45 protein-coding genes are annotated in these 42,438 nt (G+C 46.8%); 28 read left to right on the forward strand and 17 right to left on the reverse strand.

Annotated elements, in window-relative coordinates:
- The 7 genes from ACM64D_RS11915 to ACM64D_RS11945 all read right to left on the reverse strand — a co-directional run.
- Positions 1-403, reverse strand: a 403-nt coding sequence (locus tag ACM64D_RS11915) for a 4-hydroxythreonine-4-phosphate dehydrogenase PdxA (protein ID WP_415063447.1), incomplete at its 3' end; no start/stop codon positions are given.
- Entirely contained in the window at positions 396-1,340 is a 945-nt protein-coding gene (locus tag ACM64D_RS11920) for a peptidylprolyl isomerase (RefSeq protein ID WP_415063448.1), read from the reverse strand. The genes ACM64D_RS11920 and ACM64D_RS11915, both read right to left, overlap by 8 nt.
- The gene (locus ACM64D_RS11925; RefSeq protein ID WP_415063449.1) at positions 1,333-2,358 is read right to left on the reverse strand and encodes a peptidyl-prolyl cis-trans isomerase; all 1,026 of its coding nucleotides are present in this window, start codon (positions 2,356-2,358) and stop codon (positions 1,333-1,335) included. The genes ACM64D_RS11920 and ACM64D_RS11925 overlap by 8 nt, the downstream gene beginning before the upstream one ends.
- A gap of 12 nt (positions 2,359-2,370) precedes the next feature.
- Positions 2,371-3,180 (reverse strand): peptidylprolyl isomerase, encoded by an 810-nt coding sequence (locus ACM64D_RS11930; RefSeq protein ID WP_415063450.1) that lies wholly within the window; start codon positions 3,178-3,180, stop codon positions 2,371-2,373.
- A gap of 53 nt (positions 3,181-3,233) precedes the next feature.
- On the reverse strand, positions 3,234-3,761 hold the full coding sequence (locus ACM64D_RS11935; RefSeq protein ID WP_415063451.1) for a lysophospholipid acyltransferase family protein: 528 nt from the start codon (positions 3,759-3,761) through the stop codon (positions 3,234-3,236).
- Positions 3,762-3,889: 128 nt separating this feature from the next.
- Positions 3,890-4,858, reverse strand: coding sequence for an electron transfer flavoprotein subunit alpha/FixB family protein (locus ACM64D_RS11940; RefSeq protein ID WP_415063452.1), 969 nt, complete (start codon positions 4,856-4,858; stop codon positions 3,890-3,892).
- 9 nt (positions 4,859-4,867) lie between these two features.
- The gene (locus tag ACM64D_RS11945; protein WP_415063453.1) at positions 4,868-5,641 is read right to left on the reverse strand and encodes an electron transfer flavoprotein subunit beta/FixA family protein; all 774 of its coding nucleotides are present in this window, start codon (positions 5,639-5,641) and stop codon (positions 4,868-4,870) included.
- A 181-nt stretch (positions 5,642-5,822) separates the two neighbouring features.
- On the opposite strand from ACM64D_RS11945, the gene ACM64D_RS11950 reads away from it, so the two are divergent.
- The 5 genes from ACM64D_RS11950 to ACM64D_RS11970 all read left to right on the forward strand — a co-directional run bounded on the left by ACM64D_RS11950 (position 5,823) and on the right by ACM64D_RS11970 (position 11,563).
- The gene (locus ACM64D_RS11950; protein WP_415063454.1) at positions 5,823-6,482 is read left to right on the forward strand and encodes a succinate dehydrogenase cytochrome b subunit; all 660 of its coding nucleotides are present in this window, start codon (positions 5,823-5,825) and stop codon (positions 6,480-6,482) included.
- An 11-nt stretch (positions 6,483-6,493) separates the two neighbouring features.
- A complete protein-coding gene (locus ACM64D_RS11955) occupies positions 6,494-8,410 on the forward strand; it encodes a fumarate reductase/succinate dehydrogenase flavoprotein subunit (RefSeq protein ID WP_415063455.1) in 1,917 nt (638 codons plus the stop codon).
- A 10-nt stretch (positions 8,411-8,420) separates the two neighbouring features.
- Positions 8,421-9,209 (forward strand): succinate dehydrogenase/fumarate reductase iron-sulfur subunit, encoded by a 789-nt coding sequence (locus ACM64D_RS11960; RefSeq protein ID WP_415063456.1) that lies wholly within the window; start codon positions 8,421-8,423, stop codon positions 9,207-9,209.
- A gap of 253 nt (positions 9,210-9,462) precedes the next feature.
- Positions 9,463-9,711, forward strand: a complete 249-nt coding sequence (locus ACM64D_RS11965; RefSeq protein WP_415063457.1) for a hypothetical protein — start codon at positions 9,463-9,465, stop codon at positions 9,709-9,711.
- Between the two features lie 208 nt (positions 9,712-9,919).
- Positions 9,920-11,563: a S8 family serine peptidase gene (locus tag ACM64D_RS11970; protein WP_415063458.1), complete on the forward strand. Its 1,644-nt coding sequence runs from the start codon at positions 9,920-9,922 to the stop codon at positions 11,561-11,563.
- Between the two features lie 68 nt (positions 11,564-11,631).
- Here the strand turns inward: ACM64D_RS11970 and ACM64D_RS11975 are convergent, their stop codons facing one another.
- Together ACM64D_RS11975 and ACM64D_RS11980 are read right to left on the reverse strand one after the other, a co-directional pair.
- Positions 11,632-12,513 carry an alpha/beta fold hydrolase gene (locus tag ACM64D_RS11975; protein WP_415063459.1) on the reverse strand — a complete coding sequence of 294 codons (882 nt, stop codon included), beginning with the start codon at positions 12,511-12,513 and terminating at the stop codon, positions 11,632-11,634.
- Positions 12,514-12,523: 10 nt separating this feature from the next.
- Complete coding sequence (locus ACM64D_RS11980) at positions 12,524-13,213, reverse strand: FHA domain-containing protein (protein WP_415063460.1); 690 nt, start codon at positions 13,211-13,213, stop codon at positions 12,524-12,526.
- Between the two features lie 149 nt (positions 13,214-13,362).
- On the opposite strand from ACM64D_RS11980, the gene rpsF reads away from it, so the two are divergent.
- The 4 genes from rpsF to ACM64D_RS12000 all read left to right on the forward strand — a co-directional run bounded on the left by rpsF (position 13,363) and on the right by ACM64D_RS12000 (position 16,206).
- Positions 13,363-13,827 carry a 30S ribosomal protein S6 gene (gene rpsF / locus ACM64D_RS11985; protein WP_415063461.1) on the forward strand — a complete coding sequence of 155 codons (465 nt, stop codon included), beginning with the start codon at positions 13,363-13,365 and terminating at the stop codon, positions 13,825-13,827.
- A 17-nt stretch (positions 13,828-13,844) separates the two neighbouring features.
- Positions 13,845-14,732, forward strand: coding sequence for a DUF2232 domain-containing protein (locus ACM64D_RS11990; protein WP_415063462.1), 888 nt, complete (start codon positions 13,845-13,847; stop codon positions 14,730-14,732).
- Between the two features lie 21 nt (positions 14,733-14,753).
- Positions 14,754-15,197 carry a 50S ribosomal protein L9 gene (gene rplI / locus ACM64D_RS11995; RefSeq protein WP_415063463.1) on the forward strand — a complete coding sequence of 148 codons (444 nt, stop codon included), beginning with the start codon at positions 14,754-14,756 and terminating at the stop codon, positions 15,195-15,197.
- A gap of 154 nt (positions 15,198-15,351) precedes the next feature.
- Entirely contained in the window at positions 15,352-16,206 is an 855-nt protein-coding gene (locus ACM64D_RS12000) for a S1 family peptidase (protein WP_415063464.1), read from the forward strand.
- Positions 16,207-16,260: 54 nt separating this feature from the next.
- Here the strand turns inward: ACM64D_RS12000 and ACM64D_RS12005 are convergent, their stop codons facing one another.
- From ACM64D_RS12005 to ACM64D_RS12025, 5 genes are all read right to left on the reverse strand, one after another.
- Positions 16,261-16,455: a hypothetical protein gene (locus ACM64D_RS12005; protein ID WP_415063465.1), complete on the reverse strand. Its 195-nt coding sequence runs from the start codon at positions 16,453-16,455 to the stop codon at positions 16,261-16,263.
- Positions 16,456-16,570: 115 nt separating this feature from the next.
- Positions 16,571-17,497, reverse strand: a complete 927-nt coding sequence (locus tag ACM64D_RS12010; RefSeq protein WP_415063466.1) for an SDR family oxidoreductase — start codon at positions 17,495-17,497, stop codon at positions 16,571-16,573.
- 14 nt (positions 17,498-17,511) lie between these two features.
- On the reverse strand, positions 17,512-18,921 hold the full coding sequence (gene dnaB, locus ACM64D_RS12015; RefSeq protein ID WP_415063467.1) for a replicative DNA helicase: 1,410 nt from the start codon (positions 18,919-18,921) through the stop codon (positions 17,512-17,514).
- A 104-nt stretch (positions 18,922-19,025) separates the two neighbouring features.
- Entirely contained in the window at positions 19,026-19,325 is a 300-nt protein-coding gene (locus ACM64D_RS12020; protein WP_243536234.1) for a helix-turn-helix domain-containing protein, read from the reverse strand.
- Positions 19,326-19,389: 64 nt separating this feature from the next.
- Positions 19,390-20,028 (reverse strand): radical SAM protein, encoded by a 639-nt coding sequence (locus ACM64D_RS12025; RefSeq protein WP_415063468.1) that lies wholly within the window; start codon positions 20,026-20,028, stop codon positions 19,390-19,392.
- A 176-nt stretch (positions 20,029-20,204) separates the two neighbouring features.
- Between ACM64D_RS12025 and ACM64D_RS12030 the strand changes: the two genes are divergently transcribed.
- The 11 genes from ACM64D_RS12030 (at position 20,205) to ACM64D_RS12080 (ending at position 30,560) form a co-directional block, all read left to right on the forward strand.
- The gene (locus tag ACM64D_RS12030) at positions 20,205-22,577 is read left to right on the forward strand and encodes a DNA translocase FtsK (protein ID WP_415063469.1); all 2,373 of its coding nucleotides are present in this window, start codon (positions 20,205-20,207) and stop codon (positions 22,575-22,577) included.
- A gap of 73 nt (positions 22,578-22,650) precedes the next feature.
- A complete protein-coding gene (locus tag ACM64D_RS12035; RefSeq protein WP_415063470.1) occupies positions 22,651-23,223 on the forward strand; it encodes a hypothetical protein in 573 nt (190 codons plus the stop codon).
- Positions 23,224-23,226: 3 nt separating this feature from the next.
- The gene (locus ACM64D_RS12040; protein WP_415063471.1) at positions 23,227-24,093 is read left to right on the forward strand and encodes a tetratricopeptide repeat protein; all 867 of its coding nucleotides are present in this window, start codon (positions 23,227-23,229) and stop codon (positions 24,091-24,093) included.
- Positions 24,077-24,292 (forward strand): hypothetical protein, encoded by a 216-nt coding sequence (locus tag ACM64D_RS12045; protein ID WP_415063472.1) that lies wholly within the window; start codon positions 24,077-24,079, stop codon positions 24,290-24,292. The genes ACM64D_RS12040 and ACM64D_RS12045 overlap by 17 nt, the downstream gene beginning before the upstream one ends.
- Positions 24,289-25,146 carry a diaminopimelate epimerase gene (dapF, locus tag ACM64D_RS12050; RefSeq protein WP_415063473.1) on the forward strand — a complete coding sequence of 286 codons (858 nt, stop codon included), beginning with the start codon at positions 24,289-24,291 and terminating at the stop codon, positions 25,144-25,146. Before ACM64D_RS12045 ends, dapF begins: the two co-directional genes overlap by 4 nt.
- Positions 25,143-26,024 carry a 4-hydroxy-tetrahydrodipicolinate synthase gene (gene dapA, locus ACM64D_RS12055; RefSeq protein WP_415063474.1) on the forward strand — a complete coding sequence of 294 codons (882 nt, stop codon included), beginning with the start codon at positions 25,143-25,145 and terminating at the stop codon, positions 26,022-26,024. The genes dapF and dapA overlap by 4 nt, the downstream gene beginning before the upstream one ends.
- The gene (locus ACM64D_RS12060) at positions 26,021-26,710 is read left to right on the forward strand and encodes a 4-hydroxy-tetrahydrodipicolinate reductase (RefSeq protein WP_415063475.1); all 690 of its coding nucleotides are present in this window, start codon (positions 26,021-26,023) and stop codon (positions 26,708-26,710) included. Before dapA ends, ACM64D_RS12060 begins: the two co-directional genes overlap by 4 nt.
- Positions 26,707-27,216 carry a hypothetical protein gene (locus ACM64D_RS12065; RefSeq protein WP_415063476.1) on the forward strand — a complete coding sequence of 170 codons (510 nt, stop codon included), beginning with the start codon at positions 26,707-26,709 and terminating at the stop codon, positions 27,214-27,216. Before ACM64D_RS12060 ends, ACM64D_RS12065 begins: the two co-directional genes overlap by 4 nt.
- A 66-nt stretch (positions 27,217-27,282) precedes the next feature.
- Positions 27,283-27,930 carry a fructose-6-phosphate aldolase gene (fsa, locus tag ACM64D_RS12070; RefSeq protein WP_415063477.1) on the forward strand — a complete coding sequence of 216 codons (648 nt, stop codon included), beginning with the start codon at positions 27,283-27,285 and terminating at the stop codon, positions 27,928-27,930.
- Positions 27,930-28,370, forward strand: coding sequence for a hypothetical protein (locus ACM64D_RS12075; protein WP_415063478.1), 441 nt, complete (start codon positions 27,930-27,932; stop codon positions 28,368-28,370). The genes fsa and ACM64D_RS12075 overlap by 1 nt, the downstream gene beginning before the upstream one ends.
- Positions 28,371-28,433: 63 nt before the next feature.
- Positions 28,434-30,560, forward strand: coding sequence for a hypothetical protein (locus ACM64D_RS12080; protein WP_415063479.1), 2,127 nt, complete (start codon positions 28,434-28,436; stop codon positions 30,558-30,560).
- Between the two features lie 9 nt (positions 30,561-30,569).
- Here ACM64D_RS12080 and murD read toward each other — a convergent pair whose 3' ends face one another.
- Positions 30,570-31,871, reverse strand: a complete 1,302-nt coding sequence (gene murD, locus ACM64D_RS12085; protein WP_415063480.1) for a UDP-N-acetylmuramoyl-L-alanine--D-glutamate ligase — start codon at positions 31,869-31,871, stop codon at positions 30,570-30,572.
- 29 nt (positions 31,872-31,900) lie between these two features.
- On the opposite strand from murD, the gene ACM64D_RS12090 reads away from it, so the two are divergent.
- Both ACM64D_RS12090 and ACM64D_RS12095 read left to right on the forward strand, forming a co-directional pair.
- Positions 31,901-33,358: a metallophosphoesterase gene (locus ACM64D_RS12090; RefSeq protein WP_415063481.1), complete on the forward strand. Its 1,458-nt coding sequence runs from the start codon at positions 31,901-31,903 to the stop codon at positions 33,356-33,358.
- Positions 33,359-33,455: 97 nt separating this feature from the next.
- Complete coding sequence (locus tag ACM64D_RS12095) at positions 33,456-33,650, forward strand: histone-like protein (protein ID WP_374076622.1); 195 nt, start codon at positions 33,456-33,458, stop codon at positions 33,648-33,650.
- 82 nt (positions 33,651-33,732) lie between these two features.
- On the opposite strand, the gene ligA is transcribed toward ACM64D_RS12095, so the two are convergent.
- The gene (gene ligA, locus ACM64D_RS12100; RefSeq protein WP_415063482.1) at positions 33,733-35,733 is read right to left on the reverse strand and encodes an NAD-dependent DNA ligase LigA; all 2,001 of its coding nucleotides are present in this window, start codon (positions 35,731-35,733) and stop codon (positions 33,733-33,735) included.
- 123 nt (positions 35,734-35,856) lie between these two features.
- Between ligA and gatC the strand changes: the two genes are divergently transcribed.
- The 6 genes from gatC (at position 35,857) to ACM64D_RS12130 (ending at position 41,897) form a co-directional block, all read left to right on the forward strand.
- Positions 35,857-36,138: an Asp-tRNA(Asn)/Glu-tRNA(Gln) amidotransferase subunit GatC gene (gene gatC, locus ACM64D_RS12105; protein ID WP_415063483.1), complete on the forward strand. Its 282-nt coding sequence runs from the start codon at positions 35,857-35,859 to the stop codon at positions 36,136-36,138.
- Positions 36,139-36,149: 11 nt separating this feature from the next.
- A complete protein-coding gene (gatA, locus tag ACM64D_RS12110; protein ID WP_415063484.1) occupies positions 36,150-37,622 on the forward strand; it encodes an Asp-tRNA(Asn)/Glu-tRNA(Gln) amidotransferase subunit GatA in 1,473 nt (490 codons plus the stop codon).
- Positions 37,612-39,045 carry an Asp-tRNA(Asn)/Glu-tRNA(Gln) amidotransferase subunit GatB gene (gene gatB / locus ACM64D_RS12115; protein WP_415063485.1) on the forward strand — a complete coding sequence of 478 codons (1,434 nt, stop codon included), beginning with the start codon at positions 37,612-37,614 and terminating at the stop codon, positions 39,043-39,045. Before gatA ends, gatB begins: the two co-directional genes overlap by 11 nt.
- 1 nt (position 39,046) lies before the next feature.
- A complete protein-coding gene (locus ACM64D_RS12120) occupies positions 39,047-39,958 on the forward strand; it encodes a Ppx/GppA family phosphatase (RefSeq protein ID WP_415063486.1) in 912 nt (303 codons plus the stop codon).
- The gene (locus ACM64D_RS12125; RefSeq protein WP_415063487.1) at positions 39,924-40,406 is read left to right on the forward strand and encodes a DUF192 domain-containing protein; all 483 of its coding nucleotides are present in this window, start codon (positions 39,924-39,926) and stop codon (positions 40,404-40,406) included. Before ACM64D_RS12120 ends, ACM64D_RS12125 begins: the two co-directional genes overlap by 35 nt.
- Before the next feature lie 114 nt (positions 40,407-40,520).
- Positions 40,521-41,897, forward strand: coding sequence for an LPXTG cell wall anchor domain-containing protein (locus ACM64D_RS12130; protein ID WP_415063488.1), 1,377 nt, complete (start codon positions 40,521-40,523; stop codon positions 41,895-41,897).
- Positions 41,898-41,966: 69 nt separating this feature from the next.
- Here the strand turns inward: ACM64D_RS12130 and ACM64D_RS12135 are convergent, their stop codons facing one another.
- Positions 41,967-42,335: a PilZ domain-containing protein gene (locus tag ACM64D_RS12135; protein WP_415063489.1), complete on the reverse strand. Its 369-nt coding sequence runs from the start codon at positions 42,333-42,335 to the stop codon at positions 41,967-41,969.
- Positions 42,336-42,438 lie beyond the last annotated feature (103 nt).

Raw genomic sequence — 42,438 nt, forward strand, 5'->3', positions numbered from 1 at the left:
ATTGAGTCTTGGAAAGGCGTTTAAGAATATCAGTATGGCCAAGATCTTTAAATCCAGCCTCTTTGATACTTGTCTTTGATAGAGGGGCTGTTGCCAAAGCTTGAATTTTTTTATCCAGGCAACCCATGGCGCTGAGTTCGACCCACTTTGCTGGAGACAGGTCGGAAGCAATGTCGATAAGGTACGGGCCCTTGATTTTAAGAGCCTCTTCCAGCGAATCCACGGTGATTCGAGGCCACTTTTTGTCTATCAGAGCAAGATACTTTTTAGAGGCCCCCTCAGAGCGCCACAAAAGAATTTGAACATTCTTTTGTGGCCCTATTTTATAAAGAGCCTTGGCGGCGACCTCAAAGCCGATCCCATCGATGTCCCCTGTTGTAAGGGCGATCCTCATGTTACTCATTGATTCTTACGAAAGACTCATCCCGCTTGCTTTGAAGCCAGGCTTTGAGTTGTCGCTTAAAGCTTGCTTCAAGAAGTTGAGCTTTGATGCGCTCTTTTGCTTTTTCAAACTTAGGATCTGCAGTCAGCTTCTTTCCTGTGAGCTTCACGATGTGAAAACCCATGCGCGACTTAACCACGGGAGTGGTTTCGCCAACCTTGAGGTTTGAAATGGCTTCTTCGATCTCAGGAAGAAATTCTCCCGACTTAAATGTTCCAAGACTTCCGCCAGCAGAAAAATTTGGATCCTCACTGAATTGTTGCGCAAGCGTTTCGAAGTTATCTCCGCCGCGAAGTTTTCCCAGAACTGTCTCTGCTCTTTTAATGGCGGCCTCGGCCCCACCCTTTTTGGGATTAAAGAAGATGTGTGATACGCCGAACTCATCAATAGACGGCCGGCTGTTGGGGCTGGTCTTTAGATATTCATTCAAAGCGTCTTCGTCGGAAATACGCAATTTAGAAATGATCTCAGCATCCATCAACGAGCGCTTTTCAATACTGTCTTTAAGAAAGGCTTTGTATTCTTCCGCTGTAAGGCCCTGGCCTTTGATAATATTTAAAAGCTCGGCCTCGCTGACATTGTTTCTTTTGGCCATGTCTTTGATTTCAGAGTCAACGCGGTCATTGGTTACTACGAGGTTAAGTCTTTTCACTTCAGATTGAAGCAGCTTTTCGTTAATCAAATAATCCAACTGAGCCTTGCGATTTCCCTTAAGAATAGAGCTGGGCTTATCAAAAAGCAGGGACTCATCAATCAATCCGGGCTTTCCAATCCTTTTTTCAAGTTCTTTAAAATCAGATTCCAGAACGAGTTCGCTATTTACGATAGCCACGGTTTTTTCCACAATCTCTGCATGGGTGGGAGCCGCGACGAGCAAGGAAAAGAGGATATTAATCATTTGCGCCTCGTGTATCTACTTTAATAGAGTTCATTAACTCATAGTCCTTTAAGACTTTACTACTTCTCAGCTGAGCATCAAGCCAAGCGACGTATTCTGCCTGCTCGCGTTGAGCTTTGAGGGCCCTGATGATCTGCGACTTAACTTCCTCAAGGGGAAGTGTCGTTGCGGGAGCCTTTTTTTCGACCCGAATAAGATGAATTCCGAAGGGACTCTTAATCGTTTGTAATCCCGATCCGGCGGAAAAAAGAGGATCAAAATAGTCCACGGATCCTTTTTCAATCCACCCCACAACTCCGCCATTTTTTCCCTCGGGAGTGATGGAGTATTTTTTGGCTAGTTCTGCAAAGTTTTCGGTTTTTAGATCGACCTTGATGGCGTCTGCTTTGGCGTCTTCATCGACCACGATCTGTTGAATATAGATACGTTCTTTTCGTTTGAAACGATCCTTATGGTCTTCGTAATATCGTTTGATCGCCTCTTCTGTGGGGGGCTTGATCTTTTCATTGAGCTTTTTGAATACTTCTTTTTCAACCAAGGAATAGCGAAGCTCCTCCCGCCATTCTGAGAACGAGAGATTTTCTTGGGCCAAAGAGCGACGGAAGGAAAGATCGTCGGGATAGTTTGCACGAAGGGCGTCGACCTCTTTGTCTAACATGGTTTCGGAAATAACGATGCTTTGAGCGCGGGCCCAATCCAAGGTCAGACTCTTCACCAGAAAGTCCCTTAAGATCTCTTCTTTAACGCGATGAATGTTGTTGGGATCTTTGGCGGCCAAGGCATCGAAGTTTCGCAAACGACGAGCTAACTGATTGGCAAACTGCTTGGAGGTCAGAACGTGATCGTTGACCTTCTCAACGGGTTTCGTTGAAAGCTTTTGATAACTCGAAGGACATCCCGCCAGACCCAAGGTCATAAAACATAAAAACGCCAGAAGACTGTTTTTGTGGGTTGGGGTTTTCGACTGACCGCTCAAAATAAAAAGCCCCGTCAAAGCGGGGCTCTTTAGAAATTTCATAGAAAGGTTTCCTTATTTAAGGGCACTCTTATTTTCTTTAATAGAGTATGACTTCTTCAGTTTGTCGAAGTAGTCATTGAAAAGCTGTTTTCTTTTTTCATCGAAAACAGCCGCTCTGATTTGACGCTTGTTTGCGTTTTCAAAGCTTCTACGTCCAGTGAGTTTAATGATGTGGAAGCCGAATTGAGATTCGATGAGCCCCTTGATTTCACCGACCTTCATAGACGCTGCCGCTTCATAATAACCGGGAACGAGAGTTACGCGTGATTGCCAACCAATGTCGCCACCAGCTTGCTTAGAAAGAGCGTCGTCAGAGTAAAGCTTCACAAGCTCTTCAAAAGGTCTTTTGCTGGATTTAACTTCTTCAAAAATTTCAGAAGCACGTTTCTTTGCTTCCGCAATTTGTTGTGGATTTGCACCGGGCTTGAACTCAATCAAAATGTGGCTGGTGCGAAGCTCAGGGTTCTTTGCGTACCAAGCTTGCATTTCTTTTTCTGAAACTTGGATCTTTTGAATTTGCGGACCCAGTTCTTTTTCAAGCAAGGCTTTGTACATCTCTTGATTGAGGCGCTCAAGAACGACAGGATCTTTTTGGAGACCACGCTTTTCAGCCTCTTGGAGGCCGACTTCGTAACGGATCAAGTCCTCAAGGAAAAGTTCCTTGGTGGGTGGGTTGATGGTTTGCGACTTAACTTCGTTGTACTTTTTATTGAAGTCTTCAAGAGTAATAGATTTTTTGCCTACTTGAGCCACGATCTCCGTGGATTTTTGTGCAAAAGAGGTCGCAGAGATGAGCAACAAGATGCTGATTAAAAGTTTCATACTTTAAAAGTCCCTTTAAAAAGTTGAATACACGTCACCTAAAAACGCTAGCACTAGGCATCATTATCCGCAATGAATTTAAGAGCTTGCTGTCTCGCGTGATGTAAAAGGGCTTCTAACTCTAGAGCAAGGTCTGGGTTTCGTGGATCAGCGTCTCGGGATACGGGAGCCAGTGGTCCCTCCCAGTAGATGATCACTTTTGCGAAAGGCTTTGGAAGAAAAGTTTTATTCCAAGATCTTGGAAAGTGAATTGCACGATCGCATGCGACTCCGGCTGCATAAATCGGACCCGAAATCATGCGCGACAACTCAAAGACCCCTGGCTTCACTTTGTGCAACGGACCCTTTGGGCCATCAACTGCAAAGCTGCAATTTCCCCCGTCTTTTACTAAACGCAAAAGACCTTTAAGCGCTTGCACGCCTCCGCGCGTGGAAGAGCCGCGACTGGTTTTTGCCCCAAGCCATTTGAGCACCTTGGCCATAAGCTCTCCATCTTTGGATTGAGAGGCAATGGTGGCAATTCGATAGCGTTTGACGATCGATAAAAGAGCCAATTCATCGCCATGCCAGTGTGCGAGCACGACGGGGTTTTGATTTTCCAGAGAATTTTTAAGAGAATCAGGTTCGATAATCCGAACCCTCCATGTCCATGAAAGGGTTCGGTAGAAAACAAATACAATAATCGGAAGAAAGTACTTTCTAAACACGATTAATGGTGAAGGGCTTTCTTAAACTCTTCAGTAAGTTTAGGAAGAATTTCCATAGCGTCACCAACGATGCCGTAGGTCGCTTTTTGGAAAATAGGAGCATTCGGATCGTTGTTAATAGCAACAATGACCTTGGAGCCGCTCATGCCAGCCAAGTGCTGAATAGCTCCAGAGATGCCCACTGCGATATACAAGCTTGGAGCTACTGTTTTTCCAGTTTGTCCTACTTGCATGCCATGGCTCACCCAGCCCGCATCAACCACCGCGCGTGAAGCGCCGACAGTTGCACCCAAAACATCCGCAAGATCATTAAGAAGCTTAAAGTTCGCCGCCTCTTTTAGACCACGACCTCCGCCCACGATGATGTTTGCTTCAGTTAAATCCAACTTTTCACTAGCACCCTTCACAACCTCTTTAATAAGAGTTTTAAGGTCTGGTTTTACAGCAGACTGCTCAACCACAGTGGCATTCTTGGAGGTGTCCGCCACTGCAACAGGAAGTTGATTGGCGCGCATCAAAACGATTTTTAAAGAAGTGTTTTCAAAGTTAGCCTTTGCGAAGCACTTTCCAGAATACATTGGTTTTGTTGCTGTGACGGAGTCACCAGAGATAGTAAGCTCTGTGCAATCACTGGCTACGCCAGCGCCCAAGCGGGCTGCCACGCGAGGAAACAGGTCCTTTCCTGTGGAAGAAGCTGAAGCCAAAATGATGGAAGGCTGAACTTTTTCAACAAGAGCGGCTACGTTCGCAGTGAACAACTCTGGATTGTAGGCATCCAAGGCTGCGTCTTTAACGACATGAACTTCGCTCGCGCCATTGTGTCCAGCTGCTGCCGCGACGTCTCCAGCGTGGGTTCCGAAAACAGCCGCAACGACTGTGTTTCCAGATTTTGCAGCGGCCTGAAGAAGTTCCATAGAGCTGCGCTTAAGCTTTCCGTTTGTTTGTTCGGCGAAAACTAGTATTTTTCCCATGATCACTCCCTATAGAACTTTCGCTTCGTCGCGAAGAAGTTTAACCAACTCACTGGCCTGAGCAGAAGAATCACCAGCAATCATTTTGACAGGTGGTTTTTCAGCAGGAAGAGAGAAATTTGAGTGTTTTACCTTGATATCCGAAGCCGGAATGTTCAAAGAGGAGAATTCAACTTCTTTGATGACCTTTTTCTTGGCTTTCATGATGCCAGGAAGACTTGCATAGCGAGGCATATTGAGACCTTTATTGGCAGCCACAACCGCCGGAGTCATCATTTGCACCACTTCTTTAGCTCCGCCCTCAACATCGCGCTCAACAACCACGTTTTCGCCGTTATAAGCAAACTTAGAAACAACGGTTGTGTGGGGAACGTTTAAGAACTCCGCCATCATTTGGCTGACAGAAGAAGCATTGTCGTCAATAGCCAGCTTACCAGAGAAAATAACTTTGGCTCCGCCTTCGGCCTTAATGACTTCCGCCAAGGCTTTCGCCGTGGAGTAGTTGTCTAGATTTTCAGCATTTACAACAATCGCCTCATCCGCGCCCATCGCAAGAGCTGTGCGCAAAGATTCAACAACACGAGTTTTTGGACCAACACTCAAAACCCAAACCTGGGATCCCGCGTTTGCGTCACGAAGCTTGACCGCTTCTTCCACTGCATATTCATCGTAAGGATTTAAAACCCACTTGATTCCCGCGGCGTCGATGCCGTTTTGGTCGGGAGTGATTTTAATCTTTGTCTCGGTGTCAGGCACCTGCTTGATACACACAAAAATCTTCATGTTTTTACCCCGTTTTTAGAGGCCCAGTTCTATCGCAAGTCCAGGAAAGGCAAAACTAAATTCCATATTTAACGTGTCGCGATACATGACGGGTATCATGGACAACTTAGTACCCCCAGGAGTAACTTAGTTGGATACTTATTGAGAAAATACACACCAACAAAACAAGGGGTTCTACACCATGTCTGGATTTCTCGGTTCAACCGTCGGGAAAAAGTATCTTATGGGAATTTCGGGTCTCATTTGGGCGGGGTTTGTTCTCGCCCATATGGCCGGCAATCTTTTAATCTTCGTAAGTCATGACGCCTACAATTCGTATGGGCATGCGCTAACTAGTGGCAATATTATATATGTCGCAGAAGCCGTGCTGGTGTTGGCGCTTCTTACGCATATCTACACGGCAGTGAGTTTAACGATTCACAACCGCGGAGCAAAACAGCAAGCTTATGCGGCTCCAGCTAAAGGGGCAAAAAAAGTTTCCTTGGCGTCGCGAACAATGGCGGCGCAGGGTGCTCTGGTTCTTGTTTTCATTATCCTTCACATCATCACCTTTAAGTACGGAGTTTACTATGAAACGACCGTGAATGGTGTTGTGATGCGCGACCTTGCTAAGCTGATGGCGGAAGTCTTCCAAAGCCCCGCTTATGTTGGCTGGTATGTTGTGTGCTTGATCCTTCTTGGCTTTCACCTCAGCCATGGCGTGGGCTCCTCGTTTCAATCTCTGGGATTGATGGAAGGAACTTATCGCCAGCTTTGGAAAAAGCTGAGCTGTGCATATGCGGCAATCGTGGCCTTAGGCTTTATCGCTCAACCTCTTTACCTCTTTTTCTTTGCTCACTAAGGAGAAATAAAATGGCTAATAAACTTGATAGCAAAATTCCTAGTGGACCCATTGAAAGCAAATGGAAAAACACTAAATTTGGATACAAGCTTGTCAATCCCGCGAACAAACGTAAACACTCTGTGATCGTTGTTGGTGCGGGTCTTGCGGGGGCGTCTGCCGCCGCTTCGTTGGGTGAACTTGGATATAAAGTAAAGGTGTTCTGCCAACATGAATCTCCTCGTCGCGCGCACTCTGTGGCCGCTCAAGGAGGTATTAATGCCGCGAAAAACTATCAAAATGACGGTGACTCTGTTTATCGTCTTTTCTATGACACAGTAAAGGGCGGAGACTTCCGCGCTCGCGAGGCCAACGTCTATCGTTTGGCAGAAGTGTCTGCGAACATCATCGACCAAATGGTTGCGCAAGGTGTTCCTTTTGCTCGTGAGTACGGCGGAACTTTAGCGAACCGTTCTTTCGGTGGCGCGCAGGTGTCACGTACTTTCTATGCTCGTGGTCAAACGGGACAACAGCTTCTTTTGGGTGCGTACTCTGAGATGATGAGACAGGTTGATGCCGGGAACGTTGAGCTTCGTTATCGTCGCGAAATGTTGGATCTTGTCATCGTCGATGGTAAAGCTCGTGGTATTATCGTGAGAAATCTTTTGACGGGTGAAATTGAGTCTCACGAGGCGGATGCGGTTGTTTTGGCGACGGGCGGATATTCCAACGTCTTTTTCCTTTCCACAAACGCGATGAATTGTTCTGCAACGGCGGCCTGGAGAGCTCACAAGCGTGGTGCCTACTTCGCGAACCCTTGCTATACGCAGATTCATCCCACCTGCATTCCTGTTCACGGTGAGAACCAATCAAAACTGACATTGATGTCTGAGTCTTTGCGTAACGATGGTCGCGTTTGGGTTCCTAAGGCAGTGGGTGATAAACGTCATCCGAACGAAATCCCTGAGAGTGAGCGCGATTATTATCTTGAGCGCGTGTACCCGTCTTTTGGTAACTTGGCTCCTCGAGACGTGGCTTCTCGTCAGGCGAAATATCGTTGTGATGAAGGTCGTGGCGTGAATGAAACTGGTAAAGCAGTTTATTTGGATTTTGCCGATGCCATCAAGCGTTTGGGAGAAGACAAGATCTCTGAGCGTTATGGCAACCTGTTTGAAATGTATGACAAAATCACCGGAGACAATCCGTACAAAATGCCGATGAGAATCTATCCGGCTCCTCACTACACGATGGGCGGCTTGTGGGTTGACTACAACCTAGAGTCGACAGTTCCGGGCTTGTTTGTTGCGGGCGAAGCGAACTTCTCTGATCACGGAGCCAATCGTTTGGGCGCTTCGGCGTTGATGCAAGGTTTGGCCGACGGTTATTTTGTTCTTCCCTACACTATCGGCAACTACTTGGGCGGTACGAAGCTTGAGAAAGTTTCTACTTCCAATGACGCCTTTAAAGCTGCCGAAGACAGCGTTAAAAACGACGTTTCAAAACTAATGGGCATCAAGGGCAGCCGTACGGTGGATAGCTTCCATAAAGAGCTTGGTCATATCATGTGGGAATACTGTGGTATGGGACGTAATGAACAAGGTCTTAAGAAGGCTCTTGAGCTGATTCCTAAGCTGAGAGAAGAGTTCTGGCACAACGTGCGCCTTCCTGGTGACGCCAACTACTTAAACGTGGAGCTTGAAAAAGCCGGTCGTGTTGCAGACTTCCTTGAGCTTGGTGAGTTGATGTGTCGCGACGCTTTGGAGCGTAAAGAATCTTGCGGCGGTCACTTCCGTGAAGAGTATCAAGTCGATGGCGAAGCGAAGCGTGATGATGAAAAGTTCTGTCACGTTGCTGCGTGGGAATACACAGGTGAAAACAAAGCGGAAGTTCGTCACCAAGAAGAACTGACTTTTGAAAACGTACATTTAGCAACTCGTAGCTATAAATAAGAGGCGTAAAATGGCAGGAAAACATATCAATTTGACTTTGAAGGTTTGGAGACAAAAAGGCCCTAAAGATCAGGGTGGATTTGTTGAATATCATGCGAAGAACGTCTCTGAAGACGCCTCTTTTCTTGAAATGCTTGATGCGGTTAATGAAGAACTCGTTTCAAAAGGTGACGAGCCGATCGCATTTGACCACGACTGCCGCGAGGGCATCTGTGGAGCGTGCGGATTTGTTATCGACGGTGAAGCTCATGGCCGCCTGAAATCAACTACAGTGTGCCAGTTGCACATGAGAAACTTTAAAGATGGTGAAGTTCTGACGTTGGAGCCATTCCGCGCTCAAGCATTCCCTGTGATTAAAGATTTGATGGTGAACCGCTCGGCCTTTGATCGCATCATTTCTGCGGGTGGATACATTTCTGCCAACACGGGAAATGCTGTCGACGCCAATGCGGTTTTGATTCCTAAGGCCGACGCGGATGAAGCGATGTCTTCAGCGACTTGTATTGGTTGCGGTGCTTGTGTGGCCGCTTGTAAAAATGCTTCTGCCGCTTTATTCACATCGGCGAAGATTTCTCACATGGCTTTGCTGCCGCAGGGACAAGTGGAAAGAAAAGAGCGTGCGATTCGCATGGTCGCAGCGATGGATGCTGAGGGCTTTGGCTCTTGCACAACCACGGGAGCTTGTGAGGCAGCTTGTCCTAAAGACATTCAGCTGACAAACATCTCTCGCATGAATCGTGAATTTTTTGTTGCTAGCGCAACCAAACGTCCCAAGCACAAAGACGGCGGCGCAGGCTAAGAGAGATTTATTCTTAAAAACGCCGTATTTAAAGGGCCCGATGAGGGCCCTTTTTGTTTTCTAAAAACAGAGAGATCTTAGGTGCTTAGTAGTAGTGCTGCGATGTGTTTGTAACTTTTTTTCGTCGGCCTTAACCTTTAAACTCTGCGTTGTCGGTCTGTCTCAATGAGAGACATCTTTAGATATTTCACACCTCTGAATTTCCCCTCAAGCTTCATCATCAAACTTCCGAAACTAGACCAAGGATTGGCTTATGAAGAAGATTGATCAGTTAATGGCAGAATTAGGATTTAACAAAAATGCTCCAGACAGCGTGAAGGAGGCCTTTGTTAAGCATCTTATCAAAGCGTCAACCGGAGTGAATGTGATGACTCCTTCTGAGAAACGGGAGATCGCTGAAAATCCCCAAAGAATTGTGCAATTCAAAACTCCTCAGCAATTGAGTTTTGAATTTGCTGAAGAGCCACCTCGCCCATCGTCTGGAAAAAAAGCAGTGTCTTAGTCTCGATTCCTAGAGAGAGGTCGTGATTTCTTCACGACCTTTGTAGAGACTCCTCAGGACCTTGAACCAAAAATAACAGCTTTCCCTCGCAAATCTAAAAATTGATAACCAGCTCACCTTCACATTGGTACCATTTTGGAACTAGCACGTTTGAGGAAATATTATATTCCTCGTCCGTTCGAAATCACCCAATGAAGGAGGGGATTATATGAAAAGGCTTATTGGAAGAGCCTCCAAGGCGGCCATGGTTGGCTTGTTTGTCACTGGAGCGACGGCATTTGCAAATACACCCGAAGCGGTTCCTGGCGAATTCATTGTAAAACTCAAAGACTCTGTATCTGCAAAATCCTCAATCAATGTTTTAAGTGCAGAACTGGGTTCTTACATCAAAGACACCATTCCTGGGCAAAATATCGTTGTAATCAAGCGCCCTGTTTTTGAAATTCAAGCAAACGTTGTGAAGTCTCTCTCTGAAAATCCTTTGGTGGATATCGTAGAGCCGAACTATATCTACAGAATCAACCGTACTCCGAATGATCCTATGTTGGGGCAATTGTGGGGTCTGAAAAATAGCGGACAGCAAGATTCTCAACGTCGTGCCGGCATCGCGGGAATCGATGTTGGTGCGGAACAAGCATGGGACATCACAACAGGATCTAAAGATGTGATTGTCGCTGTAATCGATACAGGTATTGATTACAATCATCCTGATTTGAAGGACAATCTTTGGACTAACCAGGCCGAGCTTAATGGTAAGCCGGGCGTTGATGACGATGGTAACGGAATCGTCGATGACATTTACGGTGCAAGCTTTGTAGATGCTGCGAAACCCACCGGCAACCCTCTTGATGATCATGGTCACGGATCACACTGCTCTGGCACAATCGGCGCCACAGGAAATGATGGCAAAGGCATTGTGGGTGTTGCTTGGAACGTGCGTCTGATGGGCGTTAAGTTCCTCTCTGCGAGTGGCTCTGGTTCGTTGGATGGCGCCTTAAAAGGTATCGACTATGCCACTCAAATGGGTGCGAAAATCATGTCGAACTCTTGGGGTGGCGGTGGCTACTCTGAAACTTTAAAACAAGCGATCGAAAGAGCGAACACAGCGGGCGCTTTGTTTGTTGCGGCTGCCGGGAATGAATCAAACAACAATGATGCAAACCCCACCTACCCTGCAACCTACGATGTTCCTAACGTACTGTCTGTTGCGGCTGTCGACAACAGAGGCCAAATCGCTTCGTTCTCAAACTACGGAAGAAACAAAGTTCATGTTGGCGCTCCGGGCGTAAACATCTACTCTTCTGTTAAGGGCGGCGGCTATGATTCTTGGTCGGGAACATCCATGGCGACGCCTCATGTGTCAGGCATCGCGGTTCTGTTGGCTTCCAATGAGCCGAACCTGACGAATGTTGAAATGAAAGAAAGAATCATGGCAACGGCAAAACCGATTGCAGGTCTTCGTGGCAAAGTGAAGACAGGCATGGTGAATGCCTACACAATGCTGACAAACACTCAGCCAGCTCCAGATCCCAACGATCCTGTAAACTGGCAATCAGTGAGCGTGAGCGTTTCTTCGGCGCATCCCTATAAAGAGAAAGCAAAGGAAGAGTACGAAGTTCGCGTTCCTGGCGCGAAACAAATTGCTCTTTACTTCTCAAAGTTTGATACCGAGAGAGACTACGACAAAGTGGAGCTCTTCGATGCGAAAGGTACTAAAGTTGCAACGATGAGTGGTAAGAACGACGACTCTTTCTCGACACCTATTGACGGAGAGTACGTGAAAATTGTTTTCACGTCAGATGATTCTGTGAACCGTTATGGTTTCGATATCACAAAAGCGGCTTGGAAGTAGTTCCTCGTCGGCAACAAGGTTTTTCGAAAGCCACCCTCGTTTGGGGTGGCTTTTTTTTCGCGACCGCTTTAAGACTCGACCTTGGCGTCTTCAAGAAACTTTTCTATTTTTAAATTTGTATAGTCGGGAAAATCAAGCTGGGTGCAATGAGATCCATATGGAACCAAGACAAACTCAGAGTGTTTAATCTTTTCTTTGAAGTGATATTGAAACCGAATCGGCGTCACCATGTCCTTTTCCCCGGAAATAATTAGCGCCGGCACCTGAATCTTCTCTAGAACGGGCTCCCCGTCATACTCCATCAAAACTTCGAACATCGTCAAAAAAACTTCGAGATTGAGTCGCGCCACTCCTCGCATATAGACTTCGATATCCTTGAAGTGAGTGACTTTAAGATTGAAGCCGCCGGCCAACGCCGCAAGATACATTGACATGGGATTATCAACAGCTAATTTCCACAGAGTATTCCACAAGTCTGGTTGGCTTTCGTATTGTGATTTTACGAAGTAGAAGAAGGGCTCAATCACATCAAGACCAAACATGCCTTTGATCGGATTCTTTGCGAAGCCGTTAATAAAAGTCATAGAGAAGAACACGTGAGGATTTTCGTCGTAGACCTTCAGAATGATGGGGGCACCGAAACTGTGCCCGGCAAAATGGGCTTTTTTGATTTTGAGGTGGGCCATCAATCCGAGAATATCTTTGGAAAGAGCTTCCATGGAAATTTGATTCATGTCCATGATGGGATTGCTTTTCTGGTGGCCACGTAAATCAAACGTGATGACCTGATATTTTTTTGAGAAGTATTCTGTCTGATGATGCCAGTGATTGATAATACAGGCGATTCCATAAACCAGAATTAGAGGCTCGCCCTCACCCCGAACTTCATAATAGATGGGAGTTCCGTCAAAACTTTCAAAGCTGCCTGTCGTTTTGGGAGTTGTTTCCATGATAACCTTCTTACAGATAAGTGACTTTAATGAGGGTGTTTCCCACAGAAATCAAGTCACCATCTTTAAGCATTTCGGCATCTATGGACTTATTGTTAAGAGTTACGCGCCCGAGCGCCTTGATTTTGATCTCCACCATCCCTGGGCCTGGATGAAGCTCAAAGGCCTCTTTGGGAGCCTCCTCGTCCAAAAGCTCGATATCCAAAGAGTCGGCCCCTGCGTGGCGAGGCCCATAACCTAAAATAATTTCCTCATCAGTCTGGATACCCTGAATAAAACTCAGCTTTAGCGCGGGACTGAAGCTTTGCAAAACACGGGAGGAAAAGTTTTGGGGCACCTCAAGATCTTGCAGCCGTTCTTTGATAATGCTGCGCCAGGTTATGAGGCGGCTGAAGTCGATGGCGGCCTCTTCTTCCACCGTGACGACCTGAAACTGGGTTCGCCCAACCTCGAAGATAACCCCTGATAATAAGGCCACTTTTTTCACACGGCGTCCGGCAATATGCAGTCCATTGGAGGAATCCAGATCGACCAAAACAAACTGACCTTTTCCATCAATAGCAAATTGGGCGTGGGTGCTTGAGACCTTGGGATCTTTAATAATGATGTCGGCTTTGGAGCGGCCTAGCGTTAACCCCTCTTCGACTTTAAAGCGGGAGCCTTCGTTGGGACCGTCCACAATCTCAATAAAAGTGACCATTTACACATTCTAAGGCTGGTTTCTTGGGTATTCAAATGCCTAATCCTTGTGCTTGGGCCTAAGCCGTGCTAAACCCGTTAAACATTTTAAAAGTCATCCTTGCTCCCACTCAACTATGGTGGGGGCTATAAACCGAAAGGATAGTTTACATGGAACTTTCTAAAACGACTGCAAAGAAGCCATACGAAGTTGTGGTTCTTATGCACCCAGATGCAACTGTTGAAGATCAAAAAGAGCTCTTCAAAAAGAATAAAGCGACGATCGAATCTTATAAAGGTTCTATCAACTCTTTGGAAACTTGGGGCAAGAGAACTTTGGCAACTCCTATTGGCAAACTAAAAAAAGCTGTCTACTTCCACTCTACGTTTGAAGCAGACACTCAAGCTATTGCAGAGCTTGAAAGAACTATGCGTATCAACGACAAAGTTCTTCGCTTTATGCACACTCGTCTTGATGAGCGTGTTACTTTGGGCAAATTCATGGAAGGCTTCAAAAAAGGTCTTGCTGAGTCTGCAGCTCGTGAAAAAGAGCGCGAAGCAAAAATGGCTGCTCGTAAAGCCGCTTTTGCTGCAGCAAAAGCTGAGCGTTCTGATCGTTACGACAAAGGCGAATAGTTAAAAGAGCGTAATCCATGAAGAAGACCGCGACCGCGCAGAAGTTCATCACAATTTCATCACTCTCGATTTTGTTGTCGATGTTAACTGTAGTTCTGGGAGCGCCTCTTCTTCGTGTCTTACGTAAAGCCTATGGTCCCCGCGCCTTTTGGATTTTGGGACTATTGGCAACAGGAGCAGCGTGGCTCCTCAACGCACAACCTTTAGCACTTTTCTTGGGCTCGATTTGGATGACTTTAGGGGCCTATATGGAAATGGAGCAAAGAGGATTTGGGTGGTGGATCTCTGGGCTTTTGAGTGTCGCACTAGGTTCCTTGGCCGCAGGCCTGGGCCTTTTTGGGGCTTTTCGGAAGAACGGAATAAACACGTATGCGGAAGTCCAAAGATTGGCGGAACAGTTTTCTCAACGAGTTCAAGATATGAACCCGGTTGTGAAGTTGGATCCGGCGATTTTGGTTCAGCAGATCCCCTCGGCTATCGTCATTGTTTTAGTGTTGGCGTTAGGTTTGGGGCTGATTTTTGAGAGAAGGGTTTTTTCATGGCTCAATTTGCCCCGTGAGAAAATTGCCTCTCAGCTCAAGTTGTTAGAATATCGCGTTCCAGATTATGTAATTTGGGTTGCGATGATCGCCTTCCTTCTAACAATGGTGAGTTTTGGCGGTAAGGCCATTGCCATCCTCGCAGTAAATATAGTGAACGTAGTTATCGTTCTTTATTTCTTTCAAGGGCTGGCGGTGTTGGAGGTATTTCTGAACTCAATTAGAGCCGGTGTGTTCATGAGAGTTCTGACGTACATAATCTTGGTCGGCCAATTATTGCTTCTTTTGAGCATCGTTGGTTTGATCGACTACTGGGTTGATTTTAGAGGTCGTATTCGCAAGATACCGACGACTGAAAACAACTAGGGAAACATACATGGAGATCACATGAAAGTTATTCTTCAAAAAGACGTTAAGGATGTAGGTCGTGTTGGTGAGTTAGTGAACGTTTCAGAAGGTTTCGCAAGAAACTTCTTGTTCCCTCGCAAATTGGCTGCTGAAGCAACTGAAAAACGCGTAAAAGAGTACGAACACTTGAAGCGTGTAGCGGAAGCAAAAAAGAAAAAAGCGATGGCTGAACGCCAAGAGCTTTTGAACAAAATCAACGGCACAACTGTGACATTCAAATTGGCTGCCGGTGAGACCGACAAACTTTTTGGTACTGTAACAACTACAGATATCTCTAAAGAGTTGCAAAAAATGGGTCACTCTGTGGATCGTCGTGACATCCACCTGGAAGAGCCTATTAAGGTTTTGGGTCAGCACAAAGCGATCGTACGCTACTCTGAAGGCTTGGAAGCTAAAATCCAAATCTCTGTTGAGCGCGCATAATCTGCTAAAGCTCACGAAAAAGAGAAGATTTCTCAAAGGGACCCCAAAAGGGTCCCTTTTCTTTTCCCATAAGACTTCTTTATGGAAAATATTTTAAAAATTGTATTGCACTGGTTCCATTTTGGGTGTTTAAAAGCGCCAACTTGGAGGGGTTATGAATTCTATTAAATTTTTGAAAGCAGCTTTGGTCACGGGTCTCTTGGGCTCTCTGATTGCCTGCTCTCCTGCGCAACAGCATTCAGTGCAGCTTGGCGCCGACAGCTCCTCTATAATTGGTGGTACTCCAGTTGAAAATAAAGATGCGATTGCAAAATCTACAGTGGCGATCGTGGCTTCCGTAGTTACTAAGGACAACCAAGAAGGTCAGTTTATCTGCACGGGCTCTTTATTGAAAGAAGACGTCATTCTGACGGCAGGTCACTGCGTTCCGGTGGTGGGAGAAGAGTATAAAGAGGTCGCTCTTTATGTGATCTTCAATACCGATCTTAATAAAATGCAAAAAGCCGATGTTCGCCTTGTGGTGGATCACGTTATTCACACTCAATACGGTCAAGTGGGCCAAGAGGGTGAAGATGCTCATGACCTTGCATTGATTAAATTTGCTGGGGCAATGGCTCCGGGATATCAATTGGCAAAATTCTTAGATGATGAGTCTCTTTTAAAACCAGGAACAAAGGTGACTTTGGCTGGTTACGGTTTGATTGAGACAGACGGCGTGAATACAAAAAGTGACGATCGCCTTCGCAAGGTTGACGTCCAAGTTGTTGAAGACTTTGGTAAGACAGAAGTTTTATTAGATCAAACTCAAGGAAAGGGCGCTTGTCATGGAGACTCCGGCGGTCCTGCGTTCCTCGATGTTAATGGCACTCAGTATGTATGGGGTGTGACTAGCCGCGGGGCTGGCAAAGACGGTAAAGACGATTGTTCATTGGTGAGCGTGTACACGAAAGTGAAATCTCAATCTGAATTCATTAACAGCGCTCTTAAGTTGTTAAGCCAAAAGAAATAAGCTGTGGCTTAAAAATAAGATTTAGAAAAAAGGTCCTCACAAGAGGACCTTTTTTTATGCGCTCATCTCTTCGTGCAGCTCAAGAAAGACCATTTGAAGGTATTCGGCCATCACTTCGCGCAGCTCCTCTATGGTGAGGGTCTCGGGGGTTTTGCCGTGCTTTTCCAGAAGGGCGTTAAATTCTTTTTCGACAGGGTCCTGAGGCAGTCCAGTTGCCGCAATCACCGTCTTTGCTAAAGTTTCTCCCATGATCAGCCTCCATGCTTCCAAGGGTCTCGCTTTTAAGACGGTTCCAGTCCATCAAGAGGTTAAAGGGAACTCAACTGCTAATCCTGAATCAGGGCCAAGGTCCAGTCGGGGCCCTTTATCGGCGGTGAGAGAACTCCTTGGACCAGTTTTTTGCGTTGGGAAGGCACCAATACAAAAAGGGCAGGAAGATCCTGCGTGGAAGAAGGCGACGAAGATAGTAAAAAACTTTGGCGTCTAAGGTGGCGGGCACCCATAGTGGTGGATTTTCGGATTTTATGACCCTCAGAACCTCATGGGCGATTTTTTCAGGCGTGGTTAAAGAGAGGTTCATCATCTTTTCAACGAAGGGGGTCATGTTGAGATAAAAGTCACAGTACGGCCCACTCCAGTTGCGGGTCGGATCGGACAAGGGCGTGTGGTAAACGTTCTTAAATGAGTTGCTGTGAATAAATCCGGGCTGCACCAGGGTGACGGTCACCCCAAAGGGGCGCATCTCATACCAAAGGGACTCGCTGGCTCCTTCGAGGGCAAACTTTGACGCTGAATACGCGGCCATGGTGGGCATTGCCAACATACCGCTGACAGAAGAAATGTTGATAATCTTTCCGCGTCCCGTGTTGCGCATGTGCGGAAGGGCCAAACGAATCAGCCCCATGGGACCAAAATAGTTCGTCGCCATCTGCAGCTCTTCGTCTTTTTCGGTCATGTGCTCGACAACGGCGCGATAGGAAATGCCGGCATTGTTAATTAATACATCCACCCCACCCCACAGCTTTTGAATCTCATCAAAAAGGCGAATGCGATCCTCTTCGGAGGTGACGTCTAAAGAGCGTACGATAAAACGCTCATCATCAAGGAAGTGATTGCGAACTTTCTCAAGACTTTTTTCGCGGGCGGTGGCAATCACCCGATACTCCGTGCGCGAGTGAAGAAGCTTTGCCAGAGCCAATCCCAACCCGGCAGAACACCCCGTAACAAGGACGACAGGCTGATAGTGTTGTGGTTTCTTTTTACTTTGAAACAAATGTAAAATGGGCCTCATAGAGGCCCATTATCTTAAACCGGAGCGCCGGGTGCAAAGTTTTTAGGTCTGCCACCTGGCATTGGTGGGGGCGCCTGGGCGGGCATAATTGGACTTGGCCCCTCAGGCTCCGCATCGCGGAATCTATTGTATTGAGCATCAAAGCGCAACTTCACAGGTCCGGTCGCACCGTTACGCTGTTTGCCGACGATAACTTCGGCATGGCCCTGTTTATCAGGGTTTTCTTTGTCGTAGTAGTCATCACGATAAAGCATCATGATAACGTCGGCATCTTGTTCGATAGATCCAGATTCCCGCAGATCGGAAAGCATAGGTTTCTTTTCAGTTCTGCCTTCAACGCCGCGATTGAGCTGTGCCAGAGCAATAACCGGGATCTGCAATTCTTTAGCGATAGCCTTTAAGGACTTAGAGATCTCTGCCACCTCTTGCTCGCGCGAATTATATTTTTGTTTCATGCTCATGAGCTGCAAGTAGTCGATCATGATAACATCCAAGCCGTGTTCAGCCTTTAGACGACGAGCACGCGAGCGAATTTCAAATGGAGAAACACCGGGAGTATCGTCAATAAAGATCGAAGCTTCACTGAGGGCGCTGGCCGCATTGATGAGTTTGGGCCATGCGGAATCTTGAATGCGTCCATTACGGATTTCGCTCATGCTGACCTTCGATTCGGCAGACAGCATACGCATCATCATGGACTCCTTACCCATCTCTAGAGAGAAGTAGGCGACAGTTTTTTTCAGTCGAAGGGCAACGTGTTGGGCGATATTCAAAGAGAACGCTGTTTTACCCATGGACGGACGAGCGGCAATGATCGTCATTTCGCCAGGGTGAAGGCCCGCAGTCATCTCGTCGAGCTTTTTAAAGCCGGTGCCGATGCCCGTGATCTCCGCTTTGTTCTTATAAAGCTCTTCAATTTTTTGAATGGAGGCTTTAACGATCTCCATAGACCCGACAAGACCGGTCTGAGTTTTGTTTTCACCAATTTTGAAGATTTCACTTTCTGCTTGGTCCACAAAGGATTCTACGTCGACGAATTCTTGCGCGTAGGCCTTTTCGATTAATTGGCTGTTTGTGTGGATCAAACGACGAAGTGTCGCCTTGTCTTTTACGATCTTGGCGTGGCTTGTGATATTTGCCGCAGAAATAGTTTTATCTAAGAGGCCGATCAGATACTCAGGCCCACCCACCATCTCCATAGAGCCTTCGCCCTGCAGAACGTTCGTCACGGTGATGATATCAATCGGCTGGCCCTTGCTATGCAACTCTTTAATAGCGTTATAGATTTTTTGATGTGCTGGCTTATAGAAGTCTTCAGCCACCAAGAGGTCACCCACTTGATCTAAAGCTTCCCGATCTAACATCAGGCCGCCCAAAATAGACTGTTCGGCCTCAAGATTTTGAGGTGGAATTCTCGTACTCATTGAACCCCTCTAGAGTAACGAAATTAATCGAATAAAAGTTGCGGGCCTCGTGCATTGGTGGTGGTTCTAGGTGGCCCGCTGAAGCAGCTTCTAAGAAAAAGCAATTAGTTCATTTTTTTTACACGAATCTTATAGTTGTCAATTTTCTTCTTAAGAGTATTGCGATTGATGCCAAGCATCTGCGCTGTTTTCACTTGGTTGCCGTTATAGGCGCGCAACGCCAGCTCCAAAAGAGGCTTTTCTACTTGTTCGATAACGACGTTGTATAGCCCATTCAATTCAACTTGCGCTTCTTTTTGTTGCGCAAAGAGAACTTCGAGCTTGCTTTTCACAAGCTTCTCTAAGCTTACGGACTGAAGATTGGCGACAAAAAGATTATCGGAACTGTTCAGGTTCGGCGTCATGGAACTCCCAAAATTGTCAGCTTAATGGTTGGAGGGACTTCTTTGGTGGAACCAAAGTGTAACCCTATACTCCGCGTGTTTCGGAAGACCAAATATACTTATGCAGTTGTAATTGCAACCTTGCAGATGAATTTTTCTGCAAAATTTTTTCTGCCAACCAGCGTTCAGACACTTGGCCATATGATGGGCTGTATAAAACATCAAATTTTTCAAATAATTTATGTTGACGACAGAATTCTTCAGACCAGTCCAAATCTTTCTCAGAGCAAATCACAAACTTGTATTCTGTTCCTGGAGTGGAAAAGCGGATGTTGTCCATAATAAAAGAATCTGCAGCACCACTGTCTGGAGTTTTGACATCTAAAATTATTTTTACGCGCGGATCAACAAGCTCAATGCTTTTTGAACCGCTTGTTTCCAGAGAAACCTTGTACCCTTGATCACAAAGAGCACTCATGAGGGTGTGCACTTCTTTTTGTAACAACGGCTCACCGCCGGTGATGCAAACATGGGAGGCTTTGTGTGACGCGATTTCTTTGAGGAGGCTGTCAAGTTCCTGCATCTCGCCTTCAAAATAAGAATATTTCGTATCGCAATACGTACAACGCAGATTGCAGGCAGTTAGACGCACGAAAACTGTGGGACATCCTACGTAGGTCGATTCGCCCTGAATACTATAAAAAATCTCATTTATTTTAAGCATTTGTTAACGGCCCTTACCTTCAACCCCCAGAGGGAGGTCCACAAAGATAGCAGAAACCTCTTTATTGCCACAGAAGCTGCTGATTTATCGACTTTTTTGTCCTGCACCGCCAGTCCTAAGTCAAGTATGCGCTTCATGCGCATGACTAACTCTTTGGAATTTCGTAAATTTTTTAAATGAACCAATTCCTTAAAAAGTTCCGACAGGACGTCATTGCAATCAGCTTTTTGGGTTTGGGGCTTTTTCTCGCCCTAGCCTTGTTTAGTTACAACCCTCGCGATCCCTCGCTGAATTCTATTGGCCAGGGCCTTAGAGCGCTCAATTACTGTGGGATCGTCGGCAGCTTTCTGGCGGATCTGCTCTATCAGTTTCTCGGCCTTGCCGCCTGGGTGGTGGTCGGTAGCTTCTTGCGCATGGCGTATGCCAGTTTTCAGGGAGAGTCTCTGAATCTTAAAAACATTCGCTTTGTGTGGGCTTTGTTGTTGATCGTGAATGTGGCGTCTTTATTGTCGCTGTATTTGCCAGAAACCAAAGTTTTCTCAGGACAGATCTATTTGGGAGGCCTTTTGGGTTTGGGCGTCTCTCAGGCCCTGATGCGCGCGTTTAACTCTATTGGCGTTCAGGTGATTCTTCTGTCGTTCATGGCTGTTTTGATTGTGTTCTATTTTGAAAAGTCGCTGCAAGAGTTGACAGAGGCCCCGCGCGGCTTCCTTGCCATGTTAAAAAAGAAAAAAGTCATGAATAAGATCGCAGCCTTTTTTGCTGGGATGTTTATAAAGGACGAGAAAAAATCGAAAGCAAAAAAATCCGAGACTAAAGAAGAAAAGCCGAAGTCGGTGTTTCCATTGTCTGACAAAAAATTTGTTGGAAAAGATGAAGAAGAAGAGGATGAGGACGAAGACGAGGTTGAGGCCGCTTCGGACTTAGACGACGACGAAGAAGAAGATCTTGAGGAAGAGGAAGTTCCGGCGGTTCGCCTGGCGCAAAAACGCAAAGTGGTGATGAAAGCCAAACCTCCTCGTCGCATTGAAAATTGGGATATGCCGAAGCTGGCGCTTTTGGAAGACCCACCCGCCTCTCGAATCAAAATTGATAAGGCCGAAATTCAAAGAAAAGCGGATTCTTTGGTGGAAAAACTTAAAAACTTTTCCATCGAGGGGCAGATTCAGGATGCCAAGCCGGGTCCCCTGGTGACGATGTATGAGTTTAAGCCCAATGCGGACGTCAAAATCAGTAAAATCTCGGAGCTAGAGGACGATCTGTCGCTGGCACTTTCGTCAGAATCTGTGCGCGTTGTGGGTCACATTCCTGGAACAGATGTCGTGGGTATCGAGACAGCGAATCTGAAGCGCGAGACGGTTTACTACAAAGACTTGATCGCTGAAGACACTTTCTGGAGTGAGGATCTTGCTTTACCAATGGCCGTGGGTCGAGCCGTCGACGGAGAGCCCAAGGTTGTTGATTTACGCAAAATGCCTCACCTATTGATTGCGGGAACCACGGGTTCAGGAAAGTCTGTTTTTGTGGGGTCCATTATCACAGGTCTTTTATTCCGACATTCTCCCAAAACGCTGCGTTTGGTCTTGATCGATCCTAAAATGGTGGACTTGGCGCCATTTTCTTCAGTTCCCCACCTGGTTTTGCCGCACGTGACAGAACCAAAAAAAGCCGCCACAGCCTTAAAGTGGGCCGTGCGTGAGATGGAAAAGCGCTATAAGTCTTTATCGAAATTTGGTGTGGGCAAAATCGAAGCGTTCAACGAAAAGACCGGGGCTCTTTCAAAGACGGATATTGAAGAGCACGAAAAGATCAATCAAGAGTTGGAAGAGGGAAAAGCAAAGCTGGATCAGTACTACTACCAGCCACTCCCCTACATCGTTATTGTGGTTGATGAGTTGGCCGACTTGATGATCGTTGAAAAACAAAACATCGAAGAGCCGATTCAGCGTTTGACACAAAAAGCGCGGGCTTGCGGAATCCATTTGATTTTAGCGACACAGTCTCCGCGCAAGGACGTTGTAACGGGCCTTATTAAGACGAACATTCCCGGCCGTGTAGCCTTGAAGGTGGCGTCGAAGATGGATTCGCGCATTATCATTGATGACTCGGGGGCGGAGCGACTTCTTCCCAATGGAGATATGCTTTTCCAGGCACCGGGCGTGGGTAAACCAACTCGTCATCATGGGCCGTATCTATCCGACAAAGAAATCGGCAATGTCGTAAAACATTGGGCGACACAAGCAGAACCCGAATATGATCCGTTGGCGATGCGTGCTTTGGATGGTTTTGCCGGTGGAGAGGGCGCTGAAGCCGGAGATGCTGGTGGCGCGGGATTTGAGGAAGAAGAGTATGATGAGAGATATGACGAAATCCTTGCATGGACATCTGGGCAGAAGGAAGTGTCAGCATCCTTGATTCAACGAAAATTCCGTTTGGGTTATCCTCGGGCCGCTCGCCTGATTGAAATTTTCGAAAAAGAGGGCGTGGTGGGGCCAGCCAATGGCAGCAAGCCGCGTCAAGTTCTGGTAAGTAGTTTTAGAGAACAGTGATTTGAGCCTTGACTCTCCCTCCCTTGGTCGTGGTGTGATTAAGACACTAATAAAACCATTCAAGGAGGAATTTATGGTTAAGGCTTTAATCGCCGCTCTAGGTCTTGTGTTTTCAGTGAGTGCTGTGGCTTCGCCATCTGCATTCGACGTTGTTTCTCAGGTTTCAATGCCTGCAATTATGGATCAAGCTCAGACAATGGGTTTGGATTGGAAAGTTGGCGATACTGCTAGCTACACAATCGACATGGGATTCATCAAGGGTTCTATGGTTATGTCTGTTCGTTCAGTAGCTGCTGACGGCATCTGGATGGATCAAAACATGGATCTTGGTTTTGCTGGTAAACAAAAAGTTGAAACTTTGATCGATCCTAACACTGGCGAAGTTAAAAAAATGCTTGTGAACGGCAAAGAACAACAAGTGCCCAAACAAAACATCGAAGTGATCGAAGTTAAAGAAGACAGAATCACTGTTCCTGCTGGAACTTTTGATTGCATCCATGCTCGTCTTAAAGATGCTGACAAAAACGAAGAAATCAACGCGTGGATCAACCCACAACTTATTCCTTTGTCTGGTATGTTGAAACAAGTTGCTCCAAGCCAATTCGGCCAAGTGACTGTTGCTTTGAAATCATACAAAAAGAACTAATCAATGAAATTGATTTTGATAAGAGCCACCCTTGCGGTGGCTCTTTCTTTTTCCCCGCTCCTTGCGTTCGCTCAGGCAAAATACTCTAAGTCTGAGACCTATAAAGATATTATCGAAAAGGCTCACAATTTAATTCTGCAAAGGGATCGGCAACAAGCTCTCAATATTCTTTCTGGAGCAATTCAGCGAGAGATTCGCCCCCAGGCCATCGCCGAACTGAAGAAGACGGCTTCTGAAGTTGCAAATGTCTTTTTTAGCGACAAAACGCAGCAGCTTTTTGAAAGCGGTGTCTCTTTAAGAAAATCAGATCTGAATCAGGCCCTGGATAAAGTGAATGAGGCCGCGCGTATTGAGCCCGATAACTTTTCCATTGTGAATGAGCTGGCTCACCTTATGATCGCCAAGGGGGATTGCAAGGGGGCGCAAGAGTTGGTGCAAAAACAACTGAATCTGGTCAGTTTTGACGAAGACTTAAAGCTGAGCATGGCTCAAGCCCTGGTTTGTCAGGCAAAATGGAGCGAATATCAAAAGATCGCGGACGCCGTTGCCATTAAGAAGTCTCCTCAGCAAAAATTTTGGTGGGCCCTAGAGACAGAAAAGTATTTGAGCCTTAAGAACTTTGCTAAAGCGCAGGAGTCCTTGGCAAATATGAAAAAGAGCGATGAAAAATACCCGGAATTTTTCTATTGGTTCTGGAGGTTTGATCAGGCTCAAAAGAGAGCTAATCCCGAAGTTGCACAGAAATACGTGATGACCTGCAAAAACATTTCAGCGAACCAGTATAGACAGTATATGATAGACCCCATGCTTTGCCGTCGCCTCGCCGAGGTTGAGGGCGATCTTAAGGGGATGAATGGAACACCTGAATAAAACGGCCCTCATTTTGATGATATTCTTTGGCCCCCTGGGGTGCGGCGTGAAAGGGCGTCCTCTTCCTCCGCTAAATCCAGCTCCTTTGGGACGTGGGGAACCCACCTATAAAGAATCCACCCAAAAGAAACCAGCTAAAAAAAGCAATCCTCAAGTCGACTCGAATGAGAACTTTGGGGATGAGACGGAGGAGCCATGAAAAGCGTCCTGCCGGTGAACATCATCAAGATGTCAGGAGCTGGTAACACGTTTGCTTTGGTGGATGCACGAAAGAACTCCTCTTGGGAGGCTGTGGAAAAAGATCTGGGAATGTCCCGATCCCGTTTTGCACAGATGATTTGCGATAAAGTGTTGGGAATTAGCACGGACGGACTTCTCTTTATTCAAAACGGATCCCAGGGTTTTGATTTTGATTGGGATTTTTATAATTCAGACGGATCCACCGCAGAAATGTGCGGAAACGCGGCTCGCTGTGCGGCCCGCTTTTGTTACGAAACCTTGCGGTCTTCAGAATCAGCTACGATTAAATTTAAAACCGGCGCGGGATTGGTTGTGGCGCAAGTTTTTGGCGATGATCGAATTCGGGTGCGCATGCCCGAAGCACGCCTCTTGAATGAAAACTTGGAACTAAAAACCCGCTCAAGCTCCACAGAAAAATTTGTCTTGGTAAATACGGGCGTTCCGCATCTGGTTCAAAAAATACATGAAATAAAAGATGTGGCGAACTTAAAAGAGATGGCTCGGGAGGTTCGCTCTCATCCTGATCTGATGCCAGCAGGAGCAAACGTCACCTTTTATGTTGAAGATGGGCCGGGAAAGATCAAGGCGGTCACCTATGAAAGAGGCGTTGAGGATTACACTCTGGCCTGTGGCACGGGGGCCGTCGCGGCGGCCCTTGTCTACGCAAAAGAACGAGCCCAACGAGAAGTTGAAGTTCAAATGCCGGGTGGCCTTTTGCATGTGAGTTTTATTGATGGAGACCCCCATCCTCTGATGATGGGAGACGCCGTTTTTGTTGGAGAATTTAAGTACAATCTTGAGGTGGTAAGATGAAGAATTTCAGAGGAACTTTCACGGCCCTCGTGACGCCCTTTAAAAACGATAAAGTAGATTATGCATCCTTAGATCGACTGGTAAAGCAGCAACTGGATGCGGGCGTTGATGGATTTGTAATCAATGGAACCACTGCGGAAAGCCCCACGCTGACCTCTTCCGAGGTGGTTGAGATTTTTAAGCATGTCCGCTCTTTGTGTGGTGATAAGGTCCCCCTTATCATGGGAACGGGTTCGAACAACACAGCGAAGACGATTGAAGATTCAAAGAAAGCTCAAGAGTTGGGTGCGGATGCTGTACTGGTGGTTGTTCCCTATTACAACAAGCCTCCGCAGCGAGGTTTGTATGAACACTTTAAGGCGGTGGCTTCGGCCATTTCCATCCCAACAATTTTGTATAATGTTCCCGGTCGCACGATCACGTCCTTGGCCGTCGAGACGGTTCGTGATTTAGCAAAAGTTCCTGGTGTGATGGGCATCAAAGAGGCCAGCGGCAAGATTGATTTAGCACAAGAGATTATCAATGCCTGCGGTAAAGACTTTGTGATGCTTTCCGGGGATGACGGAAGCTACGTGGAGTTCCTAGCGACGGGAGGCCACGGAGTGATTTCCGTTGCGACTCATGTTATTCCCAAACAGATGGTGCAGTGGAAGACGTGGGTGTCTGAAGGACAGCTTGAAAAGGCGCGCGCTGACATCAACAAGTATATGGATTTGATCAATCTTCTTTTTGTAGAAGCCAATCCGATTCCCGTAAAAAAAGCATTACAACTGATGGGGATCTTGGAGTCCGCATCCTTGCGTCTTCCTCTGGTGGAGCTGTCTCCCGCGCACACTGAAAACTTAAAAGTCGAAATGAAAAAAGTAGGTGTTCTGTGAAGAAGACCAAGATAGGCCTTGTGGGCGCTTCAGGAAGAATGGGGCAAGAGATCGTGAAAGTGATCGAAGCCAATCCACGCTGCGAACTGTTTTATCCGTTTCATCGCGAAGACAAATGGGATTCCAAAAAGGCGGCGATGGTAGATGTGTGGATTGATTTCTCGTCCCCGGAAGCCTTGAAGGATGTTTTAAAAAGAGCGGCCGAACATAAGACGCCGGTTGTCTGTGGTACGACGGGCTTTTCAAAAAAGGAAAAGGATCTTTTAAATCAGTACGCAAAAAAAGTTCCGGTTTTATGGTCTTCTAATATGAGCTTGGGCGTGGCCGTCCTCAATGAGGCTTTGAAGTCCTTATCGGCGATTTCACATTTTGATTTTCAAATTGAGGAACTTCATCACAATCGAAAGAAAGACAAACCTTCTGGAACGGCGATCACCCTTCAAGAAAATATGGAAAAAGCTGTTCAGAAAAAGCTTCCTGAACCTGTCGCCATTCGTGGTGGCGGAATTTTTGGCGTTCATAAAATCTATTCTATGAGTGATGAAGAAGTTTTGGTGTTTGAACACACCGCTTTAAATCGCACGGTGTTTGCAAAGGGTGCTGTTCAGGCGGCGGAGTGGCTGGCCAAACAAAAGCCGGGCCTTTATCAAATTCGTGACGTCCTTTTCGGAAAGAAAAAGGCATGAGTCCCCATCGCCATTCGACGCTGGTGTATATTGCCGTGGACTTGGTCGGCGGACAGGAGAAAGCCAAAGATCATCTTCGCAAGTTGGCTGAATGCGGTGAAATCATTTCGACTTCTTCGATATACAAAAGATATTTAACCTCAGAACAGCAAGACTTAAGCGCGCGAATGGAGTTTGTAATTCGCTTTGAGACCTACCTGGGGGTTGATCAAATGCTTCACCTGGTTTTGTCTTTGTGCGAACCGGGGGCTTCGGGTCTTGCGCAGAAAAACTACTCAGAGGTGATACTTCTTGTTTTCGATGATATGATTTTAATGTCGCCGCGATTGACCCTCCCCTACCCTCAGATGCACCAAGATCCTCTTATCATCAGATGCTCGGCAGAGGCCTGGGGTCAATATGAGCATCCGATCTATCAAAAGAATTTAAGTGAGATTTCTAAGTCAGCACCGTCCGTAAAGCAGGCGGAGTTTTATATGCAGGGTAAAAGCCTGGTTGATTTTTAAAGCCGGCCAACGTACAAATTGGGTGTATCGTAACAGTTCAAATTTTCTATTTAACGGGGAGTTCCCATGAAGTTTTTCATCGACACAGCAGAAATTGAAGAAATTAGACAAGCCAACCTTCGCGGCTGGGTTGATGGAGTGACAACAAACCCGTCTTTGATCGCAAAATCCGGAAAGCCATTTCACGACGTGATTAAGGAAATTTGCAAAGAGATCTCTGGACCCGTGTCGGCCGAGGTTATCAGTCTGCAGGCCGAAGAAATGTATCGCGAGGGTAAGGAACTGGCAAAGCTTGCCTCTAATGTGGTTGTGAAAATTCCCATGTGCGAAGATGGTATGATTGCTGTAAAAAAACTTAAAGCTGACGGTATTAAGACCAACGTCACTCTGGTCTTTTCTCCGATGCAAGCTCTTCTTGCTGCGAAGGCGGGAGCAACCATGGTGTCTCCCTTTGTTGGTCGCCTTGACGACATTGGCGTTGAAGGTATGACAATGGTTGATCAGGTTATTCAAATGTATCGCAACTATGACTTTGATACTGAAGTCCTGGTCGCCAGCGTAAGAAGCCCCATGCATATCCAAATCGCCGCAGAAATGGGTGCTGACATTGCCACGATTCCGTTTAAGGTTATGCAACAAATGACTCACCATCCATTAACTGACAAAGGTATTAAGCAGTTCATGGACGATTGGAATAAGGCTCAAAAGAAATAATGAATAAGGCGATTTCTTGGTTTCTTCTTGGCGCGACCCTTCTTTTGTCCAGTTGCCGAACTGGGGGGGTGATTATTCGCGAGACACCTTTAAACGCAAGTGAAACGCGCCGAGTGGTCGTTAGCATCATTGGAGAGCCTCGAACGGTCAGCCAAAATGGGCGAGAGGTCTACTCTCGCTATTATGACAAAAAAAATAAGAATATCGAGAAGATGGATATGGCGCGCGAACGCTACACCACGCATGTCACCATCCTGGGTGACCGTCGTCCGTATGATGTTCAGGTCGAGGTCCTAGTCGAAGGTCGTAATGTGGATGGCGGCTTCGACCTTATAGAACGCGATGATGATAGGGCTGCGGCCATTGCCGAAAAGATTCGCCAAGCGCTTAACCAAAGTCGCGACACCCGTAACGTTATTGACGACTTCCGTTCCTTCTAAATACGATAGAGACTAGTCAGGAGTGACTATTCCTTTTATTTGAAGAGGTAACTGTTGCAAGGAATGCAGCTTAAACGGTTTATACCGTTTGCAGTTTTAGCGGGATGTTTATGCTGGTCAGGCCATGTTGGTGGTTTGAAGTTCATTCCTATCTATGATGCCTTGACGATTAAAGCGCAAAAAAATTCTCCTCCCCATGTCGCCTTTGAGGAAGTTATAGAGGCCGATCGTGTGAACCTGGAGTGGGCAAAAATTGAAAAAATAAAACCCCTGAATTTGGCGATCGAAAAAACATCGTCAGTGCCGCTTTATTCAAAAAGAGTCGCTCTTCAAGAGATGGTTGTTACTAAAAGTGTTGAAAACATTCTTCCAGACGCAGGCTCGCCCGCTGTTGCGACAACGGATCCCGAAGACCACGATTGGATTGACAGCCTTCCTCGCACCCAGGCTTTGCGACTTCAAGAGGCACAAAGACGCAGTGAGGTGTTAGGAGAAGACTGGTCTTCACCAACGTGGTCGGACATGGCCAAAGAAGTTCTTGAAAAATCAGGAGCTCTGGTGGCAAGCGAGGCGCTTTCGTCGAAAGTATTTATTTCGGGAGTGGACTCTTCCGGGAAATCCCAAACCCGTGTTCCGCAGGTGCAGGTTCAGTTGCCTTCGAACAGAGCCTATCCGGGCGACAGCACCACTCAACAAGAGAAATCAGAGGCAGGGCCCTCTTACGGCCTGGTGGAAGAGTCGCGAGGACAATCCATCGTCGGTCCTATCGAAATCACCGGAGGACTGGCGGTCACTAATGAACACCACATTGAGATTCGTCGTAGTGATGAAGGTGTTTTAAAAGAACTGGGCCGCGTGGACTTGCAACAAGGTCTATATAATATCGACGTAGAGGAAGTCACCGGCACGGTGATTGCCCGTCTTGTGAATAAAGACGGAAAAACTTTAGGTGAAGGGTCTTTCCGCCTAAACCGCCTTGTGGCTTCGCAGAGTAAATCTTTGCAAGGTCCGAAGATTCGTATCGAACCGCACCCGGACTTTGCCGGTATTGTAACGAGTGCTTATAACGCAAAACCGAATGACGTGGCTCCGGCGCAGACGAAAGTAACTTTCGTAAAAGGGGCCAGCGAGGTTGTTGCTAAAAAAGATGGTTTTGTGGCGATGGACAATGTGATGAGGGGCTCTAGTACTGTGATGAGAGCCGCGGCTCCAAAACACATGCAAACAGCCGCGATCGTCATTTCTGGAAAAGAATTTAAAACGCAGCTGTATCCCGCATCAATGATTCAAGCACTTCAAGACATTGTGGCACAACAGCGAACTCAGTCCTTTGAGGGAGCCCCCACAATCGTTTGGGGACGTGTCAGTCTTGATGGCAAAAATCTTTCAGGCATAGAGGTCGTTTTAGAGTCCGCACCGGATTTACAACCCGTCTACTTTAATCAGTTTATGCTTCCCGATGCGAAGCTGACTGCGACAGGTGAAAATGGTTTATTTGCATTTGTGAATGCCCCTGCGGGATTTCATTCTTTGTTGGCGACCCGAGCGGATTCTATTTTGGGCTATCAAAATGTGGTGGTGGAAGAGGGCTCTGTTGCGCAAGGAGATATTGAGTCGACATTAAAGTCAGAGACAGTCCCTTTGCGTATCTATGATGCCTTTACGGGTGAACCCCATCCGGCGGTTGTTTCAATGCAGAGCTTGGCAGAAGATGTGGATGTTAGATCCGGAGTCACAACGGTCAGCCTTCCCCACTTAAGTCGATTGGGAATGATGCGCATTCAGCCCGAAGGGGCAGATTATGTTGCCGCTCGCTATCTTTACAACGATAATGACGAATTTATTCACGCCCCACTGGTTCACTGGTCTTGGTTGAATTCGATAAAAACATTCTTACGCCTGGATGATTCGGCCAGTGCTGGGGTTATTGTCGGCTTTGTTCCGGATGAAGACTTTGAAGTCTATCTTGCGGCTTACGATCAGTTTGATCCTCGCCATATCGTGTACTTTGATATGCAAGGACGCATTTTGCAAAATCGCAAGGGCATCGCGGGCGGTGGATTCATTCTTTACAATGTGCCCGAAGACACCCACGAGGTGGTTGTGGTGGGCGCACGTACACAGAAGATCTATTCACGAGTTCTGCCTGTGGACGCGAACTCTCTTTCTGTATTGAACTTCAGAGAGTAGTTTAAAGATTCAGGATTTTGCGAACTCTTCGACTTTTCGTTTAAAGAAATTTCCACGCTCTTCAAAGGACTTGAATTCATCAAGACTGGTTCCGCCGGGACTGAGAAGGACCGTGTCCTGGGGATTGGCCCTTTGGAATGTGTGAGTCAAAGCTTCCCCAAGATGAGAAAAAGAAGAACCTGGCAAAGTTGATTTTTGCTGAGCGATGTTGCGACATTCGCCAAAAAAGACGAACTCGATGTTGCGGAAGTTTTTAAGTGGCCCCAAGTCTTGCCAAGGAAGATTTTTGTCTCTTCCCCCCAAAAGAAGGAATAACTTCCCTGATCCCTCAAGCGTGTCGTAGGCCGCCGTTGCTGCAATAAGAACACTGTCCATGGCGGTGGCTTTGCTGTCATTGATGAAACGAATGTTTTTAAACGTCCCCACATTTTCAAGGCGATGAACAAGACCTTTAAAGGATTTCATGCCGTCAATAGAGGCGGGCGGCCATCCGGCAGCCTGGGCCAGCGAAGAAGCCAAAGCTAAGTTGTCTTGGTTGTGTTGTCCAATCAACAAAGCTTTTTCAAGTTGATAGGACTCTAATGTAGGGTCATTTTTAGAAATAACTTTGATTTGTTCGTGGTGATTGTTTTTAAAGTACTCGACAAGGTCGCCGCCTTCGGAGTTCAAAAGCATCATCTTCTTGGTCAAAGATAGAATGTTCCACTTGGTGCGATAGTAATGCTCAAGGCTTTCATAGCGCTCAAGGTGATTTGACGTGAAGTAAGTGATGGCTGAAAAATCCAAAGAAAGATTTTCGCAATTTTCCAACTGATAACTGGAGAGCTCTAGAACAACCCAATCTGCGCGAGGACGCGCCCCGCTCAAAACGTCTATTGCATATTCAGCAAAGGGAGTTCCCAGATTTCCACCGACAAAAAAGGCTGTTGTAAAGGCCTCAAGTCCCGTTCCCAAAAGAGAAACGGTGGTGCTTTTTCCGACAGATCCAGTCACGCCAATAAGTCTTTCCGTGGTCAGACAAGAACACGCCAAAGACAGTTCGCTGGTGATTTTAAGTCCCGCGCTTTGGGCATCTTGAATCCAAGAAGATGAAAGGGGGACCCCCGGGGAAACGACCAGCGTCTGGGGCTGACCTTTGCTTAACAAAAGGGCGGGGTCATTAAAATCTACAGAATCCAATTTTACGTCAAATGTGAGTATGGACTGGGAGGGGACACCACAGTGAAGTAGAAGTCGTCGAGCGGCCTCGCCGCTTTTGCCCATCCCGACAATTGCAATTGGAGTCTTCAGGTTCTTGATAAATTCGCTCATCTGCACGATCATATTCTTGGGAGGCAGATTTGCCCACTTCTTTTTCAGGCCCTTTTCCAGATTTTAGATGTGCCTCGCATACGGCAGTCATCAGTGATTTGCACTTATGCGAAGCAGAGCCCGTGAACCTGCGTTTTCCGCTTTGGAAAAAGTTTAAAACCCGGCAGTTCTTTTTTGATGATGTTTTTGAAAGCTTCCTTAAACATTGCGAAGAGAAGTCTCAAGGGGCTCCGGTGGAGTTGGTTCTCAACGGAGACATCTTCGATTTCGACAGCGTTTTGCGTCTTCCCGAAGAGCCTGTTTTTAATGTTGGTTGGCTGGAAAGACATCGCGGTCTGTATCCCCGGGAAGAGAGATCTCGATTTAAGATTGAGGTGATTTTAAAAGATCACGCCGAATTTGTCCGGGCTCTTCGAGAGTTTATTCTGCGCGGAAACCGTGCGATTTTTGTTTTGGGAAACCATGACTTGGAACTTCACTTCCCTGAAGTTCAAGAAGAGATCTTTCGGCATCTCGCTTTGCCAGAGAACAAACGTCACGAAGTGCGTTTTGTTGAGTGGTTCTATCTTAGCAATCAGGACACCTTGATTGAGCACGGGAATCAATACGATCCCTATTGCATGTGTGAAGACCCTATCAATCCGTTTGTAAGAGGTTACAACTTTATTTCGCTAAAGCTGCCCTTTGGAAACCTCGCCTGTCGTTACATAATGAATGGGATGGGATTTTTTAATCCCCATGTGGACACCAACTATATAATGACCTTACCCGAATACATTCGTTTCTTTCTGAAGTACGTTGTTAAAGCACAGCCGGGTCTTATTTTGACGTGGTTTTGGGGCTCGGTTGTGACACTTCTTCACTCCTTCTTTGACCGTTTGGCGGCGCCCATTCGGAATCCATTAAAGATTGAAGATCGCGTGGCATTGATCGCAGAAAAAGCCAACGCCGAACCGCGCATGGTGAGAGAGCTGAAAGAACTTTTTGTGGCTCCGGCGGCAAGCAGTCCTTTTTTGTTGGCGCGCGAATTATGGTTGGATCGAGCGTTTATCATCTTTGTGACTTTCTTTTTGATCTTCCAGTTGATGGTATTTATTCGGGCAGTCTATGAAATCTCATTTTTTTGGGCGTTCATTCCGCTTTTTTTGCTGTTGCCCTTCTTTCTTTTTTACAGCAAATCGGTGACCTCTTTGGTGTCAGGGTATAAAGAGCCGGATGAACGAGTTTTGGCGATGGCCAGTGCCATCACCAAAGCGCAGCGCATTGTTTTTGGACACACTCATCACACCCGTCATGAAATTATTGGCTCTGTCGAGCACTTGAACAGTGGCTGTTGGTCGCCGGCATTTTTGGATGTGGAATGTACAAAACCCTTGGATCAAAAAACATTTGTATGGATTTCCCCCGGCGAATCGGGTTCAAGGCAGGCCGAGCTGTTTAAGTTTGTTGATGGAAAGTCCGAGGCACTTTTAAACCCGGGTCGTTAAGAATTAGTGCGCCGCGAGAAGATTTCATATTGTCAATTTCTAGACCCTATGCAAACCTTTTATTGGTAAAAACACACATGGATGGAGAGGTTTAATCATGGCAGACGTACTTGTAGTGACAAGCAAAGTGAAAAAACTCATCAAGGAAAAAGGTCAAATGAACACTTCTGCTGAGACAATTGATGTTCTTAGCAAAGCTATCGAGCAACTTTGCTTGAAAGGTGTTGAGAGTGCGAAAGCAGATGGTCGTAAGACTGTTATGGCTCGCGACATCGTGATTGATCATCTCTAGTTGAGAGCTTTTAAATAGAAATCACAAAAAAACCCACGCCGAAGCGTGGGTTTTTTTCTTTTTAAATACTGTTGCTCTCAGCTTAAAGCATTTTCTGCAGATCTTCCCATGAGATAATTTGAACCCCCAGGGTTTGAGCCTTTTCCACTTTAGATCCCGGATCATCGCCGACAACCAGATAATTGAGTTTGGAAGAAACAGAGCCCAATATTTTTCCGCCATTTTTTTCGATCAAGTCTTTGGCGTCATCTCGCTTCACCGGCAAAGTCCCCGTGATCAGAAAACTCATTCCCGAAAGTTTTCCTTCTTGGGAGCGAACGGGGTTGGCGATCTTCACCCCCAGCTTTTGCATATCGTGAATCTCTTTGACGAGTTCTTTGTTGGTTGTCCAAGCGATGATGGCTTTGGCGACTTTCGGGCCGATTTCAGGCACAACAAGAAGCTCCTCTTCGCTGGCGTTAACAAAGTTCTCGATAGTTAAAAAGTGTTCGGCCAAGTGTTTTGCTGTTTGTTCTCCGACAAAGCGAATGCCCAGGGCAAAAATGAACCTCGCCAAGGTGGGGGATTTACTGTTTTCAATGCTGTTAATGATATTTTCGGCAGACTTGTCTCCTTGTCGCTCTAAGGAAAGAATTTGTTCTTTGGTCAGCCGATAAAAATCAGAAAAACGCGAAAGCAGCTTGTGATCGACCAAGGTTTCAATCAGACGGTCCCCGACCTTATCCAGATTCATTGCGCGACGGGCGACGAAGTGTTTAAGGGACTCTTTGACGACGGCGATACAAAGAGGGTTCACGCAGCGAGTGACAACCTCGTCTTCCATCTTTACGACGACGGACTTACAAACCGGACAGTGGGTGGGCATTTCAAAGGGTTTGCTGTGCTGGGGGCGTTTATCCAAAACGACAGAAACGACTTCGGGAATCACATCGCCGGCTCTTTGGATGACAACAGTGTCACCAATGCGAACGTCTTTGCGAGTGATTTCATCTTGGTTGTGTAAAGTTGCATTGCTAACGGTGACGCCACCCACTTTGACAGGTTTCATGATGGCGACGGGAGTGAGGGCTCCCGTGCGCCCCACTTGAACAGCGATATCCTCGATGACCGTAAAGGCCTGTTCCGGTTTAAATTTCGCAGCCGTGGCCCAGCGAGGACTGCGTGCGACCATACCCAAATCATCCTGAAGGCGCAGCGAATTCACCTTAATCACGATGCCATCAATATCAAAGGCAAGGCCGGGGCGAACCTTTTCAATGTTGTGGTAATAAGAGGCGACCTCAGTGGGGCCCTTACAAAGCTTCACAAGCTCCAAGCCCTCTTTGTTGCGCAAAGAAGGAATTCCCACCTCTACAAAATAGTCTTCGATTTCTTGTTGAGTCTTAAACTCGACACCGTCCGTGGCCCCCAAGGCATAGGCATAAAAGCGCAGCGGGCGCGACGCCGTGATTTTAGAATCAAGCTGTCTTACGGAGCCGGCAGAGGCATTGCGGGGATTGGCAAAAGTTTGCTGGCCATTTTCCTGTTGAGTTTCATTCAGCTTCGCAAAGTCCTCTTTGAACATTAAAACTTCACCCCGCACCTCCAAAAGAGGCGGCGGATTTTTTAAAGAAAGTTTCAGAGGAATACTTTTGATGGTGCGAATATTTTGAGTCACATCCTCGCCGACAGCCCCGTCCCCACGCGTGAGCGCGCGAACAAAATGGCCATTTTCGTAGATCAGCTCCATAGAAAGGCCGTCAAACTTGGGCTCGCACAGGTATTCGATGTCTTTGTCGGTATTGAGAAATTTTTTAACACGCTCATCAAAATCGAAGATGTCTTCGGGTGAATAACTATTGGCCAATGACAACATGGGAATGCGATGGGGGGCCTTCTCAAAGGAATCTAAGGGCACCCCCCCCACTCGTTGCGAGGGAGACTCAGTAAGATCAAGACCTTTTTCCGATTTCTCCAGCTTCAGCAGTTCATCAAAAAGTTGATCGTATTCAAAATCCGAGATTTCGGGACGATCCATGACGTAGTAGAGATAGTCGTGCCGGCTGATGATTTTTTTGAGTTCTTCGTGGCGCTTCTTGGACATGACCGCAATTTATCATATTAGCTCTAAAGGTCCAGTCGCAAAGCAATACGACGAGCAAAGAGTGACTAGGTATTATTTTTTGACTATCTTTAAAGACTTCAAATCCTGCAAAGGAGAATCCCCATGATTGACAAGAAAACCATCGAGCACATCGCAAAGCTCGCCCGCCTTCATGTGACGGAGGAAGAGGCTCATGAATATAGCATTCAGTTGGCAAAAGCCTTGGGGCACTTCGAACAGATCGCAAAAATAGATACGACAGGCATTGAGCCCTTGGTCACTCCCACTGAAATTGAAGCCTACTGGCGAGAAGATGTCGTTAAACAAGAGTTTTCGGCCGAAGAGATGACGGCCAACGCCCCCGCCAAAGCAGGCAATCTCTTTAAAGTTCCACCGGTTGTATAAGGATTGATACAATGGATTTAACATTCGCCTCCATCACTGAAATTGCTGCTGCGGTAAAGTCAAAAAAAGTCAGCGCCAAAGAGGTGACAGAACATTTTCAAAAACGGATTGAATCATTGGATGGAAGGCTCAATTCTTTTTCCTCCAAAAACGCCCACGCCATTCAAGAGGCGGAAGCCATTGATGCTCGCATTGCCAAGGGCGAAGACGCAGGCCTGATGGCAGGTGTGCCTTTTGGAATCAAAGAGATGTTTTGCACGAAAGGCCTGACGACGACAGCGGGCTCAAAAATTCTTGAGAACTTTGTGCCCCCGTATGATGCGACGGTTGTTGCGCGCCTGAAAAAAGCAGGAATCGTGGTTATGGGGAAACTCAATCAAGATGAGTTCGCCATGGGCTCTTCCAATGAAACGTCCTTTCACGGGATTGTTCGCAATCCCTGGAACTTAGAGTGTGTTCCGGGGGGCTCTTCAGGGGGTTCTGCCGCCGCCCAAGCGGCTCGCTTGGTGGTGGGTGCTTTGGGAACAGATACAGGGGGCTCGATTCGCCAACCCGCAAGCTTTTGTGGAATTGTAGGTGTAAAACCCACTTATGGGCGCGTGAGCCGCTATGGAATTATCGCGTTTGCTTCTTCTTTGGATCAAGCCGGCCCCATGGTGAGCAGTGTGAAAGATGCGGCTCTGACTTTGGAAGTTATTTCTGGTTTTGATAGTCATGATTCAACGACAACTCAAAAGTCTGTTCCTGCGTGGAGTCGGCATCTGAAGGCGGATGTCAAAGGTATGAAGATTGGCCTGATGAAAGAGTACATGGCGGGCGGCCTGCATCCCGACGTGCAAAAAACTGTGGAAAACTCCATTGAAACATTGAAAAAAATGGGAGCCGAAATTGTTGAAGTTTCTGTTCCAATGACGGAGGTCGCAGTTCCCGTTTACTATCTTGTGGCGGCCAGCGAGGCCTCCTCGAATTTAGCTCGATATGATGGGGTTAAATATGGGTATCGAGCGGACTTTAAGAATCTCTCTGCGATTGATTTAGAAGAGTTCTATAGCAAGACCCGCGGGCAAGGTTTTGGAAAAGAAGTCAAACGCCGTATCATGTTGGGGACCTACTGTCTTTCAAGTGGATACTATGATGCTTACTACAATAAGGCCGGTCAGGTTCGTCGCCTGATCATGAATCAATATCTTGAGGCTTTTAAAAAATGTGACGTCATCTTGAGCGCTGTGACTGCGGCCCCGGCTTTCAAAATCGGTGAACGGATTTCTGATCCGTTGACGATGTATCTTAACGACATCTTTACGACATCAACAAATCTTGCGGGTCTGCCAGGAATGAGTGTTCCTTTTGGGATGTCTCAAGACGGTCTTCCTATTGGGGTGCAGCTGACGGCAGGACACTTTGAAGAACAAAAGATGTTGGATGTGGCTTACGCCCTTGAAAGCGCTTCTCCGGTGAAAGGAAAAAATCCACATGTCGTATAGAGGTTTTGAGGCCGTTATTGGAATTGAAATTCACGTACAATTGAGTACGGCGACAAAAATGTTTTGCGCGGACTCTACGGAGTTCAATGCCGGAGACAACGAAAACACATCACCCGTCAGCACCGGGATGCCCGGCACACTGCCCGTTCTGAATAAGAAGGCTGTGGAATATTCCATAAAAACCGGATTGGCTTTGGGTTGTGATATTCGTCGCAAGTCTGTTTTTGCGCGTAAAAACTATTTCTATCCGGATCTTCCCAAGGGTTACCAGATCTCTCAGTATGACCAGCCTTTGTGTGAAAATGGCACGATCTCTTTTAAAGTCGACGGCGTGGAGAAGACCATATCCATTACTCGCGCGCACATGGAAGAAGATGCCGGAAAATCCAGTCATCACGGTGAATATACGTTAATCAACTACAACCGCTCTGGGATTCCTCTGTTAGAGGTTGTCTCTGGTCCCGACCTGCGATCACCCGCGGAAGCGGCGGAGTACGCGCGAACGATTCGTCAGATAGTCCGTTATCTTGATGTCTGCGACGGAAATTTAGAAGAAGGATCTATGCGTTGCGACTGTAACGTGTCCGTACGCAAAGTCGGTGCGCCACAATTTGGAACCAAGGTTGAGATTAAAAACATCAACTCGTTTCGTTTTGTCGAAAAGGCGATTGAATACGAAATCGAACGCCAAATCGACGCCGTTGAGCGCGGAGAAAAAATCATACAAGAAACTCGTCTATGGGATCCTGACAAGAATCGGACATTCTCAATGAGAACCAAAGAGGACGCTCAAGACTATCGTTATTTCCCAGATCCAGATCTTTTACCGGTGATCGTTACTGACAGCATGATTGAGCAGTACCGCAGAGAACTGCCGGAGCTGCCGATTGCACGCGCCAAGCGTTTCCAAATTGAACACGCTCTCCCCGAATATGATGCTCTGGTGCTGACGATGGAAAAAGCTCTTGCTGACTTTTACGAAGAGACCGCCAAAGAGTCTAAAAACTTTAAAGCCTCCTCAAACTGGATCATGACGGAACTTTTAAGAGAGCTGAATCAAGCCAACAAAGAGATCAAAGATTCTCCGATCAAACCACAGCAACTTGGGCGCATGATTGCCTTGATTGATAAGGGCACAATATCCGGAAAGATCGCAAAAACGGTTTTTCAAGAAATGTGGCAATCGGGTAAAGATCCCGAAGTGGTCGTTAAAGAAAAGGGACTTATTCAGATCTCTGATCCTGCGGCGATTGAAAAAATCGTCGATGATGTTTTGGCGGCGAACGCACAAACCGTGGAAGATCACAAAACGGGCAAGAAGAAAAATCTTTTTGGATTTTTTGTGGGTGCCGTGATGAAGGCCTCTAAGGGACAAGCAAATCCCGAGTTGGTAAATAAAATTCTTCAGGAGAAATTGAAGTAAAATGAAAGTCGCTGCACTTGATCTGGGAACCAACACATTTTTATGTCTGATTGCCGAGGGTAACGCCGAAGGCATCACCAAGGTCCATAAGGATTTGATGCAGGTGGTGCGTTTGGGCCAAGGTGTCGACAAGACCGGAGAGTTTCATCCCGAGGCCCTGCAAAGGGCGCGCGAGACTCTCACGCAATTTAAAAAAGAAATCGACTTGCAGGGTGTTGATCAGATTCTCGCCATGGCCACCTCCGCAGCTCGTGACGCAAAAAATGGTCGTGAGCTGTTTAAGATCGGTGAGGATCTGGGAATTCCTATTCAAATTATTCCCGGCGAAGATGAAGCCCGGATTACTTATCAAGGCGCAACGGCGGGCCTGGCCGACAACGATAAAACCTCGTTGGTCGTGGATGTGGGGGGCGGTTCAACAGAACTCATCGTCGGGCGAGGCTCACAAATTCTTTTTGGAGAAAGCCTTAATATCGGAGGAGTTCGTTTGACGGAAAAGCTTGTGAGTGTTCAACCCGTTCCTCCTCACGAACAAACAGCCGTTGAAGACTATATTGCGCAAGAATTGCAAAGGGTGCTGCCAGAATTAAGAAACGAACGCATTGATCAAGTCATTGCCGTGGCGGGCACGCCGACCTCTTTAGTTGCGATTGAGGTCGGGGGCTTTGATGAAAAAAAAGTGGATGGTTTCTTCTTAAAGAAAGAGCGTCTTCAATATTGGGTGCGTGAGTTTGCCGCGACCACCGTCGAAGAGAAGAAAATAAAATATCAATTGGGGGGCCGCGCCGATATTATTTTTGTCGGGGCTTCCATCCTCTTGGCGGTCCTCGAGGCGCTTCATTTGCCTGGAATGATTGTCTCAACAAAAGGAGTTCGTTATGGTGTTGCTCTTGAAATGCTTAAAAAGAAGTAAAGGCCTCATTACCAAAATAGTTTTTCTTTCGGCCTTCTCCTTTTTGTTTTTTCTGACCTCCGCTCACGCGAGTGAATTCAAGACGCGAAAGATTAAGTTGGGACCTAAAACCTTGGTCGTGGAAATTGCCGAGACGCCGGCGCAACACGAACGTGGTCTTATGTTCAGGGAAAGTCTAGGTCCGGACGAGGGGATGCTCTTTATCTTTAAAAATGAAGAGACTCGTTTTTTTTGGATGAAAAATACTTTGATTGATCTTTCCATTGGCTATTTTGATAAGAACGGGACCTTGGTCGATATTCAGGAAATGAAGTCGGGCAAAGGAATCCCCGAGCCGCAACTGGCCTCTTATCCCAGCGCAAAGCCAGCTAAATATGCTCTTGAAATGAATAAGGGATGGTTTGACAAAAACAGAATTAAAATTGGCAGCAGGCTTAAGTTTCCTTAGAGCGAAAGTCTAGGGGTTTTATTAATATTTGCAAGCCTTCTATCTTGTGCTTTAGATTGTTAATAACGCTTTACTGAAACAGTATGTTTCATAGCATCACTCAAGGATGAACACATGATGAAAAAACTCGTTATCTTGCTAGCGTGCTTAGGTCTGGCTTTTCAGCTAACAAGCTGTACGTCTAAAGATAATCATGCGGATACAGAAGTTGCCGCTGATCACGATTCTGCCGATCTTGAAAAACTTGACGGCGAAGAATCGCTAGAAATCGCAGGCGATGATTCTTTGGCGAGCGATCAACTCCCTGAGGATGCTCTGGGCGAAACAATCGCAGAGACCACCACGACAACAGAAACAACAACGACCACGGCGGAATCAACGGTTGGCGACAACAAAGCGACCACGGAACAGGTCGACATTGCGACCAGCTCAGAGACTTTGCCAGCAGATCCGTTCACAGAGGCGACAGATGCTCCACCACCTCCTGCGGAATCTTCCACAACAATCGTAGACTCTGCGTCGCCGACCACGGAAGACAATACGACCATGGTAGAAAGCACAACAACAACCAAGAGCACGACGACAGTTGTTGAAGGTTCTGAAGCTCCCGCTAAAGTCAGCGCGCCTTTACAAAAAGTGGCAACGACTCCTTGGAAAGTGGGAAAGACGTTGTACAACACCGTGTACTTCGCGCGTCCCGGAGACTCTTTGTCTGGTATCAGTCAGATGATTTACGGTGCGGATAAGACGGCCGAGTTAAAGAAGGGAAATCCAACATTCAACTCGCGCGATGTTCGTCCTGGCGACAAGGTTTATTACAACTCTCCTCATCGTCCAGAAGATGCGACTCGTATCGTGACCTACTATGAAGATAACGGCATGGCTCCAGAAGTTTATGTGGCTAAGTCTGGGGATAACATTCGTGCGGTGTCTAAAAATCTTTTGGGATATGACAATGCTTGGAAAGAAGTTTGGTCTAGCAACTCTGTAGACTCTAAAGGCAACATCGCTGAAGGCACGGAGCTTCGTTATTGGAAAGGTGGGGCTATGGCTGCGGCAGCACCTCATCAGGAAGTGGCAGCCGCCGTAGGTCAGGAACCTCAAGCTCCTGCAATTCCGGCTCCTCCAGCTCAGGAAGAGATGATGCCTCCTCAACAAGCCCAAGGCGAAATTCCTCCTCCACCAATGCCTGAACAACCAGGCATGGAGATGGCGCCACCACCGCCTCCTCCAATGGAAGTGGCTCAAGAGCAACACATGGCTCCTCCACCACCGCCGCCAGTTGAAGCTGTGAATCCACCTGCTCCCCCAGCTCACGCTCCACAAATGGCCGAGGAAGCACCGACGGGAATGGATAACGATACGACAATGGCATTGGCTGTCGTTGGTCTTGCCGCCGCAGGTCTCGCTGTTCTTATTGTGATGAGAAAGAAACGAAAGCAGAAAGAGCTTGAGCAACAAGCGATGGACCACACTCACGTAGGAACATAAGTTTTTTGAAGATTTTCGATGAGTAAAAAAAGAAAGAGCGAGTTTTCACTCGCTCTTTTTGTTTTGGATCTAACCAACCTTTTTAAAGATGGTATCCATGAGGGATCGCCGATCGCTTCGGCTGTTCTCCACGAAGTAAATCAAATCATCGACGATTTGCACGTCTCTGTTATTCACAGGCATGAATTTGACCCCACAACCTAGAGAGTTCGTCCAGATCACATGAGCGGCGACTTTGCGCTCGCGACCTGCGACGATAAAAATAAGGTTTAACTTTTCGTTGGCGCGTACATCTCCGCCCGTAAACTCTAAAAAGGCTCCCGTGATGCTGATATTTTTAAGCGTGCCTTTGGTCTCTTCGCGCGCATAATTGCGCTTGAAAGAAACCTCGAGGTTAAGAGGGGTTCTTGGTGCCGGAACTGTTACAGTATCCTCCACGTTAGACTCCTTGTGCTTAATAATGGAATAATATCCTTTCGGCATTACTTACGAAAAATTAATAGGTGGTCGAGCTCATTTTTATTAAAATGACGTAAATTTT

The sequence above is a fragment of the Bdellovibrio sp. genome (genome assembly GCF_047637665.1).
GTDB lineage: Bacteria > Bdellovibrionota > Bdellovibrionia > Bdellovibrionales > Bdellovibrionaceae > Bdellovibrio.

What these genes read in the sequence shown, in the direction of transcription:
- ACM64D_RS12005 (WP_415063465.1), bottom strand. Translation starts at nt 16,455, where the DNA reads ATGGGAGAAACTTTAGCAAAGACGGTGATTGCGGCAACTGGACTGCCT.
- ACM64D_RS12095 (WP_374076622.1), top strand. Translation starts at nt 33,456, where the DNA reads ATGGCAGACGTACTTGTAGTGACAAGCAAAGTGAAAAAACTCATCAAG.
- ACM64D_RS11945 (WP_415063453.1), bottom strand. Translation starts at nt 5,641, where the DNA reads ATGAAGATTTTTGTGTGTATCAAGCAGGTGCCTGACACCGAGACAAAG.
- ACM64D_RS12120 (WP_415063486.1), top strand. Translation starts at nt 39,047, where the DNA reads ATGAAAGTCGCTGCACTTGATCTGGGAACCAACACATTTTTATGTCTG.
- ACM64D_RS11965 (WP_415063457.1), top strand. Translation starts at nt 9,463, where the DNA reads ATGAAGAAGATTGATCAGTTAATGGCAGAATTAGGATTTAACAAAAAT.
- dapA (WP_415063474.1), top strand. Translation starts at nt 25,143, where the DNA reads ATGAAGAATTTCAGAGGAACTTTCACGGCCCTCGTGACGCCCTTTAAA.
- ACM64D_RS12010 (WP_415063466.1), bottom strand. Translation starts at nt 17,497, where the DNA reads ATGAGGCCCATTTTACATTTGTTTCAAAGTAAAAAGAAACCACAACAC.
- gatA (WP_415063484.1), top strand. Translation starts at nt 36,150, where the DNA reads ATGGATTTAACATTCGCCTCCATCACTGAAATTGCTGCTGCGGTAAAG.
- gatB (WP_415063485.1), top strand. Translation starts at nt 37,612, where the DNA reads ATGTCGTATAGAGGTTTTGAGGCCGTTATTGGAATTGAAATTCACGTA.
- ACM64D_RS11990 (WP_415063462.1), top strand. Translation starts at nt 13,845, where the DNA reads ATGAAGAAGACCGCGACCGCGCAGAAGTTCATCACAATTTCATCACTC.
- ACM64D_RS11925 (WP_415063449.1), bottom strand. Translation starts at nt 2,358, where the DNA reads ATGAAATTTCTAAAGAGCCCCGCTTTGACGGGGCTTTTTATTTTGAGC.
- ACM64D_RS11940 (WP_415063452.1), bottom strand. Translation starts at nt 4,858, where the DNA reads ATGGGAAAAATACTAGTTTTCGCCGAACAAACAAACGGAAAGCTTAAG.
- ACM64D_RS11960 (WP_415063456.1), top strand. Translation starts at nt 8,421, where the DNA reads ATGGCAGGAAAACATATCAATTTGACTTTGAAGGTTTGGAGACAAAAA.
- ACM64D_RS11980 (WP_415063460.1), bottom strand. Translation starts at nt 13,213, where the DNA reads ATGGTCACTTTTATTGAGATTGTGGACGGTCCCAACGAAGGCTCCCGC.
- ACM64D_RS11970 (WP_415063458.1), top strand. Translation starts at nt 9,920, where the DNA reads ATGAAAAGGCTTATTGGAAGAGCCTCCAAGGCGGCCATGGTTGGCTTG.
- ligA (WP_415063482.1), bottom strand. Translation starts at nt 35,733, where the DNA reads ATGTCCAAGAAGCGCCACGAAGAACTCAAAAAAATCATCAGCCGGCAC.
- ACM64D_RS12125 (WP_415063487.1), top strand. Translation starts at nt 39,924, where the DNA reads ATGGTGTTGCTCTTGAAATGCTTAAAAAGAAGTAAAGGCCTCATTACC.
- ACM64D_RS11930 (WP_415063450.1), bottom strand. Translation starts at nt 3,180, where the DNA reads ATGAAACTTTTAATCAGCATCTTGTTGCTCATCTCTGCGACCTCTTTT.
- ACM64D_RS11955 (WP_415063455.1), top strand. Translation starts at nt 6,494, where the DNA reads ATGGCTAATAAACTTGATAGCAAAATTCCTAGTGGACCCATTGAAAGC.
- ACM64D_RS12020 (WP_243536234.1), bottom strand. Translation starts at nt 19,325, where the DNA reads ATGACGCCGAACCTGAACAGTTCCGATAATCTTTTTGTCGCCAATCTT.
- ACM64D_RS11920 (WP_415063448.1), bottom strand. Translation starts at nt 1,340, where the DNA reads ATGATTAATATCCTCTTTTCCTTGCTCGTCGCGGCTCCCACCCATGCA.
- ACM64D_RS12045 (WP_415063472.1), top strand. Translation starts at nt 24,077, where the DNA reads ATGGAACACCTGAATAAAACGGCCCTCATTTTGATGATATTCTTTGGC.
- ACM64D_RS12000 (WP_415063464.1), top strand. Translation starts at nt 15,352, where the DNA reads ATGAATTCTATTAAATTTTTGAAAGCAGCTTTGGTCACGGGTCTCTTG.
- rplI (WP_415063463.1), top strand. Translation starts at nt 14,754, where the DNA reads ATGAAAGTTATTCTTCAAAAAGACGTTAAGGATGTAGGTCGTGTTGGT.
- ACM64D_RS12065 (WP_415063476.1), top strand. Translation starts at nt 26,707, where the DNA reads ATGAGTCCCCATCGCCATTCGACGCTGGTGTATATTGCCGTGGACTTG.
- fsa (WP_415063477.1), top strand. Translation starts at nt 27,283, where the DNA reads ATGAAGTTTTTCATCGACACAGCAGAAATTGAAGAAATTAGACAAGCC.
- ACM64D_RS12130 (WP_415063488.1), top strand. Translation starts at nt 40,521, where the DNA reads ATGATGAAAAAACTCGTTATCTTGCTAGCGTGCTTAGGTCTGGCTTTT.
- dnaB (WP_415063467.1), bottom strand. Translation starts at nt 18,921, where the DNA reads ATGAGTACGAGAATTCCACCTCAAAATCTTGAGGCCGAACAGTCTATT.
- ACM64D_RS12025 (WP_415063468.1), bottom strand. Translation starts at nt 20,028, where the DNA reads ATGCTTAAAATAAATGAGATTTTTTATAGTATTCAGGGCGAATCGACC.
- rpsF (WP_415063461.1), top strand. Translation starts at nt 13,363, where the DNA reads ATGGAACTTTCTAAAACGACTGCAAAGAAGCCATACGAAGTTGTGGTT.
- ACM64D_RS12030 (WP_415063469.1), top strand. Translation starts at nt 20,205, where the DNA reads ATGAACCAATTCCTTAAAAAGTTCCGACAGGACGTCATTGCAATCAGC.
- murD (WP_415063480.1), bottom strand. Translation starts at nt 31,871, where the DNA reads ATGAGCGAATTTATCAAGAACCTGAAGACTCCAATTGCAATTGTCGGG.
- dapF (WP_415063473.1), top strand. Translation starts at nt 24,289, where the DNA reads ATGAAAAGCGTCCTGCCGGTGAACATCATCAAGATGTCAGGAGCTGGT.
- ACM64D_RS11975 (WP_415063459.1), bottom strand. Translation starts at nt 12,513, where the DNA reads ATGGAAACAACTCCCAAAACGACAGGCAGCTTTGAAAGTTTTGACGGA.
- ACM64D_RS12040 (WP_415063471.1), top strand. Translation starts at nt 23,227, where the DNA reads ATGAAATTGATTTTGATAAGAGCCACCCTTGCGGTGGCTCTTTCTTTT.
- ACM64D_RS11950 (WP_415063454.1), top strand. Translation starts at nt 5,823, where the DNA reads ATGTCTGGATTTCTCGGTTCAACCGTCGGGAAAAAGTATCTTATGGGA.
- ACM64D_RS12075 (WP_415063478.1), top strand. Translation starts at nt 27,930, where the DNA reads ATGAATAAGGCGATTTCTTGGTTTCTTCTTGGCGCGACCCTTCTTTTG.
- ACM64D_RS12080 (WP_415063479.1), top strand. Translation starts at nt 28,434, where the DNA reads ATGCAGCTTAAACGGTTTATACCGTTTGCAGTTTTAGCGGGATGTTTA.
- ACM64D_RS12035 (WP_415063470.1), top strand. Translation starts at nt 22,651, where the DNA reads ATGGTTAAGGCTTTAATCGCCGCTCTAGGTCTTGTGTTTTCAGTGAGT.
- gatC (WP_415063483.1), top strand. Translation starts at nt 35,857, where the DNA reads ATGATTGACAAGAAAACCATCGAGCACATCGCAAAGCTCGCCCGCCTT.